The following is a 55,258-nucleotide window of genomic DNA, read 5'->3' as shown; positions in this document are numbered from 1 at the left end:
CGCTGGATTACTCAGAATCTGATCGGAGCCATTTTGATTGAGCGCCACGCCGAGGGAGGCCGCCGCGCCGACCCACTCGCGCCGCTGAGCGCTGCCTTGTTACGCGGCGAAATCGTGCTGCTGTTTCCTGAAGGCACGCGCGGCAAGCCCGAAGTGCGCGAAGCGTTCAAAACTGGCCTGGCTCACCTCTCCCGCCGACATCCTGAAGTGCCGGTGATTCCGGTGGCGCTGCGCGGGCTGGGTCACGCGCTGCCCAAAGGCGAGTGGATTCCGGTGCCGCTCAATTTGTATGCGGCGATCGGTGAAGCGGTGGAGTCCGATCCCAAGAACAAGCAGGCCTTTACACGGGCGGTGGAAGCGGCGATTGACGCGCTGGACGCGGAGCTGCCCACTGCCGTGTGGGACTGAGCAGCCAACCCATCAGCGGGACGAAAGTCCCAAGCCCCCTTTATCTTCGCCTCAATTGCTGACACTCTGTCAACTGCTAAGCTCAGTCATGACCCCAACCTATGAAGAGCTGGCCCGTCCACTGCCCCTCATCAGCCCCAAGCGTTGGTATTACGGCGCGGTTCACCGCATCATGAAGCTGGCCAGCCCACTCAGCAAGGGTCTGAGCATCGGCTTCGAGCACGGCTTCGATTCGGGCGTGATGCTGGAACACGTCTACCAGAACACGCCCACTGGCAAGGGGCCGCTCGGCAAACTGATTGACCGCGTCTACCTCAATTCACCGGGCTGGACGGGGATTCGTGCACGCGGCGAACTGGTCAAGGACGCCCTGCGGGCAGCGCTGCACCAACACGCGCCCGCGCAGGGCGACACCCTGCGGCTGCTGGACGTGGCCTGCGGCGGCGGACGTTACGATTTGGAAGTCTTGCGGGAGTTCCAAGACAAGCGGCCCGACGTGACGGTGCAGGCGACTTTGCGCGACTACGCTCAGGTCAATGTGGACAGCGCTCAAGCTCTGGGCCAGAAACTCGGGGTGCACGGCGTGACTTATCAGCGGGCCGACGCCTTCAGCGACGCTGACTTGGCGCAGGCAACGGAAGGCGGCCTGATGGACATCGCCATCGTCTCGGGTCTGCACGAAATCCTGGCCAACGATGATTTGATCCATCACCACTTCAAACAGCTGAGCGGCGTCCTCAAGCCCACTGGCACGCTGATCTACACCTTGCAGCCGACCCACCCGCAGGTGGAATTTATTGCCCGCACCTTACCTTCCAACACCGGAGACCTGTGGGTGATGCGCCTCAGGAGCGCCGAGCTGATCGAAGGATGGGCCAAGGAAGGCGGCTTCACGACTGGAGCAAAGTGGACGGAGCCGCAAGGAATCTTCGGGGTGGTGCTGGCGAACAAAAGCTAAGCAGACTCAATCCTCAGCTCAACTTATGGGACTGGGATCGGAATCATCTCGCACCAGCCGTCCAGGGCGGGGCTGCCGAATACTGGGCACAGTGACCGCCCCGCACGGTCTCCTCTGCTAGACTGGCTCCATGCGGCCTTTCCCCCATCATTCCAACCCGATGATGCGCGGCGCTGGCCTGTTGAGTTCAAGACAATCCGTCACGCGAACTCTTTGCGCCTGAGAGCTGCCATTTTGCTCTCAGGCGTTTTGTTGCGTCGCGCTGCCGTTCCCCTTTTCAGAAAGCCAAACAGGAGTCACCATGCACGTTTTTTTACCTGACGGAAAACAACTCGACCTTCCCGAACACGCCACTGCACTCGACGCCGCCAAAGCCATCGGCCCGCGCCTGGCACAAGACGCCCTGGCCGCCACTGCCAACGGCGTGCTGACGGATCTGGTCACGCCGCTGCCCGAAGGCGCAGAAATCAGCCTGATCACCAAGAAAAACCCTGGACAGGCCCAGAGCGTCTTCCGGCACTCGCTGGCCCACACCATGAGTCAGGCGGTGGGCGAATACTACGGGCGCAAGGGGTTTCCCAAGGAAGCCGTCAAGCGCGGGGTGGGGCCGAGCATCGAGAACGGTTTTTATCAAGATTTTGATTTGCCCGAGCCGCTGCGCGAAGAAGACTTGCCGGATGTTGAAGCCATCATGCGCGAGATCATCGGGCGCAACTTGGACATCACACGGGCTGACGTGGGCAAGGCGGCGGCGCTGGAGCAGTTCAGCTACGATCCTTACAAAGTGGAACTGATCTCGGAGCTGCCCGACGACGAGCCGATCACCTTCTACACGCAAGGCGACTACGTGGACTTGTGCCGGGGGCCGCACTTTCCCAGCACTGGCAAGTTGCCCACCGCCTTCAAGCTGACCAGCACCTCGGGCGCATACTGGCGCGGCAACGAAAAAAATCCGATCTTGCAGCGCATCTACGGCGTGGCTTTTGCTTCCCAAAAAGAGTTGGACGAATACCTGGAACGCTTGGAAGAAGCCAAGAAGCGCGACCACCGCAAGCTGGGCCGCGAGCTGGAGCTGTTCACCATTGACCCCCTTGTTGGCAAGGGTCTGCCACTGTGGCTGCCCAACGGCACCGTGCTGCGCGAGGAATTGACCCGCTTTCTGCGCGAGCAACAATTTCAGCGCGGCTATCAGGGCGTAATTACCCCCAACATCGGCAATCTGGAGCTGTATAAGGTGTCGGGCCACTATCAGAACTACAGCGACAGCAACTTCTCGCCGATCACGGTAGACGACGAGCAGTACATGCTCAAGCCGATGAACTGCCCGCACCACGTCCGCATCTACGCCGCCAAGCCGCGCAGCTACCGCGACCTTCCGGTGCGGCTGGCTGAGTTCGGCACGGTCTACCGCTACGAGCAGTCTGGCGAACTCAACGGCCTGACGCGGGTGCGCGGCTTTACCCAGGACGATGCCCACATCTTTTGCCGCCCCGATCAGCTCAAGACCGAGTTTTTGAACGTGCTGGATTTGACGGTGCTGGTGCTGAAAACCTTTGGCATGAACGATGTGCGCTTCCGGGTAGGCACCCGCGACGAAGGGGGCGACAAGTACGTGGGCAGCGACGAAAACTGGACGGCTGCCGAGGCTCAGATTATCGAGGCGGTGAGCGAAGTGGGCCTGCCGTACAGCATCGAGCCCGGCGACGCCGCCTTCTACGGCCCCAAGCTCGACTTCGTGGTGCGCGACGTGATCGGGCGAGAGTGGCAGCTCGGCACCATTCAGGTGGACTACAACCTGCCGGAGCGCTTCGACATCAGCTATACCGGCGAGGACGGTCAGGAACACCGACCCGTGATGATTCACCGCGCACCGTTTGGCAGCTTGGAGCGCTTCGTGGGCATTTTGATCGAGCATTACGGCGGCGACTTCCCGCTGTGGCTGGCCCCGCGCCAGATTGCCATCATCCCTATTGCCGACCGTCACAATGCCTATGCCGAAGAACTCCGCGCCGAGTTGCACGCGGCGGGCCTCCGGGCCGAGGTGGACGGCTCTAGCAACCGAATGAACGCCAAAGTGCGTCAGGCTGAGCTGTCTAAAATTCCGGTGATGCTGATCGTGGGCGACAAAGAGCAAGAAGAGCGGGCCGTCAGCGTCCGTGAGCGCACCCCCGAAGGCCACAAGGAGCGCAAGGGCGTGGGCTTCGGCGATTTGAAGACTGAGTTGCTGGAAAGGTATCAGACGCGGGCGTAATCTGAGCCAGCGAGTGGTAAGTCTGATGGGCAGCTTGTTGAGCGGGTTTGTTTGACAAGCCCCCAGCCCGCTGCTATCATTCCACTCGCTTCGCCCTGGGCCTTTAGCTCAACGGTTAGAGCAGTCGGCTCATAACCGATTGGTTGCCGGTTCAAATCCGGCAAGGCCCACCAAGACGTGCCGTACAAAGTATGGGCGGTTAGCTCAGTGGTAGAGCATTCGCTTCACACGCGAGAGGTCGTAGGTTCAAGTCCTATACCGCCCACCAAATTTAAGCCCGCCCAGTGCGGGTTTTTTCGTTTAGCCTTTCTGCACCACTCAGCAACCGTTTAAACTGTACTGGCAGCTTGAATCTGGTCTCGGTGGGTGGTGGTGAGGTAGATGATCACCGCGCCGATTAAAATCAGAAAAATAGCGCTGGTGATTAGCGTGCCAAGGTTTAGGCCGGCCGCGTCTTTGGGCTGCGACAAAAAGTCGCCGATAGACGCGCCCAGAGGCCGGGTCAGGATGTAAGCGATCCAAAAGGCCAGCACTGCGCCCAAGCGTAAGAAGGCGTGGGCAAACGCCACCAGCGCAATGATGCCGCCAAAGATCAGCGCTGAGGGCCAGTAGCCCAGCGCCAGCTTCTCAGCCACCAAATCGCCCGTCGCCGTTCCGAGCGCAAAGGTGAACAGCACCGCCAGCCAATAAAATACTTCGCGCTTGAACGTAAAAATGCTGTGGATAGACAGTGTTTTCTCGCTGGCGTACCAAGCCACAAACGTCGCAGCCAAGGCCACTGAGAAAATCCCGCTGGAGGCCCATAAACTGATGCCGAAATTGTCGGTCATATTGTCGGTAATCAGGGTGCCGACCACGCTGATGAGCATCACCGCCAGCCAGTAGACCACCGGCACATAGCGGCGCGACCGGAACTGCACCACCAAGATTGCCGCGAGCACCGCGCCCATGACCAGCGTGGTGCCGGTCAGGCCCAGATTCAGATTGGTATTCAAAAAATCCGCCGCTGTCTCGCCGATGGTGGTACACAAAATCTTAATGATCCAGAAAAACAGCGTGACTTCCGGCACCTTGCAGAGCATGGTTTTGAGGGCGGTGTTCTGATCGAGGGTTCCTAAACTCATATGGGTCTCCTTTGGACTGCTCAGCGGTGGGCACCACCTTTGGGCCTAGCTTAAAAACATTTGGTTAAGGCGCGGTATAGTCACCACAACAGCGGAGACTCAATTAAAATGCCCTTAATTAAGTTGTGAATTTTTGTAAATCCTCTGATTTCAGTCCTTTAAGTCTTCTATGAGCTAAATATAAGACATTTAGATTGAAAACGTATCCTACCGGACAATGCTAGGCGAAAGTAGTCCGAGATATACTTAGATTTTATCTTGGGGCTTCAGACTGCTTAAGCAGGACAGGAGACACCATGAAAAATACAACTGTAGTTCTTTTTGCGGCCCTCGCTCTCGGCAGTGCTTCAGCTCAGGGAACGGACACCATTGCCGGCATCGTCACCAAAGACGCGCAGTTCAGCACTCTGCTCGCGGCTCTCAAAGCGGCTGGCCTCGACAAGACACTGGCCGGCAAGGGGCCGTTCACGGTATTCGCACCGACCAACGCAGCGTTCGCCAAGATTCCCAAAGCCACCCTGGACGCCCTGCTCAAAAACAAAAAAGAACTCGCCAAAGTGCTGACCTACCACGTGGTCGCCGGTGACGTGATGGCCGCCGACGTCGTCAAAATGAAGTCTGCCAAGACCTTGGAAGGTTCCAGCGTCAAGATCAATGTGATGGGCAAGAACGTGATGGTGGATAAAGCCAACGTCACCAAGACCGACATCAAAGCGTCGAACGGCGTCATTCACGTCATCGACACGGTACTGATGCCGAAAATGTAAATCGCTCCATACAAATTCGCCCGCTTCCAAACATTGTGGAAGCGGGCGGTTTCGTGTCGGGCTTAGCGGTAATTTCCAGTGTGACCCAGCGAATAGCGGCCCGGCTGCGGAAAGAAGGTCAGGCCGTGCGGCCCGTTGCCGACTTTGATTTTCTTGAGGAGTGTGCCACTTTTGGTATCAAAGACGTAAACCACGTTGCTGCGCCGACCCGACAGCCACAGTTGCTTGCCATCCGCCGAGACGCTGCCCATGTCGGGACTGCCGCCGCCGGGAATCTTCCACTTGGCGATCAGCTTGCGTTTGGCAAAATTCAGCACGCTGACGCTACCCTCGTCACGGTTGGAGATGAACAGGCGGGTCGCGTCGCGACTGGGATACAACCCATGTGCGCCTTTGCCGGTGGGAATGAAACCGATCTTCTTCGGAACTGGCCCTGAGCCGTCAATAACGTGCAGCCCGTTGCTCATCATGTCCGCCACGTAGTAGACCTTACCGTCCGGCGCGATTCGCACGTCCTGCGGCATTCCGCCGACGTGCAGCTTCCCGGTAACGCCGCGGGAGGTCAGGTCAAGTTTGATGAGGTCGCCGCTGAACTCGCAGGCGGCCAGAAGGTGCTGACCATCGGGGCTGAAATCCATGTGGTTGACGCCCTGACACGGCACGGCGATGGAGAAAGCGGGCGTCATGGTTTTAACGGCCAGAAAGTCCAAGCGGGCCTGATTTTCAGCCACCACCAAAGCGTATTTACCGTCCGGCGTGAAATAGAGGTTGTAAGGATCGGGCGTGGGAACCGGCTTACCCGGTTGGCCGCTGCGCGGGTCAATCGGGGTCAGCGATTGCCGCCCTTTGTCGCTGACGACGTACAGCGTCTGGAGGTCGTGTGCGGCCACCACATGCTGCGGCTCAGTGTCGACGCGGAAGGTGGACAGGACTTTGAACGTTTTGGGATCGATGACGCTGACGGTGCTGTCCAGACCATTGGGAACGTAGACGCGGGCGGGAACACCTTTGACGGCTGGGCTGAGCATTCCCGCAGCGGTGTGGGCATAGAGATTGAGGGCGTGCGACGGACTCAACGCCGCTAAGCTGAGCACCACCGCCAAGCGCCGCAGAAGCTTCATTTGACCGGCCAGACCAAGTGGGCTTTGGCTTCTTGCAGCTTATGGCGCTTGATGGCCGAGTGTAAAGTTTGCAGCGGCGCACCGGCAGGCAAGTTGAGCGAGGCGACATCCAGCGCGTAGTAATCAATGTAAAGGTCGTGTCTGCCTTTGGCGCACACCGCCGTGTAGCCAGCTTGGTTGGCTTCGTTGGTGGCCGCTTTGCCGCCCGCGACGCTGAGCATACTGGCCGACGCGGCTTTGAGTTGAGTCGTTCCCAGCGGCAAGTCGAAGACCAGCCACCTTCCGCTGAGTGCGCTGGAGCTTTGATCCCAGAAGATGATGGCGTAACTTTTGGTGCCGCTCGGCGGCGTGCCAGAGAACTTGAGTACAGGTGTGGTGGCCGCGCCGCACTTGAGAGCGGTATCACCAGCGGAAAGTGCAACGGCAAACGGAGCCGGAGCCGCCTGCGCGGTGGAAAGAGCAAGCAGAGCAACCACACTCAAACGCTGATTTATGTTCATCTCCGGCATCGTTTCAGAGTTTGCTAAACACCAAGTAAAGCCGCCGTCTGGCGCTTCAGTATTCCGGCTTGACTGCTGGAAATTCAGCCGCGTCATAAGCCTACTCTATGGCATTTCTCAATGATCTGATTGAGCGGCGACAGCAGCGGGCCTAAGCGGGTGCGGGGTGGCTATCTGGGCGCGTTAATGGTGCAGCAGCACCAAAGCGCACAAGGTCAGGAGCAACGTCGGCAAGGTCACGGCCCAAGACAGGCGCAGATACTCGCCCCAAGACACCTGCCACTTCCGTGCCGCGAGGAGGCGCAGCCACAGCAGCGTCGCCAGGCTGCCCAGCGGCGTGAGCTTGGAGCCGAGGTTGGCCGCCACGATGTTGGCGTAGACCGCCAGCGTTTCGGCGTGTGGCGGCAGCTTGGCCTGTTCGATGCCCAGCGCTCCGATCAGCAGCGCCGGAAGATTATTGGACATGGCTGAGGCCAACGTCATCAGCCCGCCGAGGCCGTAAGCCAGTGCCCAAGAACCGCGCTGCCACAGCGCCGCGAAGACGCTTCCCGCTGCGTCGGTGACTCCGGCGTTGCGTAAGCCGTAGACCACTAGATACATGCCCAGCGAAAAGACCACCACCGACCACGGCGCATTTTTGAGCACAGTCACCGCCGGACGGCCCCGCGCCCAAGCGGTCAGCAGCAGCGCCGCCGCCGCCAAGAGCGCGGGCAGACTTTCAGGAATGCCCCAGCGCGGCGCGAGAAAAAAACTGATCAGCAGTGCTGCCAGCAACCCCGCGCCCACCCCACACACCGCCACGTCTTGCAACGCTGAGTTGGGCGCAGGCAAACCCTGTACGGCGTACCCGGCTGGCAAACTTTTATGAAAGCGCCACCACAGCGCTGCCAACCCCGCCGCCACTGCCGCCAAATTGACCGGCCCCATCACGGCGACGTAAGCCGCAAAACCCAGCTTGAACTGATCGGCGCTGATGAGGTTGGTGAGGTTGGAGGTGATCAGTGGCAAGCTGGCGGCGTCCACGATAAAGCCGGTGGCAAACAACAGGGCCAGTCCAGCCGGGCGCTTGAGTTCGAGCAGTTCGCATAACTCCAGGGCAACCGGCGTCAAGATCAGCACCGCGCCGTCATTGGCGAGGAGAGCGGCCAGCACCGCCCCAAACAAGATCAGCAGCACGAACAGCCGCGCCATGTTTCCGCCGGCCCACCGCGCCAAGTGCAGCGCTACAAAGCGGAACAGCCCCGCTTCGCTGAGCAGCAAGCTGAGGACAATCAGCGCGATGAGGGTGAAGGTGGCGTTCCAGGTGGCTTGCCAGACCACCCACACGTCTGCCCACTGCACCAAGCCCAGCAGCAGCGCCGCCGACGCGCCCAGCCCAGCGCCCAACGCGATATTGAGCTTAAAGGGGCGGACGATCACCAAAAACAGCGTCGCGGCGAATACGGCCAGAGCAGCGAACAAAGTCACGGAGTCAGTTTAAGCGCTCTCCAGCAAAGTTCGGCGCGGCACTCAGCAGCGGCGTTTTGAGCAGCGCTCACGGCTTCAACCTCCCGAAAACAAAAAGCGGTCGGCCCATCACTTCCTCATCGTGGCGAACATGGCGGCGGCGGCCAGCGCCATCACGCCGGTGCCCAGCCAGCCCAGTCCCCGCAGCCAGCCCTTCACTGTGAATTCGCCCATGACCCGCTCGTTGGCCGTCATCAACATCAGCAGCAGCATCACCGGGGCCGCCGCCACGCCGTTGATAATCGCCGAGTAATAAAGCGCCTTGATCGGATCGATCTGCACCAGCACCAACCCCAGGCCCAGCAGCGTAGACAGCGCGATGATGACGTAAAAGCCTTTGGCCTGATAGGGCTTGCGCTCCAGACCCACCGGCCAGCTCAGCGCCTCTCCCAGCGCGTAGCCCACCGATCCGGCCAGCACTGGCAGGGCCAGCAGCCCAGTACCCACCAGACCCGCCGCAAACAGGATGAAGGCAAAACGCCCGGCGACGGGCCGTAGCGCCTCGGCAGCCTGCGAAGCGGTCTGGATATCGGTCTGTCCGTGCGCGTGCAGCACCACTGCCGCCGTCAGGATAATGAAAAAGGCCACCAGATTGGAAAAGGCCATGCCGATGAAGGTATCGGTGCGAATGCGCCGGAACTGTTCAGGCGCTTCCTGCGGCGCTTGCTTGAGGGGATGCTCGAGGACGTGGGTGTCCATGTCGGAGACTTCCTCGGACGCCTGCCAGAAAAACAGGTAAGGGCTGATGGTGGTGCCCAGCACCGCGACCAGCGCCTGAATCGACGCCGCGCCTCCACTGAAGTGCGGCAGCAACGTGGCCCGCAGCGCCTGACCCCAAGGCACATGCACCACGAACACAGTGGCGACGTAGGCCAGGAGCGAAGCCGTCAGCCATTTGAGAATCTGGGCATAGCGGGTGTATGGCACGAAGACTTGCAGAAGCACCGACAGCGCGGCGAACAGGGCTGCGTAGAGCAGCGCTGGGCCGCCGATCAGCAGCTGCACTGCTTCGCCCATCGCGCCAATGTCGGCCCCCAGATTGATCACGTTGGCGACGATCAGCAGCGCGGTGACCAACCACAGCCACACTGGCGCGTAAGCGCGGCGCATGTTTCCGGCGATGCCGTGTCCGGTCACGCGGCCGAGTCGGCCACTGATTTCTTGAATGGTGGCCATCAGCGGATAAGAAAAGAGCATCGCCCACAGCAGGCCGTAACCGAACTGCGCCCCGACCTGCGAGTAAGTGGCGATGCCGCTCGGATCATCGTCGCTGGCCCCAGTGATGAGGCCCGGCCCGAGGGCGTTGAGCAGGTTGTGTTTTTGTTCGCGGCGTTCAGGCTCAGGCACAGGAGAGGGCGCTTTGATCATTGACCTTCCAATAGACTCAGAGGGTGAGGCGGGGAGCCAGCAACCACGCTGGACATGCAAACTGAAGCTGTTTTGTCGGCCCTCCGGTTCTTTAAGCTAAGAAACCGACATAGCGTCAAGTTGAAGTGGAGTGCAGGAGAGCTGCAGCTTTTCTCTGTCGCCACTGCACTCTGAGGCTGTTTTGAGAATCTGAACACTGCCGCAAAGCAGCCCAAGCCGCCTTGTGGCCCGCTCATAAGCGCTATGCTTTTCGGCTGAGATGACTGCTGGCCTGCTGCCCCCCCATACCTTCAGCGTCGCCCCGATGCTCGACTGGACAGACCGCCACTGCCGGGTCTTTCACCGCGCCCTGAGCAAGAGAGCGCTGCTGTATACCGAGATGATTACCACGGGAGCGCTGCTGCACGGCGACGCCAAAAAGCACCTCGACTTCTCGCCCGCTGAGCATCCGCTGGCGTTGCAGCTCGGCGGCAGCGACCCCCTAGCGCTGGCCGAGTGCGCCCGCATGGCTGAGCAGTGGGGCTATGACGAAGTCAACTTAAATTGTGGCTGCCCGTCTGACCGGGTGCAAAGCGGCAGCTTCGGCGCTTGCCTGATGGCCACACCCGAGGTGGTGGCCCGCGCCGTAGCGGCCATGCGCGGCGCGACCCAGCTGCCCGTGACGGTCAAGCACCGCATCGGCATCGATGACCTCGACAGCTATGAGCTGCTGTACCACTTTGTTCAGACGGTGGCCGATGCAGGCTGCCAGACCTTCATCGTTCACGCCCGCAAAGCCTGGCTCACTGGCCTGTCGCCCAAGCAAAACCGCGAAGTGCCGCCGCTGAGATACGACTTGGTGCGCCAGCTTACGGGCGACTTTCCGGCACTGACCTTCGTGCTGAACGGCGGCATTCAAACACTGGACGACGCCCAGAACCACCTGACTTGGGCCGGCGGGGTGATGCTGGGCCGCGCCGCGTACCAAACGCCGTATCTGCTGGCCGCCGCTGACCGCGACGTCTTTGGCACTGACACCCTGCCGCCCAGCCGCCGCGAGGTGATCGAGGCGTTCAGACCGTACCTCGCCGAGCAACTTGAGCAGGGCGTTTACCTGAGCCGAATGCTGAAGCACACGCTGGGCCTGTTTGCCGGACACAGCGGGGCGCGGCACTACAAGCGCACCATCAGCGAGCGGGCCTTTAAGGACGGCGCGGGACTAGAGGTATTGGACGACGCTTTGGCGGGCATCCCCGACAGTGTGCTGGACTCGCGGGAACTGCTGCCGCAGGAGCGCGAAGCGAGGCCATTGGCCGCTACGCCGTGACTCAGGGTAGAGAGTGACAAGCAAAGAAAAACCCCCGCCGGAGCGGAGGCTATTGGTAGACCCGAGCAGATTTGAACTGCTGACCCCTACAGTGTCAATGTAGTGCTCTACCCCTGAGCTACGGATCTAAACCTAAAAGAGGGGGCACAGAAGTTTGGAGGCGCTGACCGGATTTGAACCGGTGGTGGAGGTTTTGCAGACCTCTGCCTTACCACTTGGCTACAGCGCCGCCGTGTGGGGCAGGGCGCATGGCCCGTTTCTCCCAGCGGCATGAATAGTAGCAAGAAAAACGTGAGCTGTCAAAACCCCCCGCACTTTTCCTGCACTGACCAACTGCTCCCCAGCTTGATTGTTTAAAGCGGCGCGGCGGGCGGGGTAGCATACCTTTATGCATATCCTTCACGTGGCCTCTGAGGCTTACCCCTTTTCCCGCACGGGTGGACTGGCCGATGTGATGGCTGCCCTGCCCGCCGAACTCGCCCGCCTGGGCCATCAAGCCAGCGTGCTGTCGCCCTGGTACGCCGATATTGTCGGCACGCCCCACGAGATCTGGCGCGGCGGCAATGTGCGGCTGGGCGAGATCAATGAGGGCGGCGTGCGCTTTTTGTTTTTGGAAACGCCCGCTTTCAAGCGCCCCGGCATCTACCACAGTAATGATGTGGAGCGCTTTTCGGTGTGGGGACGCTTGGTCTTGCCGGTTCTGGCCGCAGTGGGCATCCGCTTTGACGTGCTGCACGGCCATGACTGGGCTGCCGGACTGGTGGTGGCCCACGCCAAGTTGCGCCACGTGCCCAGCGTCTTTACCATCCACAATTTGCAGTATCAAGGCCGCTGGAACATCGATGACAGCTTCGGCTGGACGGGCCTGCCCGAATGGGTGGACACTCCCGAGGGCGTTGAATTTTACGGCGACCTCAACCTAATGAAAGCGGGGCTGGTGTATGCCGGACACGTCACCACCGTCAGCCCGACCTACGCCAAAGAAATTACCACCCCCGAATTTGGTGAGGGCCTAGAAGGCGTGCTGCAAACCCGGCTGGCCGAGGGCAAGCTCTCCGGCGTCATCAACGGCTTAGATCAAGAGCGCTGGAACCCGCGCACCGACGGCCACGTTTTGCCTTACGGCACGATGGCCACCAAAGAAGCCAACATCGCCGCCCTCAGACAAGAGTTTCACCTCGACGACGCCCCGATTTTGAGCTGCGTCGCACGCCTCGCCACCCAGAAGGGCCTCGACATTTTGCTCTCGGCCATGCCAGAGATCGTCAAAAAGTGGAATCTGGTGCTGCTGGGCAGCGGCGACACTCAACTCGAAACTGCTTTTTCAGTGTGGGCGCAAAGTTCGCCGCGCGTGCGGCACGTCAAAGGCATGAACGAAAGCCTGTCACACCGCCTGTACGCTGGAGCGCACGCCTTTGCCATGCCCAGCCGCTTCGAGCCGTGCGGGCTATCACAGATGATCGCCCTGCGCTACGGCACTCCGCCGGTTGCCCGCCGCACCGGAGGGCTGGCTGACACCGTACCGGGGGACATCGGCTTTTTGTTTGACGACCCCACCCCCGCCGCCTTTTTGGAAGCGCTGGGCCGGGCCGAGGCCGCCGTCAGCAAGCCCAAAACGTGGAATGCCCGCGCCAAACGCGGCTTGCCGTTAGATTTTTCGTGGAAGGGGCCAGCCAAGCGCTACTTGGAGATTTACCAGCAGGTGGCGGCGGAGTAGGGCGGAGTCGGGAGGGGAATCACCAGCGCTCACTCACCCCCTCTCGGCGAGCTGGTAAGTCCCAACCTCCCCCCCTCAAATAAGAGCAACCAAAGAACCTGGGACGAATACCGCCTTCCAGCTCGCCCAGTATGGGTAGGTCTTTTGCACAGCGCCCACAGCTTGACCGCCCCACAGTGTGGAAAGTCGGCGCGAGTGGCCTGCCGGAATGCTGGAAACTCCATGACAAGCGCAGCGACTTGCTCCCTCGCCACCGGGAGGGGGCTTCTTGTGCAAAACGGACGCCCATAAGGACGCCTGCCTGCTGGGGGGTGGGAAAAAGCGAAAGCTAAAGCGTGAAGATAGTCTTCCAGTCCAGTTTGAAAAGACCCATTCCAATGCAACCCCAAAGCGCTACCATGCCCAGCGTGACTGTGCTCAACTTGAACCTTGCCGTCGTCCTGGTCTCTCCCAAAACTTCAGGTAATGTCGGCGCGGCGGCGCGGGCGATGCTCAATATGGGAGCCAGCGATCTGCGAATTGTCGCGCCCCGCTGTGACTATAAGGACTCAGCCAGCCGGGCAATGGCCGTTCACGCCGCTTCCCTGCTCGACAGCGCCAAAATCTACGCCACCCTCAAAGAAGCGGTGGCCGAGTGCGATCTGGTGGTGGGTACCAGTGCCCGCATCCGCGCCGACCTCGCACCGCCGCAGCACCCGGCTCAAGTCCGCCCTCTGGTGCTGGCCGCGCAGTCGGCCGCCCTAGTATTCGGGCCGGAGGAATCGGGCCTGAACAATGCCGACCTCGAACTTTGCCGCGTCACGATGCTGGTGCCGACAGCGGCCTATGCCAGCCTCAACCTCGCCCAAGCGGTGCTACTGACCTGCTACGAGTTTTTGCAGGCCGAGCGCCCCAGAGTGGCTGGCCCCACCACACTCACCGAGGAGAACGCCCTCCTGGAGTTTCCTAGCCGCAAAACGGCCCTGAGTAGCGAGATGGAAGGGCTGTACGGCCACCTCCGAGAAGTGATGATGCTCACCGGCTACACCGACGCGGTGCGGGCGCGGCACACCTTGCGGCTGTGGCGGGTGGCGCTCGACCGGGGCGCGTTGAGCTCGGCGGAAGTGCGGCTGGCCCGTGGACTGCTGCGGCAAGTCCAGTGGAAAGTTGGGCGCGTTCAGGCCGAGGGAGTCGAGCCAGGAAAAGCGCAAGACGCGCCCACCGAGCCGCAAACAGGAACTCCACAAAGTTCATCCTGAACGCGCCCCGGCTACGGTCAAGGCGAGTGGGCCGCTGTAGAGTCGGGGGGTGAGCGTGCCTCCCTCTGCCCCCGAATACCTTGCCAGCGGTTTAGAAACCGCCGAGCACACACCGCTGTCGCGCACGGTGCTGCTGACCCGCAACCTGATGCCGCTCTTGATCGTGCTGGTGGTGGTGACTTACGAGGAGTGGTTTATTCCGCTAGGCGACGCCAACTTTGGCCGCTTGGCGCACTTGGCGTTTTACGGCCTCGCTGGGCCGCTGGTCACCTTTTTTACCATCCAGTGGATCGCCGAGGGTGTGCAGGCCCGCGAGCAAGCCGAGGGCGAGCTGCGCGGCCTGTACGCCGAGCTCAGCGCCTCGCACCAGCGCATGAGCGCCCTGCAACACCTGATGCGAGAAGTCTCTGAACCCGCCGACCTCGAGAGCTTGCTGGACGTGGCGGTGCGCGGCACCCAGGCAGCCACCGGCGCGGTGTCGGTGCAGGCCAAACTGCGCGGCAACGTTCAAGACGAGCAGGGCGTGGCGAGCCGCAGCGCTCAGGAAGGCCTGAGCCGCCGACTCGGTGAAGGGGGACGCTACCTCGTCAACGAAACTCTGCGGGTCAGCGGCGAGCACTTGGGCGAACTGACCCTGAGCTTTGATACCCCGCCCAGCAGCGACACCCGCGAACTGATTTCAGCGATCAGTTCGGAGTTGGGCAGCGCAGTGGTCAGCACCCAGCGGCGTACCCGTGATTTGATTACCCTGTTTGAAGTCGATCAGTCGATCCGCGCCGAGCGCAATATGCAGCGCTTACTGGCCCGCGTCACCGGCACCATCGCCGGACGGGTACAGGCCAGCGCCCGCGCCGCATTTCTGACGGATCAAGACGGCGTGCTGCGGCTCGAATATGCCCGCGACCCCAGCGGCGTGATTCGCAGCGGCGGCCCGCTCCCCGATTTCGTGCGGCGGGTGGCCGAGGGTGGGCAGCCAGGGGTAGCCAGCCCCGCAGAAGCCGCCGAGATGTTTCCCGGTGTGAAGGCGGCGCTGGGCCTGCCCCTGCACGCCGAAGACGGCCTGGTGGGCGTGATCGTACTGGGCGGCGACGGCCTCGAGCAGGAGCGCACGCCGCTGCTGGCGCTGCTGGCTTCACAGGCGACGTTGGCAGTCAGAAACGCCCGCGCTTACCTCTACTCGGAAGAGCTGGCCATCGGTGAGGAGCGCAACCGCATCGCCCGCGAAATTCACGACGGAGTGGCGCAGTCGCTGGCGTTTTGCGCCATCAAACTGGACGTGGTGGGCCGTCAGATCAGCAGCAACCCCCCTCAGGCGCTGCTGGGCGTGCAGGAAGCCGGAGCGCTGCTGCGTGAGCAGATTCGGGAGGTGCGGCGCAGCATTTTCGCGCTGCGGCCCATCGACTTGGAGCGCTACGGCCTGCTCGAAACCGTGCGGCGCTACGTGCTGGATTTCGGCGAACAGCACCGCGTCAAAGTGCAGCTCGACATTCAGGGCGACATTCACCTCGCTCCCGGCGATGAGGCCGTGATTTTCCGCATTTTGCAGGAGAGCCTCAACAACGTGGCCAAGCACGCTAAAGCCGCCAACGTGGTGGTCAGTTTGATCGGCAACCACAGCGTCCGGCTGACCGTAGAAGACGACGGACAGGGCTTTGACTTCTCTCAGGTTTCGGGACGGGTCAGCAGCGCGGGCGGCTTAGGCCTGACCCAGATGCGCGAACGGGTCGAAACGCGCGGCGGTCAGTACCGAGTAGAAAGCGGCGAAGGACGCGGCACCAAGATCGAGGCACGGCTACCGCAGGCTTAGAGCGGGGGTAGGAAGGCGTCTGGGGTTCACTCCCTCTGCTTCTCAGCTCTGCGAGTCCCAACCTCTCCCCTCAAGCGGAAGAAGCAAAAACCTGAAACGAATACCGCCTTCCACCTCGCCCATTAAGGACAGGTCTTGAGCACAGTGCCCACTACACCAATGCCCGACAGTCTGGAATGTTGACACAAGTAACCTACCGGAACGCTGGAAGCTCCAGCCGAGCGCAGCGACTCACTCCCTCGCCCCACTGGGGCGGGGGCTGGGGGGTGGGGCAGCAGCAGCGAACGCTGAACGCTTAGGCTATTGGCACTGTCCAGCCTCTAATACTCACACCTTCAGATTGACAATCGTGACGCCGTGCCCGCCTTGATTCGGCTCCGCGTCGTGGAAACTCTCCACCCGCTTGTCGGCTTTGAGAAAATCGCGGATCAAGCGCCTCAGAACCCCCTGCCCCTTACCGTGAACCACCCGCAAGGGAGTTTCGCGCAGGGCCGCCGCCTCGCCAATGGTGCTGCGAAGCTCCTCGATGGCTTCTTCGACGTGCTGGCCGCGCAATTGCAATTCGGTCTGGAAGTTGCTGGGCGTGCGGCCACTGAAACTGCGAACCAGTGAGGACGAATTGATTTCTTCTTTGAGGCGCACGTCACGGCGGCGAACATTGACTTTCATGACGCCGAGCTGCACCACCAGTTCGTCGCCGCGCACTTCCATGACCTGCCCCGCCGCGCCATAAGCCGGTACGTTGACACTGCTGCCGACTTTTAGCGGATCGCCCTTCGGCTCAGGGGGCTGGCTTTGCTGGGGCCGTTCTTGCTGCGAAGCACGGCGCAGATCGCGCAACTCCTGCATCACGCGGGGGCGGGCCGACTCGTCACGGGCGCGGGCACGCAAGCCCCGCACCTGTTCGAGCGCCTGCGAGTAAGCCGCTTCAGCTTTTTGCGAAGCCTCGGCCAGCAATTCACTCCGGCGCGTCTCGATGTCTTGGCGCTGGCTGTGCATCCGGTCACGCTCAATCACAGCCTCGCGGCGGGCCGTTTTGGCGACTTCGAGTTCCTGTGAAAGCTGGCGGCGCTCGACTTCCAGATTCTCCAGCAGGCGTTCCAGCAAACCGCCTTCCGGCCCCAGGATCGTTTCGGCGCGGGTCATCACATTGCCGGGAATGCCCATGCGGCGGGCAATCGAGAGCGCGTAGCTGCGCCCCGGCTGTCCCACCTGAAGCTGATAAGTCGGCGCAAGCGCTTCCAAGTCAAAGCCCATGCTGGCATTTTTGAGGCCGGGCGTCTCTAGAGCGAACAGCTTGAGCGGCGCGAGGTGCGAAGTGATCACACCCCGCGTATCTTGAACTAGAAGTTGCTCGATCATGGCCTGCGCCAGCGCCGCACCCTCGGCGGGGTCGGTACCGCTGCCCAGCTCGTCGATCAGGATCAGGGTGCTCGGTGAGGCGTACTTGAGCACATAGCGCAAGTGCTGCAAGTGGGCGGCAAAGGTGGACAGGCTTTCTTCCAAGCTCTGCTCGTCGCCCACATCCACCAGCACATCGTCCACGACGGCGAGGCGGGCGCGGCCAGCAGCCACGTACATGCCGGATTGGTGCATCAGCACGGCCAGTCCCAATGTTTTGAGCGTCGCGGTCTTGCCGCCCATGTTGGGGCCGGTGATCAGCAGCAAATTGGTGCCGTTCTCGCCCAAGCTCAGGTCGTTCGGCACTGGATTTTCAATCAGCGGGTGGCGGGCTTCTTGCATGGCGTAGACCGCTTGCGGCGCAGTCTCAGGCCGGTTCAGCCGCCAGTCGCGGGCCAGGGCCGCTTTGGAAGCGATCAAGTCCAGCTCGCCAATCGTTACGATGGTCAGGGCAATTTCGTTGTCGGAGGCCACCAAGCCGCTGAGTTCGGTCAGGATGCGGCGCACCTCGGCTTCCTCGTCAAGCAGCAAGCGGGTCAGTTCGTTGTTGAGCGGGGTAACACTGGCCGGTTCGACGAAGTAGGTCTGCCCAGTGGCCGAGGCGTCCACGATGATGCCCTGCACCTGCCCAACGCGGCTGGCCTGCACCGGCAACACGTAGCGGTCGCGGCGGATGGTGATCAGGTTGTCTTGCAGCACGTCGGCCCACTTCTCTAGGCTGTTGGTCAGGCGCTCGCGGATACGGGTTCGCAGCGGCTCGACTTTGCGCCGAGTCTCGCGCAACTTGTGCGAGGCGTCGTCGCGCACCTGACCGTCGCGGTCCAAGCTCTCCAGTACCCGGCGCACCAGCAGACTGTGTTCACCGAGCAAGTTGGCCAGCCGCAGCAGCGGCCCCCGCGAGTTGCTGGTGATGCTGCGGCGCACCGACATGGCGGCGTCGAGAGCGTAAGCGACTTCGAGCAGTTCAGAGCCGGACAACACCCGGCCCTCGTTGGCCCGCTCGCGCAGTTCGCGCACGTCGCCGATACCGCCCAGAGACAAGGCAACGCCGAACAGGGCGTCTTCGAGTTCGTCGAGTTCGCGCTTAATCTGCGTCTGGTCGGAGACTGGACAAAGGCGCTGGGCCAGCTCTACGCCCATGCGGGTGACGGCCCGCTCGCTGAGGGCGGCGCGGACGCGGGGATAATCTAAGGTTTCTAGGGCGTGGGCATCGAACGGCACGCCCCTCAGTATAAAGGCGGGGGCGGGCGTGAGTGTGCGCCGGATGGCTTAGTGAGTGAAGGCACCAATTGAAGATAAATACGGTTCGAGCCAAACCCGTCAAACACAAAAAAACTCCCCCATTTCAGAGGAAGTTCCGTGCTGGTCGAGGCGACAAGATTTGAACTTGCGACCCCTACCACCCCAAGGTAGTGCGCTACCAAGCTGCGCTACGCCTCGTCAAACCAGCGACGGGCAGTGTAGCGGAGTTTGGAGGCCGGGTCAAGCGGCCCCGTTTTCAATCTGCCTTCAGCCCTACTGGGAGGCCATTGAGCGATACTTCAAACTGAAGGCGGGCTGGGGGTTACGCTGCCCCCAAAGCGGCGTATGCTGCCGAGCATGACCCAACCAAATTCGAGTGAACTGAGCTTCGAGCAAAAACTTCAGAATTACGCCGACCTCGCCGTGCAGGTGGGGCTGGGCCTGAGCGCAGGCCAGCGGGTGCTGGTGCAGTCGCCGGTCGAGAGTGCGCCCCTGGCCCGCGCCATCGTCAGAAGCGCTTACAAGGCCGGAGCCAGCTTTGCCGACGTACGCTGGGACGACGACGACGTGCAAAAAGCCCGCTTTGAACTCGCCCCGGAAGATAGCTTCGGTGAGATCAGCAAATGGCGGGTGGACGCCGAGCTGGAAACCGCCAACGCGGGCGGCGCAGTGATCGCCATTCGGGCCACCAATCCCAACTTACACGCGGGGGCAAATCCTAAAGACCTCGCCACCCATCAGCGGGCCTTGTCTACTTACCGTAGACCCTACAGCCTGCAAGTCATGACCAACCAGCTCAACTGGAACCTGATCACCGCGCCGCTGCCAGAAAGCGCCCAGCTGATCTTCCCCGAGGCCAGCCCCGAAGAAGCCGTCCAGCTGTACTGGGACGCCATCTTCAAAGCCACCCGCGCCGATCAAGCTGACCCGGTGGGCGCGTGGAAAGGGCACTTGGGCAAATTGCACGCCCGCAAGCAGATCCTGACTGATAAGCAATACGCGGCGTTGCACTTCAAGGGGGGAGAAACGGATTTGACGGTGGGCCTCGCCGACGATCACATCTGGGGCGGCGGCACCAGTTTCACGCCCAGCGGCACCGAATTTACTGCCAACATGCCCACCGAAGAAGTCTGGACCGCTCCGCACCGCCTGCGCACCGAGGGCACGGTGGTCAGCACCAAACCGCTGAGCTACAACGGCGTGCTGCTTTCAGGCATTCGCGTCCGCTTTGAAGGCGGGCGGGTGGCGGAAGCCAGCGCCGAAAGCGGGCAAGACGTACTCAGGCAACTCATCGACACCGACGAGGGCAGTCACCGCCTCGGCGAAGTGGCGTTGGTGCCGAATTCCTCACCGATCAGCCAGAGCGGCTTGTTTTTCTATAACACCCTCTATGATGAAAACGCCGCCTCACACATCGCCATCGGCAGTGCTTACCGCTTTAACATTGAGGGCGGCGTGGAAAACAGCGACACCTTTGAGGCCAAGGGCGGGAACGACTCGCTGCTGCACGTCGACTGGATGATCGGCAGCCCCGAGATGAACGTGGACGGCATTACCAAAGATGGGCAGCGCGAACCCGTGATGCGGGCGGGCGAGTTCGTGATCTGATTTATTTGAATTAGCAAAAAACGCCGCGCCCCAGTCAGGAGGCGCGGCGTTTTGTTGTTTATTTAAGAGGCTGTAAAATCAGCTCTTGGCTTCGTACTGCTGCTTGAGAGCCTTCAGCTCGGCGTCGCTGGACTGAATCTGAGCGTACTGGCCTTCGACGAGCGAGCGCACTTCGCTGGGTAGCTCGGTTTCTTTGAGCACGTCTTGGTAGTTGCTGATGGCGGCGTCCTCACCGCGCACGGTCTCGGCAATCACCGAAGTGTCGTCCTTGCCGGTCACGGCGTCACGCACGTTGATCCAAGTGCGGTGAAGCGCGGCGACCACGCTGCCGCCCGACTTGGGCTTTTCGCCGCCCTGCATCAGGTGGGTTTCGATGGCGCTGATCATCTCGGAGCGCTGGGCACTGCGGGTCTGAAACAGTTGCTTGAGGCTGGCTTCGTGGGCATGTTCAGCGGCTTCGTTAAAGCCCTTTTCGCCGTCGCGCAGCGTGCCGAGAAGGTATTGCAGTTTGTCGTTCACTTGATCGTTGGTCATGGTCATGGTGGATTCTCCTTGCGCCGCGTCTGATCTGGTGACGGGCGCTTTGCCTTTTCATTGTCGGGGACTGAGCCTTTGCCCACCTGAGAAAGACGGGCTGGGCGTTCAACTGACCCTGAGCCAGTACTAAGCAAGTGATCAGAAAGTGAGATGCGGCTGTGTTCGGCGCTGCAATGCCTTCCGTGCAAGAATTGAAGATACCCGTGAAGCGCGACACGCTGGCCTAAGCGCAGAAGAATGTCAAATTCCGCAAGCTGGGCCGGGAGCGCGAGTGATCCTTTTCTCCAAACTCAATCCCTAAAGCTCCACCATCAGCTTGCTCAAGCCGCGCAGCACGATGTTGGGGCGGTACTGCGGCTTGTCTTCCAGCACGCGCATCTGCGGGTAGCGGGCCAACTCACCGAACACCACCCGCGTTTCCAGCCGGGCGAGGCTCGCGCCGAGGCAGTAGTGCGGCCCGCTGGCAAAGGCCAGATGCCGCCCCGCGTTGGCCCGCGTCAAATCGATGCGGTCAGGGTCGGCAAAGGTGCGCGAATCGCGGTTGGCGGCGGCCAGCAGCAGCATGGTGTGGGTTCCGGCGGTGTAGCTCTGCCCAGCGATCTCCAGCGGCGCTCCCAGCACGCGGCCCGTCAGCTGCACCGGACTGGTAAAGCGCAGCAGTTCGTCGGCTTGCGTGTTGCCGAGTTCCGGTAAAGCGGCCAACTCAGCCCACGCACCTTCTTGCTGGAGCAGCGCCAGCACCCCGCGCCCGATCAGGTTGCTGGTGGTTTCGTGCCCGGCGGCCAGCAGCAGCACCGCGTTGGCCAGCAGTTCGTCGCTACTCAGGCGGCCTTCCTCGTCTTCGGCGGCGGCGAGGGCGCTCAGGAGGCCCGGTTGCGGTTTGGCACGGAGATCGTCAGCGAGGCTGCGGAAGTAGGAGCGCATCTCGCGGGCGTCTGCCTCGATACGGGCCAGCAGTTCGGGGGTGGTGTCGATACCGCCCAGCAGCTCGGCCACGCTCTGCGTCCAGATTCGGAATTGCTGCTCGTCGTCTTTGGACAAGCCCAGCATTCCGGCAATGACCGCCACCGGCAGCGGCACGGCCAGCTTGTCGACGAGGTCAAAGGGAGCGCCCTGATGCGCCGTCAAAATCTCGCGTACCAGACCGCGCACCAATTCTTCTTGCTCGGCCACCACGCGGGGCGTAAAGGCGGCGCTCACCAATCCGCGCAGGCGGGCGTGCGAGGGGCCGTTGTGAAAGAGCATCATCGGCCTGAGCAACTGCATAGCCTCGCTGACCTGGCCTTGGGCAGCGGCGTTGGCTTCCACCGCCATCAATTGCCCCGAGAGCGCGGCGGGCGAGCGCAGCACCGCAGAGACTTCCTCGTGGCCGAAAATCGCCACCGCGTTCCATTCCGGTATCGGCACGACCTCGCCGTGACTGCGGGCACGTTCGTAAAGTGGGTAAGGATCGCGCAGCGCCGCCCGCGAATACACGGCTTGCACGTCGACGAGGGCAGGCCGCAGCTCAGGTTGAACTTCAGGACTGGTCATGTCCTCTAGCCTAGTCCTTAGGCATGACAGTACGCCAAGACCAGCGCCACAGTCGCCTCCAGCGCGTCCAAGTGGGTGCGCTCGTAGGCGTGGCTGGCGTCCACGCCGGGGCCGATCAGCGCGGCGGGCAGGTCGTGTCCGGCTCCCCAGGCCGCGCTGGCGTCCGAGGAGTAGTACGGGTAGATGTCCACTTTGAGGTCAATTCCGGCAGTCTGAGCCGCCCGGCGCAGGCGGTTGCCGAGTGCGTGATCATAAGGGCCGCTACTGTCTTTGACGCACAGCGTCACGTGATGTTCGCTGCTCGTCTGCCCGCGCCCGACGGCCGCCATATCCAGCGCGATCACTTCGCTGGCCTCACCAAAGCCCGGAGCTGCTCCGTGCCCGACTTCCTCGTAGGTGGTGATAAAGCAGCCCACCGTCATCGGCGCGGGGGTTTTGAGAAGCTGCCGGGTCACCTCCAGCAAAATGGCCACGCTGGCTTTGTTGTCAATGTGACGGCTCTTGAGATAGCCCGCCGGTGTCAGCACGGCGCGGGGCTCAAAGCTGACAAAGTCGCCCACCTCTAAGCCCAGAGCGCGGGTTTCTTGGCTGCTGGAGGTGTACGCGTCCAGCCGCACTTCCAAGTTATCGCCGCTGCGGCGCAGTTCGCGCAGTTGCGGCGCAAATACGTGAAAGCTCTGGAAGTCGTTGACCACCGTGCCGGTGACGCTGACACCGTCTTGGCCGTGAACCGTCACATACTCGCCCTCGATGCTGGCCCAGTCGTAGCCGCCGAGCTGGGTCAGGCGCAGCCGCCCATTGGGTAAAACCGCTTTGACCATCGCGCCGAGGGTATCCGCGTGAGCGCTGAGGGCCAGATGCCCCGCGCCGGAGTCCGTACCAGGCAGCGTCCAAGACAGTCCACCTTTGCGGCTGCGGCACGTTTCTACGCCGAGCGCCATCACTTCCGCTTCAATTAAACTCACGGCTTGCTCGGTCATGCCAGTCGGACTGGGGGTATTGAGTAATTGAAGCAAGAAATCGCTAAGCTCGCTGCTCATCATTGACCTTCCTTTGGCCAGCGGCTCACCGCAAAGCCTGCTTGCTGCGCTCCTTGCTGGGTGGCTGCTTCGGCGGCGCTGCCCGGTAGCGCCAGCACGCTCAGGCGGCTCACACCCCGGCTGCGGAGTTCGAGAATCAAGGGACTGCCCGCAAAGGCGTCGTCGTTATCCACCCGTAGCAGCACGTCGCGCTCCTCCACGCGGAAATCGGGGTGCAGCGTCCAGCCGCGTGTCAGCGGCTCGTGGTCGCTGCCCACTGCTCCGTCGCGCTGCAAAAACACCACAAGCACGCTGCCCGCGCGGGCCTGCGTCACGGCCCTGCGCCAAATCCCCAAGCGGGCGTCGGCGGCGCGGGGATCGGCGTCTTCTAGCGCTTGGTGGTCGCCGCGCTGCGCGTCGAGAACGAGAAGGGCTTGGGCGATTTGATCACTCATCACCGCATCATCATACGGGCCGGGCCGTTCAAGTTACCCCTACCGTTCAAGCGGCACAGTAAAGCGCCGGTGCCAAGCGCCAGACTACTCAGCATGACTGCGCCGCCCTCTCCCCTCCCGGTTTACGGCAGCGACCCGGCCCCCAGCGCCCCGACCCCCAATGCACTGACCCGCACCGAACTGCGGCGCTACGGACGTCAGCTGCTGCTGCCCGAATTTGCCAGCCAGCAAGAGCACCTCAAAGCCGCCCATGTGCTGGTCATCGGCGCGGGCGGGCTGGGCTGCCCCGTTATCGCTTACCTGGCAGGCGCGGGCGTGGGCGCGTTGCGGATCTCCGACGGCGACACGGTGGGGCTGAGCAATTTGCAGCGCCAAACACTCTTTACCACCCTGGACGTGGGCAAAAGCAAAGCCCAGCTCGCCGCCGCCCGCGCCCAGCAGGTCAATCCGTATGTCAGGGTCGAAAGCTGCGCCGCGCTGAGCCAAGACAATGCCCCGGCACTCCTGAGCGGCATTGATCTGGTCATCGATGCCAGCGACAATTTCGTCACCCGCTACCTCGTCCACGACCTATGCACCGCCGCCGGGCTGCCGTGGGTCTGGGGCGCGGCGGGCGGCTTGGAGGGCATGGTCAGTGTCTTTGGCCCCACTTTTGGGCTGCGCCAAGTCTTTCCCACCCCAGACGGAGCCGAGTCCTGCGACGAGATCGGGGTAATGGGGCCGCTGTTAGGCGTGATCGGCGGCGTGATGGCCATGGAAGCCCTCAAGGTGCTGACCGGGCAACCGGACACCCTGGCCAATCGGCTGTGGACATACGACGCCCTGAGCGCCCGTGTGCGGGTGGTGCGCTTGACGGCCACAACTTCAGCCCAGACATAAATTAACTCTTTTCACATAACTCACTCATCACAAAAAGCCGTCCGGAACGCTGTTTTTCCGATTTTGGCGGCGTTTCGTCCTCTCAGGAACAGCGCCCAAGAACGCTCAAGACGCTGCTAGAGGGCTTCGGGGACGTTCACAAACTCCCAAATGTGTGTTAGTGTCTGTTCCGAGCCGACAACCTGCTCAAACTTCACTTTTGGAGGTCTTCCATGGCTAAAAGTACCAAAGCGGCGGCCAAACCTGCGCCCGCTGCCAAAGCACCACCAGCACCTGTCAAGGCTGCTGCCGAGACCAGCGAAAAGATTGCCAAGACCCAGATCATCGATATGGTCGCTGACCGCACCAGCCTCAACAAAAAGCAGGCCGGCGAGTCCGTGGCCGTCATGCTCGATGTCGTGGTCGAAGCACTCAAAGAAGGCAAGAGCGTCGGTTTACCCGGCCTCGGCACCTTCAGCGTGGCCAAAACCGCCGCCCGTCAAGGCGTGCGCCCCGGCACCAGCGAGAAGATCACCATTCCCGCCGGCAAAAAGGTGCGCTTCAAAGTCGCCAGCACCCTCAAGGGCAACCTCTAACCAGAGCGCCCACCCACTTAAGCCGCCGCTTTGCCTGTTGAGGAAGCGGCGGCTTTTTGCATGGAGAGGCCGCCACAAAAGTCCAACGGAGAAATGAAGCAGAGAGCGCACTCATTTAACTTTTATGCATTCCTTTGAGATTCTTATGCTGAAGCTAAGCAGAATTGAGCAACATGGCGTTCCAGTCGGGAGTAAAGTGGTTTTGCCGTAAACTAGGCACAGCCCACAACTTAAAGATAAGTCACACAACGGCCACGCTGCAGGCTGTATAAAGTCAGCCGTCCTGCTCCTTTACGAGCTGAAGTGTGCAGTCCCTGATTTGGAGGTCTCCCCATGAAGATTCAAGCTTCTCAGCGTAAATTGATCGGCAGTGTTTTGGTTCTTTCGCTCTCTGGCCTGCTCAGCAGCGCCGCCGCCAAACCTATCGTGGTCGGCGGAAAACTCGACCCCGAAGCGCAGATTTTAGGCCAGATCATCTACCTGACCCTCAAAAATGCGGGCCTCGAAGTCACCGACAAAACCGCGCTGGGCGATACCGGCGTCAACCGCAAGGCCATCATGGCCGGCGAAATTGACGTATACCCCGAGTACACCGGCAACGCCGTCTACCTGTTTCCCGACGCCAAAATTGGCTCCAAGCAGGCCGGCAACTCCGGCACCATCTACAACCTCGCCAAGAAGCTGGACGCCAAAAACGGCGTCACCTGGCTCAAGCCCGCCAAGGTCAACAACACCTGGGTGATTGCCGTGCCGCAAAAGCTGGCCGCCGACAACAAAATGAAGAGCGTAGCCGACCTCGCCCGCTACCTCAAAGGCGGCGGCAGCTTCAAGATCGCGGGCAGCCCCGAATACTTTAACCGCCCCGACACCATGCCGATGTTTGAGAGCGTCTACGGCTTCAAGCTCAGCGCCGATCAAAAACTGGTGCTGGCCGGAGCCACCCCGCCCCAGGCCCAGCAAGCGGCGTCCAGCGGCACCAACGGCGTGAACGCGGCGATGGCCTACGGCACCGACGGCACCCTCAGCGCCCTGAATCTGGTGGCCCTGACCGATCCCAAGGGCGCTCAGGCGGTCTACCAGCCCGCGCCCACCATCCGCACGGACATCCTCAAGGCCAATCCGCAAATTGCCGACATCCTCAACAAAGCTTTTGCCAGCATTGACCAGCCCACTTTGCAAAAGCTCAACGGCGAAGTGGCCCTGCAAGGCCGCAGCGCTCAGGACGTGGCCAGCGCTTATCTCAAATCCAAGAACTTGATCAAGTAATGAAACTCGATCTGAAGTTGATTGCCCGCGTCTACACGGAGTTAATCCGTTGAACGCCGGGCCTTCAGCAGGGGCAGTGGGAGAGCGCGTCTCCCCTGCCCCTTCGTCTGTTCTTGGGCTGCCAGCCGATCTGATGGCGGCGCTGTGGCTGGCAGCCGTGCCGATGCTGGCGGCGTGCTGGCTGCCGTGGGTCTTGCTGCGCCCCAACCGTTTGGCGGCGGGCGAGGTGCTGCGCTTGCCTGCGCTGGACATTGTCGTGGGCCTGGTGCTGGCGCTGGCCGTGCCCTTGGCAGGCCGATTCTTACCGAGGGCTGTACCCCTGTTGGCCAGCCTCGCGCTGAGTGTGGGCGCGTGGTGGTTGGGGTCGCGCACGGGTGCGGCGCTCAGCGGCCAGGCCGAGTTTGCGCGGGCCAGCGCCAGCAGCGGCTTGTGGCTGTGGCTGCTCGGAGCAGGCATTTCGGTGTACGCCGCCAGATTGGTGGGGCGCTGGATGGGCGGCGCGGGGCTGCTTCTGGCGTGGCTGTGGCTGCCCGCCGTGCTGGTGATGGCGCTCACAGGACATTTTGCCAGTTGGTCGGTGGTGGCCGAATACACCGTGCAGCACAACCGCTTTTTACAGGAACTCGGGCGGCACCTGTATTTGATTTTGGTGGCGCTGGGCCTGGCCACCCTAATCGGCGCTCCGCTGGCCGTCTGGGCCTCGCGCAGCGTCCGGGTATCGGGCGTGGTGCTGGGACTGGCGGGCGGCGTGCAAACCGTGCCGAGCTTGGCGCTGCTGGGCCTGCTGATCGCCCCGCTCTCGGCACTGGCCAACGCCGTGCCCGCGCTGAGAAGTCTGGGGATCAGCGGCATCGGGCTGGCTCCGGCGCTGACCGCCATGACCTTGTACGCACTGCTGCCGGTTCTGCGTAACGGCGTGGTGTCTCTGCGCGGCGTGCTGCCGGGGGTGCTCGACGCGGCACGCGGCATGGGCATGACCGACAATCAGCGCTTTTGGCGCGTGCAACTGCCGCTGGCGCTGCCGGTGTGGCTCAGCGGCATTCGGCAAGCCGCCGTGATGCTGGTCGGCGTGGCGAGCGTGGCGCAACTGATCGGCGCGGGCGGGCTGGGCTACTTTATTTTCAGCGGTCTGCAAAGTGGAGCCGCCGATCTCATCTTGCTCGGCGCACTGCCCGCCGCCCTGCTGGCCATCGTGCTGGACACTGGCCTGCGCGGGCTGGAAACGTTTTTGGGTCAGCGGCTGGGGCGAGCGTGAAGGAGATACACACAGGCGTGTCCGCTTCACCCCTCACGCCCGCCCGCATGGAGAACCATGATTGAACTGCAACATCTGGAAAAGCGCTACGACGACCCCCTGACCGGCCAGCCCTTTTACGCCGTCAAAGACCTCAGCATGGTCTTTCCGAGCGGCGAGATTACGGCGCTGCTGGGGCCGTCGGGCTGCGGCAAAACCACCACGCTGCGGATGATCAACCGACTGATCGAGCCGACAGCGGGCAAAATCTTGTTGGAAGGCCAAGACGCCATGAGTCTTAAGCCCGAAGCGCTGCGCCGCCGCATCGGCTACGTCATTCAGCAAATCGGCCTCTTTCCGCATCTGAGCGTCGCCCAGAACGTGGCCACGGTGCCGGACTTGCTGGGGCAGCCCAAACGCCAAACCGCCGCCAAAGTGAGAGAACTCTTGGCGCTGGTGGGGCTGGAGCCGGGTCAATTTGCCGACAAGCGCCCCAGCGAACTTTCGGGCGGGCAGCAGCAGCGGGTGGGCGTCGCAAGGGCGCTGGCCGCTGACCCCCCGGTGATGCTGATGGACGAGCCGTTCGGAGCGCTCGATCCGCTGGCCCGCGACAAGCTCCAAGAAGCCTTCCGCGAGATTCAGCACAACCTCAAAAAGACCATCGTGATGGTGACGCACGACATCGACGAAGCGCTCAAACTCGGCGACAAGGTGGCGCTGCTGAATGCCGGGTCGCTGGCGCAGTTCGGCACGCCCGACGACTTGGTGCGCCGCCCCAACAGCGACTTCGTGCGGCAGTTTCTGGGCGACGACGCGCTGCTGCGCCAACTGGCCGGCGTGCGGGCCGGAACACTGGCCCGCGCAGGCGACGGCACCGGCCTGCCGCAGGTCAGCGCCCAGCTCGACGCACGAAGCGCCCTGAGCGTGATGCTGCGCGAGCGGGCCGAAGCGGTGGCCGTCACTGGCGAGGACGGCCAGATCAGCGGCGTGCTGTCGTTTCACGATCTGGAGCAAACTGCCCCGCAAGCCCAGCTTTCGGAGCGGGCGTGACGCTGGCTGCCCCCGGATCACGGCGGCCTCTGCGCTCCATCTGGCCGGTTTTCATCTGGCCCGCCTTGCTGCTGGTCTGCCTGATTCCGGGTCTGCTCAACCGCGCCGTGTCCTCGCTGTCGGCGGGGCAAGTGCCGGTACTCGATACCCCGCTGTGGAAACTGACCCTTTGGCACCTCGGCTTGGTGCTGAGCGCCGAAGTGGTGGTGCTGCTGATCGGTGTGCCGCTGGCGGTGGCCGTGACCCGTCCGGGCCGCGCCTCGCTGATGCGGCTGGCCGAAGCGCTGACCGGCCTGGGCCAAACCGTGCCGACGCTGGCGATCTTAGCGCTGGCGGTTCCGGCGCTGGGCTTCGGGATCAAGCCAACTTTGCTGGGCCTGCTGCTCTACGGCCTCGTCCCAGTGGTGTCCAACGCCATTGCCGGCCTGCTGGCCGTGGACAAACCGACGCTGGACGCCGCACGCGGCATGGGCATGACCGACACTCAGCGTCTGATGCGGGTCGAACTCCCGCTAAGCTTGCCGATTTTGCTGGCGGGCGTGCGGACATCCACCGTCTACAACGTCGGCACCGCCACCATCGGTGCGGCGCTGGGTGCGAGCGGGCTGGGCACCCCGATTATTGAAGGGTTGTCGCAGCAAAACACCGGCTTGGTGGTAATAGGAGCACTCTTGGCGGCCTTGTTGGCGCTGAGCTTGGATGGCCTGCTGGGACTGGTGGCCGCCGAAGCGTGAGGCTCCTCCACAACACAGAAGTAACACGCCAGATGTCTATGCCCCGCACTAAGGTGAGGCATGGACATTTTACGTTCAGTCCTGCAAAGTCTACTGACGCCGCAGGGTGGGTGGTCAGTGGAATTCGTAGTCCGGGTGGCGCTTTCGGTGTTGCTCCTGTTCGCGCTGGTGCTGTTCATTGCACGCTTTTTCGGTTCGCGTACTTTCGCTTCGTTTACTTCGTTTGACTTCTTGATCAATGTCACGGCGGGGTCACTGGTCGCCAGCTCGATCATGGGCCAAAACTTGATGGGCGGGGCCATAGCTTTGCTCTTTTTGGCGCTCTTGCAGTGGCTGATTTCTTTTTTCGCCTCGCGTTTCAAGACTTGGCATGATGTGGTCGACAACCCGCCCGTCGTGCTGATTGAGCGCGGCCGATATCAGCAAGCCGCCATGCGCCGTGCCCGCGTGTCTAGGCAGTCTTTAGAGCAGCAGTTTCGCAGTCAAGGCGTGACCGACGCGAGCAAGGTGCAGTTCGCCATTTTGGAATCTGGCGGCACTGTCTCGGTGATTTCAGGTGATTCGGAGGCTGAAATCGGCACTTTGCCGAGGCGAACGGGTTAGCCGGGCATCACCTCAGCGGCGCAGGCGGCGAGTAGGAATCAACCGTTTGAACGCCAGCCCCAGGAATAGTATGGGCAGCCAGAAGTGATTCAAAGAGAACGGAAAGATGATGCTCAGGCCGATGACGGCGGGAATGCAAACGCCGAACAGAGCGCCGTACATGCTTCTGGGCAAATAGCCGAGCCTCAGCATCAAATTGATGGCCTGCCCCAGCACGGCGGCCAGCGGAATCAGCAGGTAAATACCGCCCGCCCTGTCGCCCAAGCTGTCATCGACCGTGAAGGCCACCGCCAAAACCAGAAAAATCAGCGCCGCTGAAAGGCCGGGGAAAAAGTGTTGTGGACGCCCGCTGGGCTGGCTGGTGAGTGGCTCGTTCATGCCTAGAGCTTACGCCCGCTCCTGTACGCCGGGCAGTGCCGAGTGTCAACCCGCACGGGTGACAGGTGTCATACACTCAGGCCCATGACCAACCCGAATTCCCTCCACGGCGTTACGCTGGAGCAAATTGTCACGCGGCTCGCGGATTACTACGGCTGGGAAGAACTGGGGCGGCGCGTCAGTATCCGCTGCTTTCAGGACAATCCCAGCGTGGGCAGCAGCCTCAAGTTCTTGCGCAAAACCCCCTGGGCCAGAACCAAAGTAGAAGAGCTGTATTTGTACATGCTCAGAAAGCACCGATTGACCTTTGAGGAGTGAGCAAAAAAAGCGCCCATCCCAAATCTCGGATGAGCGCTTCTTTGATGGGTTTTCTTACAGCCCGAAAAACTCGTGGTTCTTGGCGATGAAGGCGGTTTCGCCGTCCGGCACGTCTTCTTCGGGGAAAATGGCGCTGACGGGGCAAGCCGGGACGCACGCGCCGCAGTCGATGCACTCGTCGGGGTGAATCAGGTACTGGTCGCCGCCGTCGTAGATGCACTCCACGGGGCAGACTTCGGTGCAGGCTTGGTCTTTGACACCGATGCAGGGGCTGGTGATGATATGGGTCATGTCTGCCATATTGCCCGATTGGGCGCAGCTTGGCAAGGGCCAAAGCCCACAACCCCGCGCTGGCTTAAGCCTTGCCCCCACCCAGGCGTTTTTCAGCCAGCGCCAAGTCGCCTTCTTTATCCACGTCAGTGCCCACAGCGGCGTGCGGCGTAATCAGCGCCCGCGCCTGCACCCCCAAAATCTGACTGACCCGCGCTTCCAGTTCGCTAATGCGGAGTTGGCCCAGCAGCATCTTGAAAAGAAAAGCGGGGCCGACGATGCCCGCCAGCTTGAGCGGCTGTTTGCGGGCGTCAAGCACCGCCCGAAGGCGCGGCAAAAATTTGCCGATCAGAGCCGGATCGAGTAAGAAGAGATTGCCGCCGGTAAAAGTGCCGTCTTTGAGCCGGGCATAGGTGCGCTTCACATCCGGATACGCGGCCTCGCAGACTTCCTTCTTAACCACCGGATACACCAAGCCCGAATCGGGGGCGCTCTCCAGTACGTCCCGCACTTGCTGGCCGGTGAGCATGGGAATGTCTGCCGTGACCACCAACACGCGGCGCTGCGGGGCGTTGCCAGGTTCGCGCAGGGCGGCCACGCCCGCTTCCAAGTTGGCGATCAAGGTGCCTCTGTCGGTCACGCGCACATCGACCAGCTCGGCCATCTCGCCCGCCAGCGGCCCCACGTAAGCGATGCGGGCGACCCGGCCCGATTCGTGCAGCGCCCGCAAAACCCACTCCCCCATCGGGCGGCCCGCGACTTCAATGAGGGGTTTGACGTCCACTTCGTGCGCGGCGGCAAAAGCGTCGCCGGGGTCGCCTCCGCCAAGAACAACGGCGTTCCAGCTCACATTTTGCTGACCAGTCATGAAACGCAGGGTAGCACTGGGAGTGGGAAGCGGTGGGTTCTTAACCGGACAGAGGCAACAAGTTCAAAGTGAGACAGAGCGACGCTGAGCTGAAGCAGTTCCTGACAAGTATTTGATTGCTTGAGTTCTTGTATAAACTGCCTGAATCTGACAGCCTACGAAGAGAGCAAAGGGGCGGAAAGTGCGTCTGAGACACCGAATTTTAAGTCGATTGAATGTAACATGAAATACAAAGACATGAAGTTGACTTCCAGCGCATACCGCGCTATAGTTTTCCTATCAATCAAACGAAAGCAGCCGCCCGCGAAGGCGGATTTTTTATTGCTCTTTTTCTCGGATCTCAAGATCAACAATCGGCCGGCCGTGAGCTAGTTTCTAGCCAGCGCCCACGCTAAGCCGTAGAACAGTGCTACCACTCCCAGCACAGCGCCGAGGACGTAAGGCCAGATACGCGGCAGCCGGTCCACTTTGCCTCTGGCCTGATACAGCACTGGCGCGGGCAAGTTACGTGCAGCGAAGGCCAGCACCGCCGGAACGATCAGCAGGTCATCGGTGATGCCCAGCACCGGAATACCGTCGGGAATCAGGTCAATCGGGCTGATGGCATAGAGCAGGGCCAGCGCCGCAATCAGCTTGGCTTGGCCGCCGGTTCGCTGATCGCTCAGCGAGAGCAGCAGCGCCAGCGCGTCTCGCCACACGGCGCGGAGGCGGCCCAGCGGGGAGAGGGAGCGGCGAACGGTCAGGCGAGGTTGGTTCACGGGTAGAGATACGGGGAGAGGGGGTTAGGAGTTCCCAAAATCTCGCAATTTGGAGATCAGGTTAGGCACCCAGCGCAATTTATCTTGCCGCTTCGGGCCTTCGGGCAATCCGTACACCCAGGCCAGAAACGCCAGGCCCGTCGCCACCTTGAAGACCTTCACTTCGTTCAGCGCCCCGGTGTATGGGGCGGCGGCCTGCTGGTAAGCGGCATAAAAGCTCTCGACGTACTGCTCACCTTCGGGATAATCCATCAGTTCGCCTGCCGTGAGCGCCAAGTCAAAGGCGAAATAACCCGGCGCAGCTTCGGCGAAATCAATCACGCCCAGCCCGAGCGGGCCGCTGATCAGGTTGCCGAAATGCAAGTCGGCGTGAATCAGGCCGAAGTGTTCGGGCTTCTCACCCAACCGCGCTAAAGCCGCTTTCAAAGCACTGACGGCAGGTATGAGCGTCTGGTGGTGTTCCCCCAGATCGCGTGGGGCTTGCCGCGACCACCACGAATTGGGGCCATAAAAGCGCTCGGCGTCCCAGCGTTGGCCCGTATAGTGTTGCCACAGTTTGGGATAGTGCCGGGCGTGTTGGTGGAGCTGCGCTGTGAGGTGGCCGAGCTGCTTTGCCGACGGTATTCCCATCTGACGGCTGGCCCGCTCGCCTTCAATCCAGTTTGACAGCACGCAGGCCCGCGCTTCTGTTTCGTGGGGCGGTGTCCAGTGCGTGATCAGGCAGCCATCCAGATTGGACAGCGGCAGGGGAATATTCAGCTCCGTATCGCAGGCCAAAGCGCTCAGCCACGCCAATTCCAGTTTTAACCGTGTCTCATCACTGCCAGCCGTGAAGACGCGCAAGCTGTAGCGTTGGCCCACCGTTTCGACTTTCAGCACCAGATCGCCGACGTGTTGCAAGACGCTGATTTGGGCATGTGCCGAACCGTAGCGGGCCAAAAGTGGGGCGAGATCAAAGGGCGGTGCAGTCATGCAGGAAGGATAAAGCGCGGCGGCGGGCGGCAACCTGAGTCAGATGGCTTAGCTCAGCGGTCGTCAATCAGCACGGCTGCGGGTGTCTCGGCGTGGCTTACCGCGTCGCCGCCCAGCCGTTCTAGGCCTCGTTTGACTTGCTCGTAACCCAGTTGATAGCCTGCCCAGCGCGGCAACTGCTCAGCTTCGGAGCCGTAAAACCAAGCATTGTGATTGTAAGTCGGCGCGTCTAGCAGTGGCCTGGCCCGCTCCCAGAGCGCCGCCAAGTCGCCGCTGGGCTGGGCGTAGATCGGCAATTCGCCGCGCTGGGCCGCTTCAAAGTGTTGGGCCAAGCCTTCGCTGGCGAGCGCTTCACGCAGGGTTTGACCATAGCCAGGGCCACGCCAACGCCGCAAGTGATGAAGCTCATGCGCCAGTGCTACGGGCAGCTCGCGCCGCCAGGAGGCGATAAAGTGGGAGTTCTCAGGATCGATAGTGAGCTGCAGGCGATACCCGGTCGGCGCGTAACCACCCAAGCCGAGTTCAGGAATGCACCACGCGGGATCGACGAACAGCGCCACGTCCACACCTTCCAGCGAGAGCAGCGCCGCCAAACGGATCAACTCAGCCGTCATGACCTCCAATAGCCCGTCTCGAAGTGCAGTGGGCAACTGTCCGGCAGCGTCCATCAGATGCAGAGCGTTCATGCAGGCAGCTTAACAACTCTGCGCCACAAAAAAGCCGCCAACCCCTTCCAAACAGTTGGCGGCCCAAATCAATCTAAGATTTACAAATCCAGCAGCATTCGGGCCGGGTCTTCCAGCAAGTTCTTGATCATCACCAAGAACTGCACCGCTTCTTTGCCGTCAATAATTCGGTGATCGTAGCTGAGGGCCAGATACATCATCGGGGCAATCACCACTTGACCATTTTGGGCAATCGGGCGCTCGATAATGTTGTGCATTCCCAAAATGGCGCTCTGAGGCTGGTTGATGATCGGGGTACTCATCATGCTGCCGAAGGTGCCACCGTTGGTGATGCTAAACGTTCCGCCTGACATGTCGTCCATCGTCAGCTTGCCGGCTTTGGCTTTGGCCGCAAAGGCGGCGATGGCTTTTTCGATGTCGGCGAGGTTCATGGCGTCGGTGTCGCGCAAGATCGGCACGACCAGGCCGCGCTCGGAAGCCACCGCGATACCCAGATCGTAAAAGCCGTGATAGATGATGTCTTTGCCATCGATGCTGGCGTTGACGTTAGGGAAGGCCCTCAGCGCTTCGGTGGCCGCCCGCACAAACAGGCTCATAAAGCCGAGTTTGACGCCGTGCTTGGCCACGAACTGATCCTGGTACTTTTTACGCAGATCCATGCTCGGCTGCATGTTGACTTCATTGAAGGTGGTCAGGATGGCGGCGGTGTTCTGGACTTCCTTGAGGCGCTCGGCGATGCGCTGGCGAATGCGGGTCATCGGAACGCGCTGCTCGGCGCGGGGGCCGCTGGGAACAGGAGCGGAAGCAGCGGGCGCTTTGGCTTCGCTGGCCCGTGCCGAAGCGGGTTCAGCCGCAGACTGCGGGCCTTGGTCGGTGCCGCCGCCCTGCGAGGCTAGCGCGGCGTCCTGCTTGGTGATGTTGCCCTTGGGACCAGTGCCCTGAATCTGCGCGGCGTCCAGATTGTTCTCCGCGACGATTTTGCGGGCAGCGGGCGGCAAAGTGCCGGTGCCGCCGAGCGTTCCAGCCGCTTGCCCACTCGGTTGGCTATCGGGCTGGCTGGCGGTGCCGCCCGCGCTCGTTTCACCGGCAATCGGGCCGGACTCAGGGTCAGCGGCGGGCGCAGGGGCCGATCCGGCTTCGCCCAGCACGCCCAAGACTTCCTCACTCAGCACGGTGTCGCCTTCTTGCTTGGCAATACTCTCCAGCACGCCATCTTGCAGGGCAGTGACTTCCAGCACCACTTTGTCGGTCTCGATTTCGGCCAGAATATCGCCGCGCGTCACCGCGTCGCCGGGCTTTTTGCTCCACGAAAGCAGGGTGCCCTCGCTGACGGATTCGGAAAAAACGGGAACTTTGATCTCGGGCATGAAAACTCCTTGGGTAAGTCGGGGCGGGTTCTGAAGGCGGCGTGAAGCCATGATACGTCAGCAAACCAGCGCTCAGCCCCCGCATTCGTAGGGTGGAGACTGAGCGGCGGCGTAAGCCTTACGACTGCGGCGTGGCTTCTTTTTTGGGACGGCTCTGCTCGACTTCGACCTGAGCGCCGAGGGCGTCCCGAATCAGTTGGGCCTGCTGCTTGTCGTGCATCTGCTTGTACCCCACCGCCGTACTGGCGCTGCGGGAGCGTCCGGCGTAGGTCAGAGTCTGGCCGGGTTGCAGGGCGGCGTCCAAGTCGTCACGGAGCATCAGCCACGCGCCCTGATTTTGTGGTTCTTCCTGCGCCCAGATCACGTCCGCGCCGGGGTATTTCTCAAGTTCTTGCGCCAGCAGCTTGCCGGGGAAGGGGTAGAGCTGCTCGAGTCGGATAAGCGCCACGTCAAGCGGCTGACCATCGTCCTCGGCCTTCTGACGGGTTTCGGTCAGCTCCCAGTGCAGCTTGCCGCTGCTGATGACCACCCGGCGGGCGGCGGGCTTGCTGGTGTCCCCGATGACTTCATAGAACTTGCCGTCGGTGAAGTCCGAAAGCGGCGACATGGCGGCTTTGTTGCGCAGCAAACTCTTGGGCGACATGATAATCAGCGGCTTGCGGTAAGCCCGGATCATCTGGCGGCGCAGCAAGTGGAAAATCTGCGAAGCACTGCTGGGCACCACCACTTGCATGTTCTTCTGGGCACAGAGCTGGAGGTAGCGCTCCAAGCGGGCCGAGCTGTGTTCAGGGCCTTGGCCTTCGTAGCCGTGCGGCAACAGCAGGGTCAGGGCCGAGAGCCGCTGCCATTTGCTTTCGCCCGCGCTGACAAACTGGTCGATGACCGCTTGTGCGCCGTTGGCAAAGTCGCCGAACTGGGCTTCCCAGATCACCAGGCTTTCGGGAGCGCTGGTCGAGTAGCCGTATTCGAAAGCCAGCACCGCTTCTTCTGACAACGTGGAATCGATGACTTCAATGCGGCAAGTGGTGCCGGGCAAATGCGCCAGCGGCATGTACTCTTCGTTTTGGGTGTCGGTGGCCGATTGGTCGTGCAGCACGGCGTGGCGGTGCACGAAAGTGCCGCGCCCGGCGTCCTGGCCGTCTAGCCGGATGTCGAAGCCATCTTCCAAGAGGGTGGCGTAGGCCAGAGTTTCGCCCATGCCCCAGTCCACCGGCTGCTCACCGAGGCTCATCTCACGGCGGTTTTTGAGCACGCGCTCCACCGCGCGGTGAGGTATGAAGCCCTCCGGCACGCTGCTCAGCGACTCGCCCAACTTGGCAATCCGCTCGGCGCTGACCTGCGTTTCGGCGTCGTCCGTCCAGTGGGTGCCGAGGTGGCGGCCCCAATTGATCGCCAGCTTGCTCTGCTCCTCGTTGGCGACTTCGGTGACCACCGACGCGCCCGCGTCGAGCTTGTCGCGGAAGTTGGTGATCATGTCGGCTTCCTCGCCCGCTCTGAGCACGCCTTCTTTTTCCAAGACTTTAGCGTACAGGGCGCGGGTACCGGGGTGCGTCTTGATTTCGCGGTACATGATCGGCTGGGTCATGGTCGGATCATCGCCTTCGTTGTGGCCGTGCCGCCGAAAGCAGATCAAATCGACGAACACGTCTTTGCCGAACTCCTGACGGTAAGCCAGTGCCAGCTCGCCGGCGTACACCACCGCTTCGGGGTCGTCGCCGTTGACGTGCATCACCGGCGCGTTGGCGATTTTGGCGATGTCGGTGCAGTAGCGGCTGCTGCGGGTATCGCGCGGGTCGGAGATAGTGAAACCGATCTGGTTGTTGATGACAATCCGAACCGCGCCGCCGGTGGAAAACCCGCGCAGGCGAGAGAGGTTCAGCGTTTCCATGACCACGCCTTGCCCGGCCACCGCCGCGTCGCCGTGAATGGTGATCGGCAAGACCTGCTTGCGCTCGGTGTCGTCGCGGTGATCTTGGCGGGCGCGGACGCTGCCGTGAACCACAGGCGAGACGATTTCGAGGTGCGAGGGGTTAAAGGCCAGCGCCAGGTGCATCGGGCCGCCATTGGTTCGCACGTCGCTGGAAAAACCCATGTGGTACTTCACGTCACCGGCCACGTCGGGGTCGTCCGAAAGCACTTTTTTGCCTTCGAATTCATCGAAGAGGTCGGCGGGTTTTTTGCCGAAAATGTTGACCAAGACGTTGAGGCGGCCACGGTGGGCCATGCCGATAACCGTTTCTTTGATGCCGACGAGGCCGCTGCCCTGAATCAGGGCGTCCATCAGCGGAATAAAAGCTTCGCCGCCTTCCAACGAGAACCGCTTTTGGCCCACATAGCGCTGATGCAGGTATTTTTCTAAGCCCTCGGCAGCGTTGAGCTTGTCGTAAATGCGCTTTTTTTGCTCGGTGGTGTAACTGCCCCGCCCTTTGGAAGCTTCGATGCGCTGCTGGAACCACTCACGCTCGGCGGAAGGCAGGTAGGAAAACTCAAAGCCAATCGGGCCGCAGTAACTTTGCTCAAGCTGATCGATGACGCCCTGCAAGCTGCCGCTGAAGTGGCCTTCCTTGACCGGCGTCATCAAATCTTGGGCGCTGAGGTTGTAGTACTCCGGCGTCAGTTCCGGCACGACGGCGGGCGGACGAATGGTCAGCGGGTTTTTGGAAGCGCTGATGTGGCCGTAGACGCGGTAAGCGCTGATCAGTGCGCCCGCCGCTTGCTGGGCTGCGCTGAGATTCTCGCCGCCACTTTCGGTGGGTGCCGCGCCCGCCCTCAAGCGGTTGCGGCCCAAGTCATAGAAACGCTGCTGAATTTCGGTGTGGGCGGTTTCACGTATCCCGCCGCGCACATCGTCAAAATAACTGCGCCAGTCGCTATCCACGCTGGCCGGGTCGGTGAGGTAAGCCTCGTACAGCGCTTCCACAAAAGCCGCGTTGCCGCCGTACATCACTGTCGCATGTTGGGAGTCGTCCATAAGCGTCCTCCAGCATACCCCGCCCCGGCCTGGCGAATGCCTGACGATCCTCTCATTTGGCGTCAGTTCGGAGCGGCGGGCAGCAGGAGTACGCCGGACGTGAAAAACGTCTTCAAAGTCTTGCGAGAGAGGCGCTCTCCTTTCACTTCCCCTCTCAAGCGGGAAGGTTAAAAAACAGCAACCCAGCACTCGACCCCTTGATGAAAAATTCAAGGGTCAGTTTAGAGTTGCTGTTTCTACACCCCTCCCACCGCCTCTCAGTACCGCGCTCCCGCCGCCACACCCACCGGCGCGATCTCTGCGAGACGCTGCAACTCACCCGCACTCAGTTCCACTTTCAGGGCAGCGAGGTTATCTTCAAGGTACTTGACCCGCTTGGTGCCGGGAATCGGGGCGAGGTCGTGGCCCTGTGCCAGCACCCATGCCAGAGCCAGTTGCGCGGTGCTGACGCCTTTTTCTTTGGCCATCCGTTCGACCGCTTGAACCAACTTGAGATTTTTCTGGAAGTTCTCGCCCTGAAAACGTGGGTTGTTGCGGCGAAAGTCGTTGGGGGCAAAATCGTCCGGCGATTTGAGCTCGCCGGTCAGGAAGCCGCGTCCCAGCGGGCTGTACGGCACGAAGCCGATGCCCAGTTTAGTTACGGTGGGCAAAATTTCTTCTTCCGGTTGGCGGTTCCACAAGCTGTACTCAGATTGCAGGGCGGTGATCGGGTGAACCTTGTGGGCGCGGCGAATCTGCTCGGGGGTGGCCTCAGACAAGCCCAAGTAACGCACCTTGCCCGCCTGCACCAGTTCGGCCATCGCGCCCACCGTCTCTTCAATCGGCACGTTGGGGTCGACCCGGTGCTGGTAGTACAAATCGATGTAATCCATGCCCAGACGCTTGAGGCTGGCGTCCACTGCCGAATGAACATACTCGGGCCGTCCGTTGATGCCCAGCATTTCGCCGTTAGGGCCGCGCATCAGGGCAAACTTGGTGGCGATGATGACCCGGTCTCTGACTTTGCCGAGCGCCCGGCCCACCAGTTCTTCGTTTTTGCCGACGCCGTACATGTCGGCGGTGTCAAAGAAGGTCAGGCCCGCGTCCAGCGCCACTCCAAAGACCCGCAGGCTCTCCGCCTCGTCGGCGCTCCCCGAAGCCGCCGTGCCGTACGACTGACTCATGCCCATGCAGCCGAGGCCCAAACGGCTGACCACCAGCCCCTGCGTGCCCAGTTTGATTTGTTCTAACGTCATCTGCTCTCCTTTTGCTGCTCTTAGTGCCGCTCAATCTTGCGCCCAAAGTGGTCGTGGGCACTGGAGTGCGCTGCGAGTTGGCCACTCCTTTCTGATCACTCCCGCTAAGCCTGCGCTCCACCCACCACGTTTTCCGGCGGCGTACCGAGAAGTTTCAGCGCGGCGTCCCATTTGGCTTCGTCGGAAGTGCGCCACAGCAGTTCGGCCAAATCTTCAGCGCTGACTTCACCCCACAGCCAACTGCCTTCTTGCTCCTCACGCTTGAGTTGGCCGGGTGCCCATCCCGCGTAGCCGAGCAGCAGGTAAAACGCCTGATCGCCCGAAAGCAGCTCGGCCAGCACGTCGCGGTCACGCGAGAGCCATAGCCCGTCCGCCAGCTGATGTTCTTGGAGTTGCCCCGTCGCCTCGGTATAAAGGCACCAGCCCGCCGAGCGCTCCACCGGGCCGCCGTTGTAAGCCGGGAGGAAGGCGGCGGACGGCCCAGCCTCCGGCAGCAACTCGCCAATGCGTACGCCGCTGGGTTGATTGAGCATGACGCCCAGCGCTCCGTTTTGTTCGTCCAGCATCAGCAAAACGCCGCGCTCAAACACGCTGCCGCGCAGTTGCGGCGTGGCCACCAGAAGGGTCAGCGTCATAGCCAACACAATACCCGCTGCCCCGGCCCGGTGAGTACACAAAAGCCTTTAGCTTTCCAGCAAACCTTATCCGGCAGTAGACCCCTCAGTAGATTCAGCCGCTTCCGGCGCGGCCACGAACCCGCCCAGCCGCTCGTGTAAGTCGGCGGCGAGGCTCAGCAAGCGGGCGTCGCTCCACGCGGGGCCGCACAGTTGCAGGCCGGTGGGCAGGCCAGCTGCGAGGCCGATCGGCACGTTGACGCTGGGCAGGCCCACTTTGGCCGCCACCGAGTACCCGCTGTAATACGGGAAAATCAGCGCGTCGTATTCGGCAAAGAGGGGAAACAGTCCCCGCTCGCCGGCCAAGTCCAGATCCTTGGCCCGCGCCTGCTTGTAAGCCCGCTCGGAGAGGTCGCCTTTGGTCGACTGCGCCGCTTGCAAGAGAACCATGCCGTAGCGCTGCAAGGTCTTTGGATCCGCGTCGGAGGCTTCGATCACCGCCGCTAGGCTGCTCGGCCCAGAAGTCACCCCAGCCAGGTAGCGGTTGAGCGCAGGCTTGAATTCATAAAGCAGCGCTTCAAAACCCGCCGCTCTGAGTTCGCTTTCGGTGGGCAGGTCAACGTCATGGAGCACCGCGCCGCCCGCCTTCAGCACTTCCAGCGCGTTGTTAAGCCGTTCCAGTTGCTCGGGCTTGAGGCCCTTCCAAAAACCGCCGCGCATCACGCCAATTTTTGCGCCCTTGAGAGCGCCGGGTTGAAGCTCGAAAACCTGAGGCTCTGCGTCCGGCTCGGCCAGCACGCTGGCAATCAGGGCCGCGTCGCGGGCGGTGCGGGTCATCGGCCCCGCCGTGTCCTGCGAAGGCGAAATCGGCACGATGCCGCTGCGCGAAATCAGCCCCACCGTCGGCTTGTGCCCGATCACGCCGTTTTGGTGGGCCGGAGACAAAATGCTGCCGCTGGTTTCGGTGCCGATGGCGGCGGGCGTGAGCCTTGCCGCCACTGCCGCGCCGCTGCCGGAGCTGCTGCCGCCGGTATCGGCCCCGGCCTTCCAGGGGTTCATGGTTTGCCCGCCGCGCGACGAGTAGCCGTTGGGCATCTCCACCGTCATGAAGTTGGCCCACTCGGTCAGGTTGGCTTTGCCCAAAATCACCGCGCCCGCCGCCCGCAACTTGGCGACCAAGGGCGCGTCCGTGGCCGCAACGTTGTCCTTCATCAGAGCGCTGCCCGCCGTGGTCGGGAGGCCCGCCACGTCGATGTTGTCTTTGATCAGGATCGGCAGGCCGTGCAGCTTGCCGCGCTGCTCGGCACTGAGTTGATCCAGCGCGGCGGCGTCGCTCAGCGCCTGCGGGTTAACAGCAATGACCGCGTGCAGCTGCGGATTGAGCGCTTCAATGCGGCTCAAATACAGCTGCGTGACTTCCTCGGCGCTGGCGGTGTTGGCGGCAACGGCGGCGATCAGATCGGTGGCGTCCAGCTCAAGCAGAGGGGAAACAGGCATAGCCTGAGCCTAGCGCAGCCGCCCCCAGCCGCCCACCTTGCGCTAGGCTTCATCCATGACCATGAGCCTTCCCGAAGACGCCCTGCCCCACCCGGAGACCGCCGTCAAAGTGGCGTATCAGGGCAATCCCGGCTCATACAGCGAAATTGCCGCGCTAAACAGCGCCGAGAATGCTGCCGTTCACGGCTACGCCACCTTTCATGAAGTGCTGGAAGCGGTCACCAGCGGCCAGGCTGACCTGGCGGTGTTGCCGGTTGAAAACAGCTTGATGGGCTCTATTTTGCAATCCATCGACCTGCTGGCCGAAACGGATTTGCACGTCACCAAGGAAGTGGTGGTGCGGGTTTCACACGCCATGATGGCCTTGCCCGGCGTATTGCTGACTGACATCAAACGGGTCTACTCGCAGCAACCGGCCCTCGACCAATGCACCGAGTTCATGAAAAAGCACCACCTGACGCCGGTGGCCGCCTACGACACGGCGGGCAGTGCCAAAGACCTGGCCGGACGCGGCGCACGCGACGAGGGCGTGATCGCTTCCAAGCGGGCCGCCAAACTCTACGGCTTAGAAGTGCTGCAAAGCGGCATCGAGGACGAGCCGTTTAACTTCACCCGCTTTCTGGTGCTGTCTCACCGCGAAGCGCTGCCGAGTGAGGGGCCGTACAAGACCAGCATCGTCTTCGCGGTGCGCCACACCCCCGGCTCACTGATGGAAACCCTCAACCAGTTGCGCGGCCTGAACATGTCCAGTATTGTTTCTCGCCCCCGCAAAGACCGGGCCTGGAGCTACCTGATTCACGTGGACTTTGAAGGCGACGCGGGCGACCCCGAGATTTCAGCGGCGCTCGGCAGCGTGCTGCGCAAGGCCAGCTTCGCCAAGATTATCGGCAGCTATCCGATGTCCACTGGGCCGATAGAGCCTTAAGAATGACCCCCTTTCTCCAAATCGGCCGCGCCCCCATTCCCGGCAGCGACGAGAGCCTGATTTTGTCTCGGCGCGGCGACGAATTCTCGATCCAGATTTCCGGCTACGTCAGCGAGCTGATGAACAGCCGGATGCACTTTTCCGAAGACCTGCTGGCCGAGTGGGGCTGCCAACATCTGCGCGGAGCGGACGCCAGCGTGTTGATCGGCGGGCTGGGCATGGGCTTTACCCTGGCGGCGGCGCTGACCACGCTCGGCCCGGCAGCGGCGGTGACGGTGGCCGAACTGGTGCCGGGCGTCATCGAGTGGAACCGTGGGCCGCTGGGTGAGTGCGCCGGAAACCCGCTGGCCGATTCGCGCAGCCGGGTGCATGTCGGTGACGTGGGCGCACTGATTCGCAGCAGCCGGGACGCCTACGACGCCATTTTGCTGGACGTGGACAACGGCCCCGACGCCATGACCCACCCGGAAAACGAGCAGCTCTATTCACTCAGAGGACTGGCGGCGACCAAAACGGCCCTGAGAGCCGGCGGTGTGCTGGCGATCTGGTCTGCCGAAAAAAACACCCGCTTTACCCGCAGGCTGCGCGAAGCGGGCTACGCGGTGGAAGAAAAAGTCGCCCGCGCCCGTCCCGGCAAGGGAGCAAGGCACATGATCTGGTTGGCGAAACGGGGGCTGTAACCCTTACCCGACAATCAGCTTGGGCTTAAACCGCAGCACGTCTGCGGCCACCAAGTGCGTGGGAATGCCTTTCCAGCTTTGCAAACTGCGGTCCAAAGGCAGGCCGTGCAAGTGGCCGTACAGCACCTGATCGGGGCGGTATTCATCGATCAGCTCGGTGAAGGCGGTGGCGGCAAACTGCGGGCCGGTCGGCGGGTAGTGCAGCATCAGCAGCGTCTGGGTGGTGTCGTCGGCGAGTTTGCGGGCCGCTTCTAGCGAGAGGCGCAACCGCTCCGCTTCGCGGGCATAAATCTTGGTGTCGTCGGGGCCGAACGCTTCCGAGGCGGGAGTGATCCAGCCGCGTGTGCCGCACACCACGATGTTGCCCTGACCCACCTCACCGAACCTCAGGGCGTCGTTTTGCACCGCGAACATGCCGGTGGGCAGCGCCGAGCGCAGGCGGCTGATGGTGGGCCACCAGTAATCGTGGTTGCCGCGCAGCAGCACTTTGGTGCCGGGCAACTCAGCCACCGGAGCGAGGTCGGTGACGGCGTCGGGCAGGCGCATGGCCCACGACAAATCGCCGGGCAGCAGCACCAGGTCGTCTGCGCGTACTTCCCTACGCCACTGCTCGAAAATGGCCTGCGGATGCCCGGCCCACTGCGCACCGAAGACCGTCATCGGCTTGGGCGTCACGAAGGCAAGGTGCAGATCAGCGATGGCAAATACACGCATAAACACTCCAGAGAACAATCCTACAAAACGGCGCGGCGGGCCACACGAAAAAAGCCTTCCCAGTGCCGCAAGGGCAGTGTCGGGAAGGCTTTTCATGTGGTCGGGGCGAGAGGATTCGAACCTCCGACCCCGTCGTCCCGAACGACGTGCGCTACCAGGCTGCGCTACGCCCCGAACCACGCGCTTACTCACCGCCAAGCAGTTTTCGTGCGGAAGCCAGTCTAGCGGCGTGCTGGGAGGGTGTCAAGCGCGGCTGCGCCCAGTTCGCTCCGCCCAGCCCACTCCGTCTAGTTCCCTTCGTCCTCTTCGCCCAGCCAGCTTTCGTCACCGGCGTCCGCAGTCCAGTCGAGCCCCTCCAGTGCCCGCCGAATCACCTCGCCACCGTAGCCGCGCCGCGCCAGCAGGCCGTAGGCTTTAGCTTTGGGGTTGTTACCGCGCCGGATACTGCTCAGACGGCGCTCCAGCAGGGCGCGGGCCTGCTCGACTTCTTCTTCGGGGTCGCGGGCTTGCAAAGTCTCGGCAATCAGTTCTTCGTCCACGCCGCGCTGCTTGAGGCGTGCCCGCACCCGGTAAGCGCCCACGCCGCGCCGCTGGCCTTCGATGCGGGCCACCTGCGAGTCGTCCAAGTAGCGCAGCTCAATAAGGCGCTCCAGCACGGCCTCAATCTGGTCTTCGTCTTCGCTGCGCTTGGCGAGTTTGCCGCGCAGCTCGGCAGCGCTCAGCGCACGGGCCGACAAAGCACGCAGGGCATATTCCATCAAAGCGGCCTGCTGCTCTTCCGGCGTCTTGGGGCGGGCGGGCGGCTTCTCGGCGGGTGAATCGCCTGAGTCTGAGCGGTAAGACTTACGGGAACCGAACATCTTCCCATCCTAAAACTTGCAAGCTTTAAGCAAGACGTGTAAACTTTCAAAGTTGCCTTTTCCTTAAATTGAAGAGGCTGTCCATTCTTGAGCGTTTGCGCTTAGGCATGTGCGCGGGCCAGGCAGGGACACTGCCCCCGACGCCCCGTGTTCCGAAAGAGCAGCACCGGAACCGCTCCGTATACGCGGAGAAAGAGAGAATCAACATGGCTTTACGTCACAAGTCCGCCCAGAAGCGCCACCGCCAGAGCCTCAAGCGCCGCATGATCAACCGCAGCCGCAAGAGCACCATCAAGACTTTTACCAAGAAAGCCGTCGTAGCTGCGACCACCAGCGCCGCCGACGCGCAGGAATTACAGCGCAAGGCCGAGAGCCTGCTCGATAGAGCCGCCAAGGGCAGCACCATGCACAAAAATACGGCTGCTCGCAAAAAGAGCCGCCTCGCCAAGGCGATCAACCGCGCCAACGCCGCGAACGCCGCGCAGTAAACCTTACTTTTTTAATTTTTTTAAACGACAGCTCACCTTTCGGGGTGGGCTTTTTTAGGTTGGGGTGTGCGGCTCATAGAAAAAGCAGGAAAGCAGTTTTAGCTTTTGACCATTCCGATCAACTCAAAGTATTTGCGCCGACTCAGCACCCTCCCGCCTTCGCCGAGCTGCACGCGCCCCACCTGCCAATGTTCAAACAAAATACGCAGCGTCCCGCCCAGCAAGTCGGCGGCGTACCACGCCGGAGCCAAGCCCATGAGGCGCAAGGTCGAGCCGTCCCAAGCGAAATGCCCACACATTTCGTCGCAGCCGGCCCAGAACATGCCACCTTGCTCGAGGTGCTGGCCACGCACCCTCAAGTGCTTTTCGCGCACTTCAATATCAAACTGCGGCGCGGCGTAAACCTCGGCGTAAAGGTCAAGCAACGCCAAGCGCAGGCGGTGGCGCTCGGAGCGCAGCCTTCCTTCTTCTCGCTGGGTCAGCGGCGCGTGCGTGGACGCATTGAGTTCTTGATCAATCACCCTGAGCCGCGCTTCGGTTTGGCCCATCCGTTCGCGGGCGCTCGGCGGCGGGGGCGGCGGCGGCGGGTCGCCTTCCAGACTCCTGGCCGGGTCAAGCGTGACGCGGCTGCCCCAGCCTTCCACTTCCTTGAGGTGGCCGTCTTCAATCAGCCACAGCCGGTTGCTGACTTCGCGGGCAAAGCGGCGGTCATGCGTGACGATCACGACTGCGCCGCCGTAAGCGTGAACAGCGGCTTCCAGCGCTTCCAAGGCCTCCACGTCGAGGTGGTTGGTGGGTTCGTCGAGCAGCAGCAGATCGGCCCTGAGAGCGCTGACGAGGGCCAGGCCCGCCCGCGCCCGCTCACCGCCTGACAACTCGTGGGGTGTTTTGGGCCAGTCCAAACTGGAAAATCCGGCGCGGCCCAGCAGCGCCCCCGCCCGGTTGCCGAAGCGCTCTTCAAATTGAGCGTGAAGCGGCTGGTCTGGACTCAGGCCATGCCAGGTCTGATCCAAGCTCGCTAGCGTGACGCCAGCGGCCAGCCTCAGTACACCCGACGCTTCGCCTGCCGGGGCCGGATCGGGGTGCAGTTCGCCGGACAGCAGTTTGAGCAAAGTGGTTTTGCCGGTGCCGTTTGCTCCCATCAGGGCCACCCGGTCGCCTTGGCGCAGCTTGAGCGAGACATTTTCTAGAATCACGTTTTTTACAGGTGTATTGCCCTGGTAGCTGCGCCCCACATGCTCGGCCCACAGCAGCAGCTTGGCCCGCGATTGGCCGGCCAACAGCCGCATCCTGAGGGCGCGTTCGGGTTGCGGGGCGTCGATCAACTCCAAGCGCTCGGCGCGGCTTTTGACCGAGCGTGAGCGGCGGCCCCACACGTCGAGCCGCTCGGCGCTGCCTTCCAACCTCCCGGCTTCACGGCGGCTGAGGCGAGCGGCTTTGCTTTTGGCTTGGCGTTCCTGGCCCCGGAGCTGACGGGCGCGGGTGTAGCCGCCGGGGTAAGACGTGGCCTCGCCGTCTTCTATCCACAAGCTGCGCAGCGCCACTTTGTCCAGAAACTCGCGGTCATGGCTGGTCAAAATGACGGCCCCACCAAACGAAATCAGCCAATTTTCCAGCCACTCGCGCATTCGAATATCGAGGTGGTTGGTGGGTTCGTCAAGCAACAAGAGGTCCGGCTCAGTCAGCAGACACAGCGCCAAGCTCAGGCGGGTGGTTTCGCCGCCGCTGAGGGTCGCGGCTTCTCTGATATCAAAGCGGGTCAGGTCGAGCATGGCCAGCGTGCGGGCGGCGCGGGCAGACCAGGCGTAGGCGTCGAGGTCCTCCAAGCGGTGCTGCACGGCGCTCCAGCGCTCCAACTTGGCGGGGTCGGAGAGATCATGCTCAAGTTCGCGCAGTTCGGTGACGGCGGCTTGGTACGGGTTGGCGGCGGCGGTCAGTTCCTGCACCGTCACGCCAGCTTGGTACAGCGGCTGTTGATCCAGCACCGAGAGGCGCAGACCCTCCGAGCGCCACACCGAGCCGTCGTCACTGCGGCGCTCGCCTGCCAGCACCCGCAGCAAGGTGGTTTTGCCCGCGCCGTTGCGGCCCAAGAGCGCCAGCCGCTCGCCGCCAGAGACTTGCAAGCTGACAGAGCGCAAAATCACGCGCTCGCCGTACATCACGCGCACGTCTTCGGCGCTGAGCAGGGTTTGGCGGGTGCGGGCGGCAAGAGGATGAGGACGGGCAGTCACGGCCAGCAGGGTAGCGCGGGTTGAGCGAAAAGACAGCGGGGCAATGCCCCCAATGGAGAAAGACTTGGTGCTGACACCGACTTGGTTAAAGTGACATTCATGTCCCGCTTCACTTTACGTCAACCGTTCGTCGCCCTGCTGCTCACGCTGAGCTGGGCTTATGCCTCACCGAGCTTGCCCACCACTTTGCCCAGTCTCCAGTCTTTAGACGTTGAACTCAATGCTGAAATGAACGGCCTGAGGAAAGGCGGGTATTTTGATCAGATGGCCGATGAGCAAGGCATTACTTGCCAAGATCACGCTCTGTTCCTGTATCAAGATGGCGGCGCAGCGACCCAAAGCCTCAACAGTTGGCTGAGCAGCGCGGGCCTTCAGGCGGTGGCTGTTGGGCAACCACAGCCACAAGACACCACCGTGATGTGGCGGGCCGACAATGAAAGCAAGCATATTTTTGGTCTGTGGCGGGCCGGTGACGGGGGCGGCAAATTGATGCTGTGCGCTGGCGAAGCTGTTGATGTGGCGGCGCGAACGGCTGACAGAGCAGCAGCGAAAGCCAAAAGCGATCAGCTCCTGAAGCAAATGGAACGCAACAGACGCGACGCTGAGCAAAACGGCTCGTCATCTCAAACTGCAACTTACGGCATACCCGGCTTGGGGCTGATCACCACGAGCCTGTGGTTTTATATGCGGCGGTTGAGGCGGGGCTGAGGCGGCACGTTATAAGCTCAACCATGCTCGAATCCCTGCTGATGACCGTCAACGCGCTGGCTGAGCGCTACGGCGTCAATCCAGTGATTTTTGGGGTGCTGTACTTTGGGAGCATGCCCTTCTTCGCCGTCTCAAGCGCTTGGTGGCTGCGGCGCTGGCGGCAAAAGCGCTCTACCCTGCTGCCGATGCTGATCACCGGCCTGCTCTTTATCGGCGCTTATTTATACGTTCTGGTGGCCGGACACGATTTGCCGGTGTGGGTTTATTTCTTTATCGCGGTGATGCTGTTCGTCGGCGGCTTCTCGACGTGGCGCACCTTTCAAAGTCCCCAAAAGCCCCCTGCTGCCTGACACCCCTTTCTCTTTCTGCGCTATGCTGCAAAGCGGCCCGAGCGCCCCAAGTTCGGACAATCCAAACCCCTCCGCACTTTTAACGCGGCCCTGTGAGGCCCAAAAGGAGCAAGATGACCGCTTTAGACACAGCCCTGACCTGCCGCCATGATGAGATGGACGGCCCGTTTTTTTGCCGTTTGGAAGACGGCAAAGCGTGAAAGCTTCTATCCTGAGCGCCGACGAGATGCGCCGCGCCCTGACCCGAATTGCCCATGAGATTTTGGAGCGCAACAAAGGCGCAGAAAACCTCGCGCTGATCGGCATTCACACGCGGGGCATCCCGATTGCCGCCCGCCTCGCAGCCAAATTACAACAGCTCGAAGGCGTGGACGTGCCGCTGGGACGGCTGGACATTACGCTTTACCGCGACGATTTGAGCGAAATTGCCAAGCAGCCGATCATCCGCGAAACCGAGGTGCCATTTGACCTGGACCGCCGCCGCGTGGTTCTGGTGGACGACGTGCTGTACACCGGGCGCACCGTGAGGGCCGCGTTGGACGCTTTGATCGATCTGGGCCGTCCGGAAGGCATTCAGCTGGCCGTACTGGTCGACCGGGGCCACCGCGAACTGCCGATTCGGGCCGATTACGTCGGCAAGAACCTGCCCACCGCCAAAAGCGAAGTGGTCAAGGTCAAGCTGCAAGAAACCGACGGCACAGACGGCGTAGAACTGTGGGACCTCGAAGAAGTTCAGGCGGCGCAGCAGTGAACGCCTTATCAAGTAAACCCAAACACCTGCTGGACTTTCAAGACTGGAGCGCCGAGCGGCTCAACGCGCTGCTGGACAACGCCGACACCATGATGCAGGTGCTTGACCGGCCCGTGAAAAAGGTTCCGGCGCTGCAAGGCCTGACCGTCTGCACCGTCTTTTTTGAAAACTCCACCCGTACCCGCGTCAGCTTTGAACTGGCGGCGAGGCGGATGAGCGCCGACGTGGTGAGCTTCGCAGCGGGCGCGAGCAGCGTGACCAAGGGCGAGAGCATTCGCGACACCATCGAGGTGCTGACCGCCTACAAGGTGGACGCCTTTGTGGTGCGGCATCAAGCGGCGGGGGCGGCGCATCTGGTGGCCCGCTACAGCGGCAAGCCGGTCATCAACGCGGGCGACGGACGGCGGGCGCATCCCACTCAGGCGCTGCTGGACGCCTACACCATCCGGCGCGAGTTCGGCACGCTGGAAGGAAAAACGGTGGCGATTATCGGTGACGTGCGCCACTCGCGGGTGGCCCGCAGCAACGCCGAACTGCTGCCCAAGCTGGGCGCGAAGGTCATTTTGTGTGGCCCAGCCACTCTACTGCCGCGTGAACTGGCCGCCGAGGGCGTCACGCTGACCACTGACCCCCGCGAAGCCGTCAGGAACGCCGACGCAGTGATGGCGCTGCGGCTCCAGCAAGAGCGGATGGACGCTGGGTACGTGGGCAGCTTGCAAGATTATGCACGGGTGTATCAGGTGGGCGAGGACTTGCTGGCCTTTGCACCCAATGAAGCGGTAGTGCTGCATCCGGGGCCGATGAACAGAGACGTGGAGATCAGCAGCGAGGTCGCTGACGGCCCGCGCAGCCGCATTCTGGCGCAGGTGGAAAATGGGCAGGCGGTCAGGATGAGCACGCTGTATCACTTGCTGGTGGGACGGGCATAAGACCTTGGAAAGCGTCAGGGTAAGACAATCAATCGTTGTGCCAGATGTACATGGCTGCCCGCAATTCCTTGTGTGGGTGGACAAGCATTTCTCAGACCGTTCTCTGATCCTGCTGGGCGATCTGATTCACCGGGGGCCAGATTCGCGCACCTGTCTCCAAATGGCGCTAGCTTGGGCCGAAGCTGGCCGGGCAACTTTACTTTGGGGAAATCACGAATACTGGGTCTGGGATGAGGGATTGCGTCTTGAAGAAACTCAACGAGAAGACTGGTTCCGCAGTGAGGAAGCCGAACTGGTGTCTCAGTATGAAGATGCCTCCGAAGGCCTGCCCGAACTGATTCGGGATATGGAACGTTTTGCTCTGCTTGCTCGCCCTTATTGCGTAGAAGGTGAAATGCTCTGCGCCCATGCCGCCCGCCCCAGCTTGGGCCTCACGGCGGACAATATTTTGGATAATGGCTACATCTGGGATAGTCCAGAACTGGGATTGCACCCGTTACCTACCAACTTTTTTCCTGCACTGACTTATTCCGTACATGGGCACTCTATTCTTAAAGAACCTGTTGTAGATCTAAACAACGATCACGTTGTTTATCTTGATCTCGGCAGTTCTAAAACGGTCCGCTTTTGCGTCTGGGATGCAGAAAATAAAAGAATTATTTTTTACGACGATTAGAAATAATCGTTCTCGCTCTATGTTATGGAGTTCAAATGATACTAACCATCACCAACATCCGCCGCCCAAGCTCCAATACCTCCGAAACTTTGACCATAGAAAACGGCCTGATTAAAGGTTGGAATCTGAATCTTGAAGGCCAAACCCTAGACGGCAACGGCGCGACCATCGTGCCCGCCTTCATCGAGCCGCATGCCCACCTACGCGAGCCGGGGCAGGAGCAAAAAGAAGACCTCACCTCAGGCCTCGCGGCTGCGGCTGCGGGCGGCTACGGGACGGTCATCAGTATGCCCAACACCGTGCCGGTGGTCGATAACCCCGCCATCGTCCGTGCCTTGATCGACAAGGCCGCCGCGCTCGGCTTTGCCCGCCTGCGCCCCGCCGCCGCCCTAACACGGGGACAAGATGGCGAGCAACTGGCCGAACTCGCGCTGCTGGCCGAAGCCGGAGCCGCCGTGTTTACCGACGACGGACGCACCAACGAGAACGCCCGCACGCTGCGGCTGGGGCTGGAGTACGCGCACTCGCTGGGCAAAGTGGTCAGCGTGCACGCCGAGGACGCCAGCTTGCGGGCGGGCGGCGTGATGAACGAGGGGCCAGTCAGCGAGGCGCTGGGGCTGCCCGGCAATCCGGCGGCGGCGGAAGCGGCCCGCATCGCCCGTGATATTGAAATCTGCCGCATGACCGGCGGGCGGCTGCACATCCAGCACCTGTCTACGGGCCGCGCTCTGGAGCTGGTTAAGGCCGCTAAAGCGCAGGGCGTCAACATCACCTGCGAGGTCTGCCCCCACCACCTGCTGCTCACCGACGAAGCGCTGCGGAGCTTTGACGCAGTCTACAAGGTTGCGCCGCCGCTCCGCACCCAAAGTGACGCCCAGGCTTTGCTGGCGGGCCTCAAAGACGGCAGCGTGGACTGCCTCGCCACCGACCACGCCCCGCACACCCGCGCCGAGAAGGAACTCGACCTATTGCAAGCACCGTCGGGCATCGCCTACATCGAGATTGCCTTTCCGCTGCTATGGACGAACTTTGGGGCCGAACTGGGCCTGCAAAAAATCGTGGAACTGCTAACCGTGGACGTGGCCCGCGTGCTGGGCTGGCCCGCGCCGAGTCTGGAAGCCAGGCAACCCGCCGACTTCACCCTGCTGGATTTGGAGACGGTGCGCCCGGTTGACCCCGCCACCTTCAAGAGCAAAGCCAAATTCAACCCCTGGGTAGGCCAGGATTTGAAAGGCTGGCCGATGCTGACGATTGTAGGCGGTCAGGTGGCGTTCAAGCGGGCCTGAGCGCCACTTGCTCCCCCCGCCTACAGCTCCGTTCGCACCTGCCACAGCTCAGGAAACAGCACCGTGTCCAGCGCCTTTCGCAGATACCCCACGCCGCTGGTACCGCCACTGCCGGTCTTAAAGCCGATGGTGCGCTCCACGGTGGTCAGGTGGTTAAATCGCCAGCGCCGGAAGTTATCTTCCACGTCAATCAGCTTCTCGGCCAGCTCGTACACGTCCCAGTAGCGCTCAGGATCGCGGTAGACGGTCAGCCAAGCGGCCAGCACCTCGTCATTTTGGACGTAGGGCTGGGCAAAGTCGCGCTCCAGCACGCTCGGCGCAATGGCTAAGCCGCGCTCGGAGAGCAGACGCAGGGCCAGGTCATACAAGCTCGGCGCGTTCAGGGCAGCTTCCAGCAGGCCGTAGAGGTCAGGTCGGTGCTGGTGCGGGCGCAGCAACGTGGCGTTGCGGTTGCCCAGCAAAAATTCCATCATCCGGTACTGCGCCGACTGAAAACCCGAGGCCCGCCCGAACGCGCTGCGAAACTGCAAGTAATCGGCGGGCGTCATGGTTTTGAGCACTTCCCAAGCGTTGGTCATCTGCTCCTGCGCCCGCACCACCCGGCTGAGCATCTTCAGCGGCGCGTCGGTCACGCCTGCCGAGAGTAGCGTCATGGCCGCCCGCAACTCCTGCACGATCAGGTTCAGCCAGACTTCCGATATATGGTGCACGGCGATAAACAAATGCTCGTCGTGCGCCTGCGTCACCGGCTGGTGGGCGCTGGTCAGGGTATCGATCCGCAAGTAGTCGCCGTAACTCAGGCTCCGCGTAAAGTCGCTGTAAGCGCGTTCAGGGGCGTCGGGATTGGTGTTGGGCGGGGCAGAATCAGCTTGAGACATAAACACGCTCCTTGAGTTGATCACGCTCGGTGGCGGCGCTTTGATCGGCGTTCAGGTGGCACATAGGCGGCGGCAAGCGGGGCTTTCCTCACAATCTACGCTCCCTCTTCCCCGCTCCTTCGTGACCCGCCCCCCCACGCCCGCCGCTCCGGCGTGTCATCTTAGGTTCAACGTGTGGATTCAGCCGATTCGTTTTGAACGCAGCCCCAAACTTCACTCTATGCTCACCGAGAACCAACACCCGGTGAACAGCCGAGTGGTTGTGCAGGGCAAACGCGGCCCCGAAGTCGCCACCGTGCGCGGCGCGGCTCAGCCGGAAGGCAGCGCCCGCTACGGCATGATTTTGCGGGCCGCCACCCAAGAAGACCTCAGCGACTGGACCCGGCTGGAGCAGGCCGGCGAAGACCTCAAGTGGTTTTTGCGTGCCCGCGCCCGTGACCGCGCCCTGCCGGTCAAAATCGTGGCGGTGGAGTTTACCTTAGACGGCAGTTTGGTTACGGTCAGCTACAGCGCCGAGGAGCGCCTCGAACTCAGCCACCTGATTCAGGACCTGCGCGAGCAGACCAAAGCCAGAGTCAATTTCGTGGCCATCGGCCCACGTGAGCAAGCCCAGATTATCGGAGCGCTCGGTGCGTGCGGGCGCGAGAACTGCTCGTCGAATCACCTGCAAGAATTTGCGCCGGTCAGCATCCGGATGGCCCGCGACCAGCAGTTGCCGCTCAATCCCGAAAAACTCAGCGGGCCATGTGGCCGCTTGCTGTGCTGCCTCCAATACGAGCACACGCAGTACGTTGACCTCCTCAAAGAAATGCCGCGCAAAAACGCCAGAGTGTGCCACACCGAGTCCGGCGCGTGCGGAAAAGTGGTCAAGTTGCACCCGTTGACCGCCAGCGTAGACGTGCTGGGCGAGGACGGCGCGGGCTATATGCAGGGCGTGGCCGTGTCGGCACTCAGACCCGCCAAAGACAGCGCCCAGAGCGGCAAAGACTGACGTTTCCTGCCGCCTGCCGCGCTGTACTGACCCACTCAGTGCGCTTCATTCACAGGCGCTATACTTCGCCGCATGACCCGCAACCTAAATGAGCTGCAACGCATCGTGGCGTCCCTGAAGGGCAGCGGGCTGAGCGTGGAGATGATGGACGAAGGCGCACTGGTGCAGGACGGGGATTCGCGAGTGGCCCTTTACGCCGAGGCCGACGAGCAGGGCGGCGTGCTGGTGAGGCTGCACCTCGACCTCGATCTCTACGTGGAAGAAGACGCCATTGCCGACGTGCTGATGGGCATGAATTTGATGAATCAGGGCCTCGATTACGGCACCTTAATGCTCGATCCGGTCGAAGACGAAGACGACGAGGAAAGAGTGGCTTTCGCCGTGCTGGGCCGCAGCGTGTTGTGGTTGCCCGACCTCGACGGCGTGGAACTCAACCGGCTGCGCGAGCACCTGCGCCGCTTTGAGACCGAAGTGACCGCGACGGTCGAGCGCACCTTGCAAGGCGGTAAGGGCATCAAAGCTTAAGCCTGAGTTCGCTCAGCAGTGGACAACCTGTTCTAAGGCCAAACCGCCACGTTTGGCCTTTCTTCTTTAGTGACAATCTTCGTACTGTGCCACACATTTTTGCCATAAATCTAGACACACCCCCC

General features: G+C 62.0%; 53 protein-coding genes and 6 tRNA genes (1 of these 59 only partly in view). 30 read left to right on the top strand and 29 right to left on the bottom strand.

Annotated elements, in window-relative coordinates; all coding sequences use genetic code 11:
* The 5 genes from FNU79_RS02055 to FNU79_RS02035 form a co-directional block, all read left to right on the top strand.
* On the top strand, positions 1-408 hold the 3' portion of the coding sequence (locus FNU79_RS02055) for a lysophospholipid acyltransferase family protein (protein ID WP_143719207.1). 264 nt of this gene lie to the left of the window's left edge; the window shows 408 of its 672 coding nt (coding positions 265-672); its start codon lies beyond the left edge, outside the window; the stop codon is at positions 406-408.
* An 88-nt stretch (positions 409-496) separates the two neighbouring features.
* Entirely contained in the window at positions 497-1,366 is an 870-nt protein-coding gene (locus tag FNU79_RS02050) for a class I SAM-dependent methyltransferase family protein (RefSeq protein ID WP_143719206.1), read from the top strand.
* 301 nt (positions 1,367-1,667) lie between these two features.
* Positions 1,668-3,617 (top strand): threonine--tRNA ligase, encoded by a 1,950-nt coding sequence (thrS, locus tag FNU79_RS02045; protein ID WP_143719205.1) that lies wholly within the window; start codon positions 1,668-1,670, stop codon positions 3,615-3,617.
* Positions 3,618-3,714: 97 nt separating this feature from the next.
* Positions 3,715-3,790, top strand: a tRNA-Ile gene (locus FNU79_RS02040).
* A 20-nt stretch (positions 3,791-3,810) separates the two neighbouring features.
* Positions 3,811-3,885: transfer RNA gene (locus FNU79_RS02035), tRNA-Val, on the top strand.
* Positions 3,886-3,946: 61 nt separating this feature from the next.
* On the opposite strand, the gene FNU79_RS02030 is transcribed toward FNU79_RS02035, so the two are convergent.
* Positions 3,947-4,741, bottom strand: a complete 795-nt coding sequence (locus FNU79_RS02030; protein ID WP_225429816.1) for a COG4705 family protein — start codon at positions 4,739-4,741, stop codon at positions 3,947-3,949.
* Between the two features lie 296 nt (positions 4,742-5,037).
* On the opposite strand from FNU79_RS02030, the gene FNU79_RS02025 reads away from it, so the two are divergent.
* Positions 5,038-5,508 (top strand): fasciclin domain-containing protein, encoded by a 471-nt coding sequence (locus tag FNU79_RS02025; protein WP_143719204.1) that lies wholly within the window; start codon positions 5,038-5,040, stop codon positions 5,506-5,508.
* Positions 5,509-5,570: 62 nt separating this feature from the next.
* Here the strand turns inward: FNU79_RS02025 and FNU79_RS02020 are convergent, their stop codons facing one another.
* The 4 genes from FNU79_RS02020 to FNU79_RS02005 form a co-directional block, all read right to left on the bottom strand.
* Positions 5,571-6,629: a YncE family protein gene (locus tag FNU79_RS02020; protein WP_143719203.1), complete on the bottom strand. Its 1,059-nt coding sequence runs from the start codon at positions 6,627-6,629 to the stop codon at positions 5,571-5,573.
* A complete protein-coding gene (locus FNU79_RS02015) occupies positions 6,626-7,105 on the bottom strand; it encodes a YbhB/YbcL family Raf kinase inhibitor-like protein (RefSeq protein ID WP_185974578.1) in 480 nt (159 codons plus the stop codon). The genes FNU79_RS02020 and FNU79_RS02015 overlap by 4 nt, the downstream gene beginning before the upstream one ends.
* Positions 7,106-7,312: 207 nt before the next feature.
* Positions 7,313-8,596: an ArsB/NhaD family transporter gene (locus FNU79_RS02010; protein WP_225429815.1), complete on the bottom strand. Its 1,284-nt coding sequence runs from the start codon at positions 8,594-8,596 to the stop codon at positions 7,313-7,315.
* Positions 8,597-8,704: 108 nt separating this feature from the next.
* A complete protein-coding gene (locus tag FNU79_RS02005) occupies positions 8,705-10,003 on the bottom strand; it encodes an Nramp family divalent metal transporter (protein WP_143719201.1) in 1,299 nt (432 codons plus the stop codon).
* A 259-nt stretch (positions 10,004-10,262) separates the two neighbouring features.
* Here FNU79_RS02005 and dusA point away from each other — a divergent pair, with 259 nt between their 5' ends.
* Positions 10,263-11,309, top strand: coding sequence for a tRNA dihydrouridine(20/20a) synthase DusA (gene dusA, locus FNU79_RS02000; RefSeq protein ID WP_143719200.1), 1,047 nt, complete (start codon positions 10,263-10,265; stop codon positions 11,307-11,309).
* 53 nt (positions 11,310-11,362) lie between these two features.
* On the opposite strand, the gene FNU79_RS01995 is transcribed toward dusA, so the two are convergent.
* Positions 11,363-11,437 (bottom strand) — tRNA-Val (locus tag FNU79_RS01995).
* A 27-nt stretch (positions 11,438-11,464) separates the two neighbouring features.
* Positions 11,465-11,538, bottom strand: a tRNA-Cys gene (locus tag FNU79_RS01990).
* Positions 11,539-11,697: 159 nt separating this feature from the next.
* Here FNU79_RS01990 and FNU79_RS01985 point away from each other — a divergent pair.
* The 3 genes from FNU79_RS01985 to FNU79_RS01975 all read left to right on the top strand — a co-directional run bounded on the left by FNU79_RS01985 (position 11,698) and on the right by FNU79_RS01975 (position 16,071).
* Positions 11,698-13,026, top strand: a complete 1,329-nt coding sequence (locus FNU79_RS01985) for a glycogen synthase (RefSeq protein WP_143719199.1) — start codon at positions 11,698-11,700, stop codon at positions 13,024-13,026.
* A 398-nt stretch (positions 13,027-13,424) separates the two neighbouring features.
* On the top strand, positions 13,425-14,264 hold the full coding sequence (locus FNU79_RS01980; protein WP_404825753.1) for an RNA methyltransferase: 840 nt from the start codon (positions 13,425-13,427) through the stop codon (positions 14,262-14,264).
* Positions 14,265-14,313: 49 nt separating this feature from the next.
* Positions 14,314-16,071: a sensor histidine kinase gene (locus tag FNU79_RS01975; RefSeq protein WP_318636125.1), complete on the top strand. Its 1,758-nt coding sequence runs from the start codon at positions 14,314-14,316 to the stop codon at positions 16,069-16,071.
* Positions 16,072-16,398: 327 nt separating this feature from the next.
* Here FNU79_RS01975 and FNU79_RS01970 read toward each other — a convergent pair whose 3' ends face one another.
* Positions 16,399-18,693: an endonuclease MutS2 gene (locus tag FNU79_RS01970; protein WP_143719198.1), complete on the bottom strand. Its 2,295-nt coding sequence runs from the start codon at positions 18,691-18,693 to the stop codon at positions 16,399-16,401.
* A gap of 142 nt (positions 18,694-18,835) precedes the next feature.
* A tRNA-Pro gene (locus FNU79_RS01965) sits at positions 18,836-18,912 on the bottom strand.
* 159 nt (positions 18,913-19,071) lie between these two features.
* Between FNU79_RS01965 and FNU79_RS01960 the strand changes: the two genes are divergently transcribed.
* Positions 19,072-20,322 (top strand): aminopeptidase, encoded by a 1,251-nt coding sequence (locus FNU79_RS01960; RefSeq protein WP_143719197.1) that lies wholly within the window; start codon positions 19,072-19,074, stop codon positions 20,320-20,322.
* 78 nt (positions 20,323-20,400) lie between these two features.
* Here the strand turns inward: FNU79_RS01960 and FNU79_RS01955 are convergent, their stop codons facing one another.
* From FNU79_RS01955 to FNU79_RS01940, 4 genes are all read right to left on the bottom strand, one after another.
* A complete protein-coding gene (locus tag FNU79_RS01955) occupies positions 20,401-20,862 on the bottom strand; it encodes a PA2169 family four-helix-bundle protein (protein WP_143719196.1) in 462 nt (153 codons plus the stop codon).
* 294 nt (positions 20,863-21,156) lie between these two features.
* A complete protein-coding gene (locus FNU79_RS01950; RefSeq protein ID WP_143719195.1) occupies positions 21,157-22,392 on the bottom strand; it encodes a cytochrome P450 in 1,236 nt (411 codons plus the stop codon).
* A 17-nt stretch (positions 22,393-22,409) separates the two neighbouring features.
* Complete coding sequence (locus FNU79_RS01945) at positions 22,410-23,432, bottom strand: M42 family metallopeptidase (protein ID WP_404825751.1); 1,023 nt, start codon at positions 23,430-23,432, stop codon at positions 22,410-22,412.
* Complete coding sequence (locus tag FNU79_RS01940) at positions 23,432-23,866, bottom strand: cysteine hydrolase family protein (RefSeq protein WP_143719193.1); 435 nt, start codon at positions 23,864-23,866, stop codon at positions 23,432-23,434. Before FNU79_RS01940 ends, FNU79_RS01945 begins: the two co-directional genes overlap by 1 nt.
* A 93-nt stretch (positions 23,867-23,959) precedes the next feature.
* Here FNU79_RS01940 and FNU79_RS01935 point away from each other — a divergent pair, with 93 nt between their 5' ends.
* The 7 genes from FNU79_RS01935 to FNU79_RS01905 all read left to right on the top strand — a co-directional run bounded on the left by FNU79_RS01935 (position 23,960) and on the right by FNU79_RS01905 (position 30,207).
* On the top strand, positions 23,960-24,745 hold the full coding sequence (locus FNU79_RS01935; RefSeq protein WP_143719192.1) for a HesA/MoeB/ThiF family protein: 786 nt from the start codon (positions 23,960-23,962) through the stop codon (positions 24,743-24,745).
* 212 nt (positions 24,746-24,957) lie between these two features.
* Positions 24,958-25,320, top strand: coding sequence for an HU family DNA-binding protein (locus tag FNU79_RS01930; protein ID WP_143719191.1), 363 nt, complete (start codon positions 24,958-24,960; stop codon positions 25,318-25,320).
* A gap of 333 nt (positions 25,321-25,653) precedes the next feature.
* Entirely contained in the window at positions 25,654-26,586 is a 933-nt protein-coding gene (locus FNU79_RS01925) for a glycine betaine ABC transporter substrate-binding protein (protein WP_404825750.1), read from the top strand.
* Positions 26,587-26,635: 49 nt separating this feature from the next.
* Positions 26,636-27,841, top strand: coding sequence for an ABC transporter permease (locus FNU79_RS01920; RefSeq protein ID WP_318636124.1), 1,206 nt, complete (start codon positions 26,636-26,638; stop codon positions 27,839-27,841).
* A gap of 57 nt (positions 27,842-27,898) precedes the next feature.
* Entirely contained in the window at positions 27,899-28,870 is a 972-nt protein-coding gene (locus FNU79_RS01915) for an ABC transporter ATP-binding protein (RefSeq protein ID WP_143719190.1), read from the top strand.
* Positions 28,867-29,604 (top strand): ABC transporter permease, encoded by a 738-nt coding sequence (locus FNU79_RS01910; protein WP_225429814.1) that lies wholly within the window; start codon positions 28,867-28,869, stop codon positions 29,602-29,604. Before FNU79_RS01915 ends, FNU79_RS01910 begins: the two co-directional genes overlap by 4 nt.
* Before the next feature lie 60 nt (positions 29,605-29,664).
* Complete coding sequence (locus tag FNU79_RS01905; RefSeq protein ID WP_143719189.1) at positions 29,665-30,207, top strand: DUF421 domain-containing protein; 543 nt, start codon at positions 29,665-29,667, stop codon at positions 30,205-30,207.
* Positions 30,208-30,219: 12 nt separating this feature from the next.
* On the opposite strand, the gene FNU79_RS01900 is transcribed toward FNU79_RS01905, so the two are convergent.
* A complete protein-coding gene (locus FNU79_RS01900) occupies positions 30,220-30,585 on the bottom strand; it encodes a hypothetical protein (protein WP_143719188.1) in 366 nt (121 codons plus the stop codon).
* A gap of 84 nt (positions 30,586-30,669) precedes the next feature.
* On the opposite strand from FNU79_RS01900, the gene FNU79_RS01895 reads away from it, so the two are divergent.
* Complete coding sequence (locus FNU79_RS01895; RefSeq protein WP_143719187.1) at positions 30,670-30,903, top strand: VF530 family protein; 234 nt, start codon at positions 30,670-30,672, stop codon at positions 30,901-30,903.
* Positions 30,904-30,957: 54 nt separating this feature from the next.
* Here the strand turns inward: FNU79_RS01895 and FNU79_RS01890 are convergent, their stop codons facing one another.
* The 10 genes from FNU79_RS01890 to FNU79_RS01845 all read right to left on the bottom strand — a co-directional run bounded on the left by FNU79_RS01890 (position 30,958) and on the right by FNU79_RS01845 (position 42,141).
* On the bottom strand, positions 30,958-31,194 hold the full coding sequence (locus FNU79_RS01890; protein WP_124869970.1) for a ferredoxin: 237 nt from the start codon (positions 31,192-31,194) through the stop codon (positions 30,958-30,960).
* Positions 31,195-31,258: 64 nt separating this feature from the next.
* Positions 31,259-32,041 carry an NTP transferase domain-containing protein gene (locus FNU79_RS01885; protein ID WP_143719186.1) on the bottom strand — a complete coding sequence of 261 codons (783 nt, stop codon included), beginning with the start codon at positions 32,039-32,041 and terminating at the stop codon, positions 31,259-31,261.
* A 368-nt stretch (positions 32,042-32,409) separates the two neighbouring features.
* Complete coding sequence (locus FNU79_RS01880) at positions 32,410-32,799, bottom strand: YkvA family protein (protein WP_225429813.1); 390 nt, start codon at positions 32,797-32,799, stop codon at positions 32,410-32,412.
* 24 nt (positions 32,800-32,823) lie between these two features.
* Entirely contained in the window at positions 32,824-33,771 is a 948-nt protein-coding gene (locus tag FNU79_RS01875; protein WP_143719185.1) for a phosphotransferase enzyme family protein, read from the bottom strand.
* 53 nt (positions 33,772-33,824) lie between these two features.
* Positions 33,825-34,457, bottom strand: a complete 633-nt coding sequence (locus FNU79_RS01870; RefSeq protein WP_225429812.1) for a DUF2268 domain-containing putative Zn-dependent protease — start codon at positions 34,455-34,457, stop codon at positions 33,825-33,827.
* Positions 34,458-34,537: 80 nt separating this feature from the next.
* Positions 34,538-35,824: a 2-oxoglutarate dehydrogenase complex dihydrolipoyllysine-residue succinyltransferase gene (odhB, locus tag FNU79_RS01865; RefSeq protein WP_143719184.1), complete on the bottom strand. Its 1,287-nt coding sequence runs from the start codon at positions 35,822-35,824 to the stop codon at positions 34,538-34,540.
* A gap of 118 nt (positions 35,825-35,942) precedes the next feature.
* Positions 35,943-38,795, bottom strand: a complete 2,853-nt coding sequence (locus FNU79_RS01860; protein ID WP_143719183.1) for a 2-oxoglutarate dehydrogenase E1 component — start codon at positions 38,793-38,795, stop codon at positions 35,943-35,945.
* Between the two features lie 257 nt (positions 38,796-39,052).
* Positions 39,053-40,030 (bottom strand): aldo/keto reductase, encoded by a 978-nt coding sequence (locus tag FNU79_RS01855; protein ID WP_143719182.1) that lies wholly within the window; start codon positions 40,028-40,030, stop codon positions 39,053-39,055.
* 104 nt (positions 40,031-40,134) lie between these two features.
* A complete protein-coding gene (locus FNU79_RS01850; RefSeq protein WP_143719181.1) occupies positions 40,135-40,665 on the bottom strand; it encodes a YqgE/AlgH family protein in 531 nt (176 codons plus the stop codon).
* A gap of 66 nt (positions 40,666-40,731) precedes the next feature.
* Complete coding sequence (locus FNU79_RS01845) at positions 40,732-42,141, bottom strand: amidase family protein (protein WP_143719180.1); 1,410 nt, start codon at positions 42,139-42,141, stop codon at positions 40,732-40,734.
* Between the two features lie 55 nt (positions 42,142-42,196).
* Here FNU79_RS01845 and FNU79_RS01840 point away from each other — a divergent pair, with 55 nt between their 5' ends.
* Positions 42,197-43,066: a prephenate dehydratase gene (locus FNU79_RS01840; protein WP_124869993.1), complete on the top strand. Its 870-nt coding sequence runs from the start codon at positions 42,197-42,199 to the stop codon at positions 43,064-43,066.
* A gap of 2 nt (positions 43,067-43,068) precedes the next feature.
* Positions 43,069-43,746 (top strand): spermidine synthase, encoded by a 678-nt coding sequence (locus tag FNU79_RS01835; protein WP_143719179.1) that lies wholly within the window; start codon positions 43,069-43,071, stop codon positions 43,744-43,746.
* 3 nt (positions 43,747-43,749) lie between these two features.
* On the opposite strand, the gene FNU79_RS01830 is transcribed toward FNU79_RS01835, so the two are convergent.
* The 3 genes from FNU79_RS01830 to FNU79_RS01820 form a co-directional block, all read right to left on the bottom strand.
* The gene (locus FNU79_RS01830; RefSeq protein ID WP_185974577.1) at positions 43,750-44,460 is read right to left on the bottom strand and encodes a metallophosphoesterase; all 711 of its coding nucleotides are present in this window, start codon (positions 44,458-44,460) and stop codon (positions 43,750-43,752) included.
* Positions 44,461-44,557: 97 nt separating this feature from the next.
* Positions 44,558-44,634, bottom strand: a tRNA-Pro gene (locus FNU79_RS01825).
* A 113-nt stretch (positions 44,635-44,747) separates the two neighbouring features.
* Positions 44,748-45,320, bottom strand: a complete 573-nt coding sequence (locus FNU79_RS01820; RefSeq protein WP_143719177.1) for a RecX family transcriptional regulator — start codon at positions 45,318-45,320, stop codon at positions 44,748-44,750.
* Positions 45,321-45,526: 206 nt separating this feature from the next.
* Here FNU79_RS01820 and rpsT point away from each other — a divergent pair, with 206 nt between their 5' ends.
* A complete protein-coding gene (gene rpsT / locus FNU79_RS01815; protein ID WP_143719176.1) occupies positions 45,527-45,808 on the top strand; it encodes a 30S ribosomal protein S20 in 282 nt (93 codons plus the stop codon).
* Positions 45,809-45,906: 98 nt separating this feature from the next.
* Here rpsT and FNU79_RS01810 read toward each other — a convergent pair whose 3' ends face one another.
* Positions 45,907-48,039 (bottom strand): ABC-F family ATP-binding cassette domain-containing protein, encoded by a 2,133-nt coding sequence (locus FNU79_RS01810; RefSeq protein ID WP_404825749.1) that lies wholly within the window; start codon positions 48,037-48,039, stop codon positions 45,907-45,909.
* 99 nt (positions 48,040-48,138) lie between these two features.
* On the opposite strand from FNU79_RS01810, the gene FNU79_RS01805 reads away from it, so the two are divergent.
* From FNU79_RS01805 to FNU79_RS01780, 6 genes are all read left to right on the top strand, one after another.
* Positions 48,139-48,747 (top strand): hypothetical protein, encoded by a 609-nt coding sequence (locus FNU79_RS01805; protein ID WP_143719175.1) that lies wholly within the window; start codon positions 48,139-48,141, stop codon positions 48,745-48,747.
* A 23-nt stretch (positions 48,748-48,770) separates the two neighbouring features.
* Entirely contained in the window at positions 48,771-49,097 is a 327-nt protein-coding gene (locus FNU79_RS01800) for a hypothetical protein (protein ID WP_143719174.1), read from the top strand.
* Between the two features lie 196 nt (positions 49,098-49,293).
* A complete protein-coding gene (gene pyrR / locus FNU79_RS01795; protein ID WP_225429811.1) occupies positions 49,294-49,848 on the top strand; it encodes a bifunctional pyr operon transcriptional regulator/uracil phosphoribosyltransferase PyrR in 555 nt (184 codons plus the stop codon).
* A complete protein-coding gene (locus tag FNU79_RS01790; protein ID WP_143719173.1) occupies positions 49,845-50,777 on the top strand; it encodes an aspartate carbamoyltransferase catalytic subunit in 933 nt (310 codons plus the stop codon). Before pyrR ends, FNU79_RS01790 begins: the two co-directional genes overlap by 4 nt.
* Positions 50,778-50,814: 37 nt before the next feature.
* Positions 50,815-51,453 (top strand): metallophosphoesterase, encoded by a 639-nt coding sequence (locus FNU79_RS01785; protein ID WP_225429832.1) that lies wholly within the window; start codon positions 50,815-50,817, stop codon positions 51,451-51,453.
* Positions 51,454-51,488: 35 nt separating this feature from the next.
* Complete coding sequence (locus tag FNU79_RS01780; RefSeq protein ID WP_143719171.1) at positions 51,489-52,739, top strand: dihydroorotase; 1,251 nt, start codon at positions 51,489-51,491, stop codon at positions 52,737-52,739.
* A 20-nt stretch (positions 52,740-52,759) separates the two neighbouring features.
* Here the strand turns inward: FNU79_RS01780 and kynA are convergent, their stop codons facing one another.
* Positions 52,760-53,617, bottom strand: coding sequence for a tryptophan 2,3-dioxygenase (gene kynA, locus FNU79_RS01775; protein WP_143719170.1), 858 nt, complete (start codon positions 53,615-53,617; stop codon positions 52,760-52,762).
* A 220-nt stretch (positions 53,618-53,837) separates the two neighbouring features.
* Here kynA and FNU79_RS01770 point away from each other — a divergent pair, with 220 nt between their 5' ends.
* Together FNU79_RS01770 and FNU79_RS01765 are read left to right on the top strand one after the other, a co-directional pair.
* Positions 53,838-54,608: a PSP1 domain-containing protein gene (locus FNU79_RS01770; protein WP_143719169.1), complete on the top strand. Its 771-nt coding sequence runs from the start codon at positions 53,838-53,840 to the stop codon at positions 54,606-54,608.
* Positions 54,609-54,680: 72 nt separating this feature from the next.
* Positions 54,681-55,133: a hypothetical protein gene (locus FNU79_RS01765; protein ID WP_143719168.1), complete on the top strand. Its 453-nt coding sequence runs from the start codon at positions 54,681-54,683 to the stop codon at positions 55,131-55,133.
* Positions 55,134-55,258: the final 125 nt, after the last annotated feature.

Source organism: Deinococcus detaillensis (assembly GCF_007280555.1).
Classification (GTDB): domain Bacteria; phylum Deinococcota; class Deinococci; order Deinococcales; family Deinococcaceae; genus Deinococcus; species Deinococcus detaillensis.
Note: the sequence above shows the minus strand (reverse complement) of the source record. Positions and strands in the feature narration are given on the sequence as shown.

What these genes read in the sequence shown, in the direction of transcription:
- FNU79_RS02050 (WP_143719206.1), top strand. Translation starts at nt 497, where the DNA reads ATGACCCCAACCTATGAAGAGCTGGCCCGTCCACTGCCCCTCATCAGC.
- thrS (WP_143719205.1), top strand. Translation starts at nt 1,668, where the DNA reads ATGCACGTTTTTTTACCTGACGGAAAACAACTCGACCTTCCCGAACAC.
- FNU79_RS02030 (WP_225429816.1), bottom strand. Translation starts at nt 4,741, where the DNA reads ATGAGTTTAGGAACCCTCGATCAGAACACCGCCCTCAAAACCATGCTC.
- FNU79_RS02025 (WP_143719204.1), top strand. Translation starts at nt 5,038, where the DNA reads ATGAAAAATACAACTGTAGTTCTTTTTGCGGCCCTCGCTCTCGGCAGT.
- FNU79_RS02020 (WP_143719203.1), bottom strand. Translation starts at nt 6,629, where the DNA reads ATGAAGCTTCTGCGGCGCTTGGCGGTGGTGCTCAGCTTAGCGGCGTTG.
- FNU79_RS02005 (WP_143719201.1), bottom strand. Translation starts at nt 10,003, where the DNA reads ATGATCAAAGCGCCCTCTCCTGTGCCTGAGCCTGAACGCCGCGAACAA.
- dusA (WP_143719200.1), top strand. Translation starts at nt 10,263, where the DNA reads ATGACTGCTGGCCTGCTGCCCCCCCATACCTTCAGCGTCGCCCCGATG.
- FNU79_RS01985 (WP_143719199.1), top strand. Translation starts at nt 11,698, where the DNA reads ATGCATATCCTTCACGTGGCCTCTGAGGCTTACCCCTTTTCCCGCACG.
- FNU79_RS01980 (WP_404825753.1), top strand. Translation starts at nt 13,425, where the DNA reads ATGCCCAGCGTGACTGTGCTCAACTTGAACCTTGCCGTCGTCCTGGTC.
- FNU79_RS01960 (WP_143719197.1), top strand. Translation starts at nt 19,072, where the DNA reads ATGACCCAACCAAATTCGAGTGAACTGAGCTTCGAGCAAAAACTTCAG.
- FNU79_RS01955 (WP_143719196.1), bottom strand. Translation starts at nt 20,862, where the DNA reads ATGACCATGACCAACGATCAAGTGAACGACAAACTGCAATACCTTCTC.
- FNU79_RS01950 (WP_143719195.1), bottom strand. Translation starts at nt 22,392, where the DNA reads ATGACCAGTCCTGAAGTTCAACCTGAGCTGCGGCCTGCCCTCGTCGAC.
- FNU79_RS01945 (WP_404825751.1), bottom strand. Translation starts at nt 23,432, where the DNA reads ATGAGCAGCGAGCTTAGCGATTTCTTGCTTCAATTACTCAATACCCCC.
- FNU79_RS01940 (WP_143719193.1), bottom strand. Translation starts at nt 23,866, where the DNA reads ATGAGTGATCAAATCGCCCAAGCCCTTCTCGTTCTCGACGCGCAGCGC.
- FNU79_RS01935 (WP_143719192.1), top strand. Translation starts at nt 23,960, where the DNA reads ATGACTGCGCCGCCCTCTCCCCTCCCGGTTTACGGCAGCGACCCGGCC.
- FNU79_RS01930 (WP_143719191.1), top strand. Translation starts at nt 24,958, where the DNA reads ATGGCTAAAAGTACCAAAGCGGCGGCCAAACCTGCGCCCGCTGCCAAA.
- FNU79_RS01925 (WP_404825750.1), top strand. Translation starts at nt 25,654, where the DNA reads ATGAAGATTCAAGCTTCTCAGCGTAAATTGATCGGCAGTGTTTTGGTT.
- FNU79_RS01915 (WP_143719190.1), top strand. Translation starts at nt 27,899, where the DNA reads ATGATTGAACTGCAACATCTGGAAAAGCGCTACGACGACCCCCTGACC.
- FNU79_RS01905 (WP_143719189.1), top strand. Translation starts at nt 29,665, where the DNA reads ATGGACATTTTACGTTCAGTCCTGCAAAGTCTACTGACGCCGCAGGGT.
- FNU79_RS01900 (WP_143719188.1), bottom strand. Translation starts at nt 30,585, where the DNA reads ATGAACGAGCCACTCACCAGCCAGCCCAGCGGGCGTCCACAACACTTT.
- FNU79_RS01895 (WP_143719187.1), top strand. Translation starts at nt 30,670, where the DNA reads ATGACCAACCCGAATTCCCTCCACGGCGTTACGCTGGAGCAAATTGTC.
- FNU79_RS01890 (WP_124869970.1), bottom strand. Translation starts at nt 31,194, where the DNA reads ATGACCCATATCATCACCAGCCCCTGCATCGGTGTCAAAGACCAAGCC.
- FNU79_RS01885 (WP_143719186.1), bottom strand. Translation starts at nt 32,041, where the DNA reads ATGACTGGTCAGCAAAATGTGAGCTGGAACGCCGTTGTTCTTGGCGGA.
- FNU79_RS01875 (WP_143719185.1), bottom strand. Translation starts at nt 33,771, where the DNA reads ATGACTGCACCGCCCTTTGATCTCGCCCCACTTTTGGCCCGCTACGGT.
- FNU79_RS01870 (WP_225429812.1), bottom strand. Translation starts at nt 34,457, where the DNA reads ATGAACGCTCTGCATCTGATGGACGCTGCCGGACAGTTGCCCACTGCA.
- odhB (WP_143719184.1), bottom strand. Translation starts at nt 35,824, where the DNA reads ATGCCCGAGATCAAAGTTCCCGTTTTTTCCGAATCCGTCAGCGAGGGC.
- FNU79_RS01860 (WP_143719183.1), bottom strand. Translation starts at nt 38,795, where the DNA reads ATGGACGACTCCCAACATGCGACAGTGATGTACGGCGGCAACGCGGCT.
- FNU79_RS01855 (WP_143719182.1), bottom strand. Translation starts at nt 40,030, where the DNA reads ATGACGTTAGAACAAATCAAACTGGGCACGCAGGGGCTGGTGGTCAGC.
- FNU79_RS01850 (WP_143719181.1), bottom strand. Translation starts at nt 40,665, where the DNA reads ATGACGCTGACCCTTCTGGTGGCCACGCCGCAACTGCGCGGCAGCGTG.
- FNU79_RS01845 (WP_143719180.1), bottom strand. Translation starts at nt 42,141, where the DNA reads ATGCCTGTTTCCCCTCTGCTTGAGCTGGACGCCACCGATCTGATCGCC.
- FNU79_RS01840 (WP_124869993.1), top strand. Translation starts at nt 42,197, where the DNA reads ATGACCATGAGCCTTCCCGAAGACGCCCTGCCCCACCCGGAGACCGCC.
- FNU79_RS01835 (WP_143719179.1), top strand. Translation starts at nt 43,069, where the DNA reads ATGACCCCCTTTCTCCAAATCGGCCGCGCCCCCATTCCCGGCAGCGAC.
- FNU79_RS01830 (WP_185974577.1), bottom strand. Translation starts at nt 44,460, where the DNA reads ATGCGTGTATTTGCCATCGCTGATCTGCACCTTGCCTTCGTGACGCCC.
- FNU79_RS01820 (WP_143719177.1), bottom strand. Translation starts at nt 45,320, where the DNA reads ATGTTCGGTTCCCGTAAGTCTTACCGCTCAGACTCAGGCGATTCACCC.
- rpsT (WP_143719176.1), top strand. Translation starts at nt 45,527, where the DNA reads ATGGCTTTACGTCACAAGTCCGCCCAGAAGCGCCACCGCCAGAGCCTC.
- FNU79_RS01805 (WP_143719175.1), top strand. Translation starts at nt 48,139, where the DNA reads ATGTCCCGCTTCACTTTACGTCAACCGTTCGTCGCCCTGCTGCTCACG.
- FNU79_RS01800 (WP_143719174.1), top strand. Translation starts at nt 48,771, where the DNA reads ATGCTCGAATCCCTGCTGATGACCGTCAACGCGCTGGCTGAGCGCTAC.
- FNU79_RS01780 (WP_143719171.1), top strand. Translation starts at nt 51,489, where the DNA reads ATGATACTAACCATCACCAACATCCGCCGCCCAAGCTCCAATACCTCC.
- kynA (WP_143719170.1), bottom strand. Translation starts at nt 53,617, where the DNA reads ATGTCTCAAGCTGATTCTGCCCCGCCCAACACCAATCCCGACGCCCCT.
- FNU79_RS01770 (WP_143719169.1), top strand. Translation starts at nt 53,838, where the DNA reads ATGCTCACCGAGAACCAACACCCGGTGAACAGCCGAGTGGTTGTGCAG.
- FNU79_RS01765 (WP_143719168.1), top strand. Translation starts at nt 54,681, where the DNA reads ATGACCCGCAACCTAAATGAGCTGCAACGCATCGTGGCGTCCCTGAAG.